This is a genomic window from Rhizobium sp. P32RR-XVIII (assembly GCF_012641395.1).
Classification (GTDB): Bacteria; Pseudomonadota; Alphaproteobacteria; order Rhizobiales; family Rhizobiaceae; genus Rhizobium.
The window spans coordinates 669,197-725,509 of sequence record NZ_JABAIH010000002.1 but is presented as its reverse complement, the minus strand read 5'-3'; the positions used below and the strand labels follow the sequence as shown (position 1 = coordinate 725,509).

Annotated in this window: 52 protein-coding genes, 1 tRNA gene and 2 pseudogenes (2 of these 55 only partly in view); 30 read left to right on the top strand and 25 right to left on the bottom strand. The window is 60.6% G+C overall.

Translation table 11 applies throughout. The features are described 5' to 3' along the window. From HGP14_RS08720 to HGP14_RS08710, 3 genes are all read right to left on the bottom strand, one after another. Positions 1-246: the 5' portion of a GNAT family N-acetyltransferase gene (locus HGP14_RS08720; RefSeq protein ID WP_168829423.1), read on the bottom strand. 213 nt of this gene lie to the left of the window's left edge; only the first 246 of its 459 coding nucleotides appear in the window; the start codon lies at positions 244-246; its stop codon lies off the left edge, out of view. A 65-nt stretch (positions 247-311) separates the two neighbouring features. Then, positions 312-1,220 carry a S1C family serine protease gene (locus HGP14_RS08715; protein ID WP_168829422.1) on the bottom strand — a complete coding sequence of 303 codons (909 nt, stop codon included), beginning with the start codon at positions 1,218-1,220 and terminating at the stop codon, positions 312-314. 178 nt (positions 1,221-1,398) lie between these two features. Further along, the gene (locus tag HGP14_RS08710) at positions 1,399-2,235 is read right to left on the bottom strand and encodes an SDR family NAD(P)-dependent oxidoreductase (protein ID WP_168829421.1); all 837 of its coding nucleotides are present in this window, start codon (positions 2,233-2,235) and stop codon (positions 1,399-1,401) included. Between the two features lie 321 nt (positions 2,236-2,556). Here HGP14_RS08710 and HGP14_RS08705 point away from each other — a divergent pair, with 321 nt between their 5' ends. From HGP14_RS08705 to HGP14_RS08685, 5 genes are all read left to right on the top strand, one after another. Continuing rightward, the gene (locus HGP14_RS08705; RefSeq protein WP_168829420.1) at positions 2,557-3,597 is read left to right on the top strand and encodes a cysteine synthase A; all 1,041 of its coding nucleotides are present in this window, start codon (positions 2,557-2,559) and stop codon (positions 3,595-3,597) included. A 6-nt stretch (positions 3,598-3,603) separates the two neighbouring features. After that, entirely contained in the window at positions 3,604-4,341 is a 738-nt protein-coding gene (locus HGP14_RS08700; RefSeq protein WP_168829419.1) for an alanyl-tRNA editing protein, read from the top strand. A 21-nt stretch (positions 4,342-4,362) separates the two neighbouring features. Further along, positions 4,363-5,232, top strand: coding sequence for a 3-mercaptopyruvate sulfurtransferase (sseA, locus tag HGP14_RS08695; protein WP_168829418.1), 870 nt, complete (start codon positions 4,363-4,365; stop codon positions 5,230-5,232). Positions 5,233-5,240: 8 nt separating this feature from the next. Continuing rightward, entirely contained in the window at positions 5,241-5,801 is a 561-nt protein-coding gene (locus HGP14_RS08690) for a GNAT family N-acetyltransferase (RefSeq protein WP_168829417.1), read from the top strand. Positions 5,802-5,871: 70 nt separating this feature from the next. Further along, a complete protein-coding gene (locus HGP14_RS08685; protein WP_168829416.1) occupies positions 5,872-6,378 on the top strand; it encodes a DUF1203 domain-containing protein in 507 nt (168 codons plus the stop codon). 15 nt (positions 6,379-6,393) lie between these two features. On the opposite strand, the gene ald is transcribed toward HGP14_RS08685, so the two are convergent. After that, on the bottom strand, positions 6,394-7,512 hold the full coding sequence (gene ald, locus HGP14_RS08680; RefSeq protein ID WP_168829415.1) for an alanine dehydrogenase: 1,119 nt from the start codon (positions 7,510-7,512) through the stop codon (positions 6,394-6,396). 157 nt (positions 7,513-7,669) lie between these two features. Here ald and HGP14_RS08675 point away from each other — a divergent pair, with 157 nt between their 5' ends. From HGP14_RS08675 to HGP14_RS08660, 4 genes and pseudogenes are all read left to right on the top strand, one after another. Further along, on the top strand, positions 7,670-8,131 hold the full coding sequence (locus HGP14_RS08675) for an Lrp/AsnC family transcriptional regulator (RefSeq protein ID WP_168829414.1): 462 nt from the start codon (positions 7,670-7,672) through the stop codon (positions 8,129-8,131). A 72-nt stretch (positions 8,132-8,203) separates the two neighbouring features. Continuing rightward, positions 8,204-9,100, top strand: coding sequence for a DMT family transporter (locus tag HGP14_RS08670; protein WP_168829413.1), 897 nt, complete (start codon positions 8,204-8,206; stop codon positions 9,098-9,100). Between the two features lie 77 nt (positions 9,101-9,177). Further along, positions 9,178-9,504: pseudogene (locus tag HGP14_RS08665) on the top strand (PilZ domain-containing protein); the annotation flags it as partial. Positions 9,505-9,601: 97 nt separating this feature from the next. Then, a pseudogene (locus HGP14_RS08660) lies at positions 9,602-11,591 on the top strand (bifunctional 2',3'-cyclic-nucleotide 2'-phosphodiesterase/3'-nucleotidase). Between the two features lie 35 nt (positions 11,592-11,626). Here HGP14_RS08660 and HGP14_RS08655 read toward each other — a convergent pair. Continuing rightward, on the bottom strand, positions 11,627-12,595 hold the full coding sequence (locus HGP14_RS08655; RefSeq protein ID WP_168829412.1) for a LysR family transcriptional regulator: 969 nt from the start codon (positions 12,593-12,595) through the stop codon (positions 11,627-11,629). A 137-nt stretch (positions 12,596-12,732) separates the two neighbouring features. On the opposite strand from HGP14_RS08655, the gene HGP14_RS08650 reads away from it, so the two are divergent. Continuing rightward, positions 12,733-13,347, top strand: coding sequence for an FMN-dependent NADH-azoreductase (locus HGP14_RS08650; protein WP_168829411.1), 615 nt, complete (start codon positions 12,733-12,735; stop codon positions 13,345-13,347). Positions 13,348-13,400: 53 nt separating this feature from the next. Here the strand turns inward: HGP14_RS08650 and HGP14_RS08645 are convergent, their stop codons facing one another. Next, entirely contained in the window at positions 13,401-13,985 is a 585-nt protein-coding gene (locus HGP14_RS08645; protein ID WP_168829410.1) for a TetR/AcrR family transcriptional regulator, read from the bottom strand. Between the two features lie 109 nt (positions 13,986-14,094). On the opposite strand from HGP14_RS08645, the gene HGP14_RS08640 reads away from it, so the two are divergent. After that, positions 14,095-14,871: an SDR family oxidoreductase gene (locus tag HGP14_RS08640; RefSeq protein ID WP_168829409.1), complete on the top strand. Its 777-nt coding sequence runs from the start codon at positions 14,095-14,097 to the stop codon at positions 14,869-14,871. Between the two features lie 3 nt (positions 14,872-14,874). Here HGP14_RS08640 and HGP14_RS08635 read toward each other — a convergent pair whose 3' ends face one another. From HGP14_RS08635 to ilvA, 3 genes are all read right to left on the bottom strand, one after another. Next, on the bottom strand, positions 14,875-16,146 hold the full coding sequence (locus tag HGP14_RS08635; RefSeq protein WP_312862107.1) for a GGDEF domain-containing protein: 1,272 nt from the start codon (positions 16,144-16,146) through the stop codon (positions 14,875-14,877). A gap of 158 nt (positions 16,147-16,304) precedes the next feature. Further along, positions 16,305-16,628, bottom strand: a complete 324-nt coding sequence (locus HGP14_RS08630) for an HlyU family transcriptional regulator (RefSeq protein WP_168829407.1) — start codon at positions 16,626-16,628, stop codon at positions 16,305-16,307. Positions 16,629-16,665: 37 nt separating this feature from the next. Then, positions 16,666-17,916 (bottom strand): threonine ammonia-lyase, encoded by a 1,251-nt coding sequence (ilvA, locus tag HGP14_RS08625; protein ID WP_168829627.1) that lies wholly within the window; start codon positions 17,914-17,916, stop codon positions 16,666-16,668. Positions 17,917-18,089: 173 nt separating this feature from the next. On the opposite strand from ilvA, the gene HGP14_RS08620 reads away from it, so the two are divergent. From HGP14_RS08620 to HGP14_RS08610, 3 genes are all read left to right on the top strand, one after another. Continuing rightward, positions 18,090-18,464, top strand: coding sequence for a VanZ family protein (locus HGP14_RS08620; RefSeq protein WP_168829406.1), 375 nt, complete (start codon positions 18,090-18,092; stop codon positions 18,462-18,464). 66 nt (positions 18,465-18,530) lie between these two features. Continuing rightward, positions 18,531-18,616 (top strand) — tRNA-Leu (locus HGP14_RS08615). A gap of 182 nt (positions 18,617-18,798) precedes the next feature. Continuing rightward, a complete protein-coding gene (locus HGP14_RS08610; protein WP_168829405.1) occupies positions 18,799-20,088 on the top strand; it encodes a mechanosensitive ion channel family protein in 1,290 nt (429 codons plus the stop codon). A 213-nt stretch (positions 20,089-20,301) separates the two neighbouring features. Here HGP14_RS08610 and HGP14_RS08605 read toward each other — a convergent pair whose 3' ends face one another. Next, positions 20,302-20,538, bottom strand: a complete 237-nt coding sequence (locus HGP14_RS08605; protein WP_168829404.1) for a hypothetical protein — start codon at positions 20,536-20,538, stop codon at positions 20,302-20,304. 291 nt (positions 20,539-20,829) lie between these two features. Here HGP14_RS08605 and HGP14_RS36440 point away from each other — a divergent pair, with 291 nt between their 5' ends. Beyond that, the gene (locus tag HGP14_RS36440; protein ID WP_312862106.1) at positions 20,830-20,988 is read left to right on the top strand and encodes a hypothetical protein; all 159 of its coding nucleotides are present in this window, start codon (positions 20,830-20,832) and stop codon (positions 20,986-20,988) included. 71 nt (positions 20,989-21,059) lie between these two features. Here HGP14_RS36440 and wrbA read toward each other — a convergent pair whose 3' ends face one another. Further along, positions 21,060-21,659: an NAD(P)H:quinone oxidoreductase type IV gene (gene wrbA, locus HGP14_RS08595; protein ID WP_168829402.1), complete on the bottom strand. Its 600-nt coding sequence runs from the start codon at positions 21,657-21,659 to the stop codon at positions 21,060-21,062. Between the two features lie 219 nt (positions 21,660-21,878). Between wrbA and HGP14_RS08590 the strand changes: the two genes are divergently transcribed. The 4 genes from HGP14_RS08590 (at position 21,879) to HGP14_RS08575 (ending at position 28,790) form a co-directional block, all read left to right on the top strand. Next, positions 21,879-22,655, top strand: coding sequence for a competence/damage-inducible protein A (locus HGP14_RS08590; RefSeq protein ID WP_168829401.1), 777 nt, complete (start codon positions 21,879-21,881; stop codon positions 22,653-22,655). A 97-nt stretch (positions 22,656-22,752) separates the two neighbouring features. Continuing rightward, positions 22,753-23,595, top strand: a complete 843-nt coding sequence (locus HGP14_RS08585) for a universal stress protein (RefSeq protein WP_168829400.1) — start codon at positions 22,753-22,755, stop codon at positions 23,593-23,595. A 164-nt stretch (positions 23,596-23,759) separates the two neighbouring features. Beyond that, positions 23,760-24,254: a xanthine phosphoribosyltransferase gene (gene gpt / locus HGP14_RS08580; RefSeq protein WP_168829399.1), complete on the top strand. Its 495-nt coding sequence runs from the start codon at positions 23,760-23,762 to the stop codon at positions 24,252-24,254. 717 nt (positions 24,255-24,971) lie between these two features. Further along, the gene (locus tag HGP14_RS08575) at positions 24,972-28,790 is read left to right on the top strand and encodes a vitamin B12-dependent ribonucleotide reductase (RefSeq protein ID WP_168829398.1); all 3,819 of its coding nucleotides are present in this window, start codon (positions 24,972-24,974) and stop codon (positions 28,788-28,790) included. Positions 28,791-29,086: 296 nt separating this feature from the next. Here HGP14_RS08575 and HGP14_RS08570 read toward each other — a convergent pair whose 3' ends face one another. Both HGP14_RS08570 and HGP14_RS08565 read right to left on the bottom strand, forming a co-directional pair. Further along, positions 29,087-29,461: a GIY-YIG nuclease family protein gene (locus tag HGP14_RS08570; RefSeq protein ID WP_246704381.1), complete on the bottom strand. Its 375-nt coding sequence runs from the start codon at positions 29,459-29,461 to the stop codon at positions 29,087-29,089. 225 nt (positions 29,462-29,686) lie between these two features. Next, a complete protein-coding gene (locus tag HGP14_RS08565) occupies positions 29,687-30,847 on the bottom strand; it encodes an alkene reductase (protein ID WP_168829397.1) in 1,161 nt (386 codons plus the stop codon). A gap of 84 nt (positions 30,848-30,931) precedes the next feature. Here HGP14_RS08565 and HGP14_RS08560 point away from each other — a divergent pair, with 84 nt between their 5' ends. The 4 genes from HGP14_RS08560 to HGP14_RS08545 all read left to right on the top strand — a co-directional run bounded on the left by HGP14_RS08560 (position 30,932) and on the right by HGP14_RS08545 (position 35,825). Next, positions 30,932-31,342, top strand: a complete 411-nt coding sequence (locus HGP14_RS08560) for a winged helix-turn-helix transcriptional regulator (protein ID WP_168829396.1) — start codon at positions 30,932-30,934, stop codon at positions 31,340-31,342. Between the two features lie 360 nt (positions 31,343-31,702). Then, positions 31,703-33,082, top strand: coding sequence for a cytochrome c (locus HGP14_RS08555; protein WP_312862105.1), 1,380 nt, complete (start codon positions 31,703-31,705; stop codon positions 33,080-33,082). Then, a complete protein-coding gene (locus HGP14_RS08550) occupies positions 33,079-33,567 on the top strand; it encodes a (2Fe-2S)-binding protein (RefSeq protein ID WP_168829395.1) in 489 nt (162 codons plus the stop codon). The genes HGP14_RS08555 and HGP14_RS08550 overlap by 4 nt, the downstream gene beginning before the upstream one ends. A gap of 11 nt (positions 33,568-33,578) precedes the next feature. Next, the gene (locus tag HGP14_RS08545) at positions 33,579-35,825 is read left to right on the top strand and encodes a xanthine dehydrogenase family protein molybdopterin-binding subunit (protein ID WP_168829394.1); all 2,247 of its coding nucleotides are present in this window, start codon (positions 33,579-33,581) and stop codon (positions 35,823-35,825) included. A 131-nt stretch (positions 35,826-35,956) separates the two neighbouring features. Here the strand turns inward: HGP14_RS08545 and HGP14_RS08540 are convergent, their stop codons facing one another. The 5 genes from HGP14_RS08540 to HGP14_RS08520 all read right to left on the bottom strand — a co-directional run bounded on the left by HGP14_RS08540 (position 35,957) and on the right by HGP14_RS08520 (position 41,585). Beyond that, complete coding sequence (locus HGP14_RS08540; RefSeq protein ID WP_168829393.1) at positions 35,957-37,591, bottom strand: FGGY-family carbohydrate kinase; 1,635 nt, start codon at positions 37,589-37,591, stop codon at positions 35,957-35,959. Positions 37,592-37,657: 66 nt separating this feature from the next. Further along, positions 37,658-38,386, bottom strand: coding sequence for an SDR family oxidoreductase (locus tag HGP14_RS08535; protein ID WP_168829392.1), 729 nt, complete (start codon positions 38,384-38,386; stop codon positions 37,658-37,660). 24 nt (positions 38,387-38,410) lie between these two features. Beyond that, on the bottom strand, positions 38,411-39,673 hold the full coding sequence (locus HGP14_RS08530) for a sugar ABC transporter permease (protein WP_168829391.1): 1,263 nt from the start codon (positions 39,671-39,673) through the stop codon (positions 38,411-38,413). After that, positions 39,670-40,491, bottom strand: a complete 822-nt coding sequence (locus HGP14_RS08525) for an ATP-binding cassette domain-containing protein (protein ID WP_205927065.1) — start codon at positions 40,489-40,491, stop codon at positions 39,670-39,672. Before HGP14_RS08525 ends, HGP14_RS08530 begins: the two co-directional genes overlap by 4 nt. Positions 40,492-40,559: 68 nt before the next feature. Next, positions 40,560-41,585: a sugar ABC transporter substrate-binding protein gene (locus HGP14_RS08520; RefSeq protein ID WP_246704402.1), complete on the bottom strand. Its 1,026-nt coding sequence runs from the start codon at positions 41,583-41,585 to the stop codon at positions 40,560-40,562. A gap of 294 nt (positions 41,586-41,879) precedes the next feature. On the opposite strand from HGP14_RS08520, the gene HGP14_RS08515 reads away from it, so the two are divergent. Together HGP14_RS08515 and HGP14_RS08510 are read left to right on the top strand one after the other, a co-directional pair. Beyond that, a complete protein-coding gene (locus tag HGP14_RS08515) occupies positions 41,880-42,905 on the top strand; it encodes a substrate-binding domain-containing protein (protein WP_168829390.1) in 1,026 nt (341 codons plus the stop codon). A 284-nt stretch (positions 42,906-43,189) separates the two neighbouring features. Then, positions 43,190-44,359 carry an aldose epimerase family protein gene (locus tag HGP14_RS08510; protein ID WP_168829389.1) on the top strand — a complete coding sequence of 390 codons (1,170 nt, stop codon included), beginning with the start codon at positions 43,190-43,192 and terminating at the stop codon, positions 44,357-44,359. A gap of 75 nt (positions 44,360-44,434) precedes the next feature. Here HGP14_RS08510 and HGP14_RS08505 read toward each other — a convergent pair whose 3' ends face one another. Beyond that, positions 44,435-44,626, bottom strand: a complete 192-nt coding sequence (locus HGP14_RS08505; protein ID WP_168828765.1) for a hypothetical protein — start codon at positions 44,624-44,626, stop codon at positions 44,435-44,437. A gap of 228 nt (positions 44,627-44,854) precedes the next feature. Between HGP14_RS08505 and HGP14_RS08500 the strand changes: the two genes are divergently transcribed. Together HGP14_RS08500 and HGP14_RS08495 are read left to right on the top strand one after the other, a co-directional pair. Further along, positions 44,855-45,850 (top strand): alpha/beta hydrolase, encoded by a 996-nt coding sequence (locus HGP14_RS08500; protein ID WP_246704380.1) that lies wholly within the window; start codon positions 44,855-44,857, stop codon positions 45,848-45,850. Positions 45,851-46,081: 231 nt separating this feature from the next. Then, entirely contained in the window at positions 46,082-46,984 is a 903-nt protein-coding gene (locus HGP14_RS08495) for a helix-turn-helix domain-containing protein (RefSeq protein ID WP_168829387.1), read from the top strand. Positions 46,985-47,034: 50 nt separating this feature from the next. Here HGP14_RS08495 and HGP14_RS08490 read toward each other — a convergent pair whose 3' ends face one another. From HGP14_RS08490 to HGP14_RS08480, 3 genes are all read right to left on the bottom strand, one after another. After that, positions 47,035-48,357 carry a HAMP domain-containing sensor histidine kinase gene (locus HGP14_RS08490; RefSeq protein ID WP_168829386.1) on the bottom strand — a complete coding sequence of 441 codons (1,323 nt, stop codon included), beginning with the start codon at positions 48,355-48,357 and terminating at the stop codon, positions 47,035-47,037. Next, a complete protein-coding gene (locus HGP14_RS08485; RefSeq protein WP_168829385.1) occupies positions 48,354-49,094 on the bottom strand; it encodes a response regulator in 741 nt (246 codons plus the stop codon). Before HGP14_RS08485 ends, HGP14_RS08490 begins: the two co-directional genes overlap by 4 nt. A 130-nt stretch (positions 49,095-49,224) precedes the next feature. Continuing rightward, the gene (locus HGP14_RS08480) at positions 49,225-50,277 is read right to left on the bottom strand and encodes an alpha/beta fold hydrolase (RefSeq protein ID WP_168829384.1); all 1,053 of its coding nucleotides are present in this window, start codon (positions 50,275-50,277) and stop codon (positions 49,225-49,227) included. Between the two features lie 337 nt (positions 50,278-50,614). Between HGP14_RS08480 and HGP14_RS08475 the strand changes: the two genes are divergently transcribed. Next, positions 50,615-52,390 carry a cytochrome c biogenesis protein DipZ gene (locus HGP14_RS08475; RefSeq protein ID WP_168829383.1) on the top strand — a complete coding sequence of 592 codons (1,776 nt, stop codon included), beginning with the start codon at positions 50,615-50,617 and terminating at the stop codon, positions 52,388-52,390. Positions 52,391-52,769: 379 nt separating this feature from the next. Then, on the top strand, positions 52,770-53,270 hold the full coding sequence (locus HGP14_RS08470; RefSeq protein WP_205927064.1) for a MarR family winged helix-turn-helix transcriptional regulator: 501 nt from the start codon (positions 52,770-52,772) through the stop codon (positions 53,268-53,270). A gap of 238 nt (positions 53,271-53,508) precedes the next feature. Here the strand turns inward: HGP14_RS08470 and HGP14_RS08465 are convergent, their stop codons facing one another. From HGP14_RS08465 to HGP14_RS08455, 3 genes are all read right to left on the bottom strand, one after another. Continuing rightward, positions 53,509-54,546, bottom strand: coding sequence for a DUF3095 family protein (locus HGP14_RS08465; RefSeq protein ID WP_168829382.1), 1,038 nt, complete (start codon positions 54,544-54,546; stop codon positions 53,509-53,511). Between the two features lie 133 nt (positions 54,547-54,679). Next, on the bottom strand, positions 54,680-55,075 hold the full coding sequence (locus tag HGP14_RS08460; protein WP_168829381.1) for an Ohr family peroxiredoxin: 396 nt from the start codon (positions 55,073-55,075) through the stop codon (positions 54,680-54,682). A 364-nt stretch (positions 55,076-55,439) separates the two neighbouring features. Further along, positions 55,440-55,805: a hypothetical protein gene (locus HGP14_RS08455; RefSeq protein ID WP_168829380.1), complete on the bottom strand. Its 366-nt coding sequence runs from the start codon at positions 55,803-55,805 to the stop codon at positions 55,440-55,442. Positions 55,806-56,158: 353 nt separating this feature from the next. Between HGP14_RS08455 and HGP14_RS08450 the strand changes: the two genes are divergently transcribed. Next, positions 56,159-56,313 carry the 5' portion of a hypothetical protein gene (locus HGP14_RS08450; protein ID WP_168829379.1) on the top strand. It continues 340 nt past the right edge of the window, so the window shows 155 of its 495 coding nt (coding positions 1-155); it begins with the start codon at positions 56,159-56,161; the stop codon falls past the right edge of the window.

Below are 56,313 nucleotides of genomic sequence, written 5' to 3'. Positions count from 1 at the left end.
GGCTATCACCTCGGGAAACGGCGACTGATGGAGCTGGCAGGAAGAGGAGCCGGCAATCGCACCATCGGCGACGGCCAGAAAGGATCTCAGCCGGCGCTGCGCACGCCCCTCCTCCATGAAGGTTTCGATCCGAGACATGGCATCGCGCCGATAGTGATCTTCGGGCGTACCATAGCTGTCCCATATCCTCAGATAGTGGCCCGCAACGATAGCGTCTTCATCGGGTGTGGCGATGCGAATTTCCATAGCCTACCTCGCAAGCGCTCGCTCTTCTTCGCCTTGCCGCGATCTCCGCTGGGTTGGTGCTGATGTCATTGCAGGTGCGGCTTCCGGAGAAAGCTGTTGCGATCGGCCGACTTGACGCGCAGCCATGCTTCGCGGCCGTTGCGCAAGACCCGCATCGGGATCTCGGCGCCGGCAGGGCCGCTCTTCCACACCTTGCGGTAAAAATCGGCGAGCCCCTCAACTTCCCCATCCCGCACCTCCGAGATGATGTCGCCCTGGCGCAAACCGGCTTCAGCGGCCGGACCTCCCTCGGCAACACTCATGACGACGACATCGCCGTTGCTTTCAGCCGAGAAAGCCCCAAGCCAGGGCCGGGGCGGTTTGTTGACGCGGCCCCGGTTCAGCAGATCGTCGAGGATAGGCGGCAACAGATCAATCGGCACCGCCATGTTGATATCCGCGACCTCTCCGCCATGGCTCATTTGCAGGCGAAGCGAGCCAATGCCCAGGAGTTTGCCGTCTGCATCGACGAGGGCAGCACCTCCCCATGAGGGATGAGCCGGCGTCGTGAAAATGGCCTCGTCGAGCAAGTACTCCCAATAGCCGGCGAATTCCTGCTTGGCGACGATGTTCGCCTGCACGAACTGGCCAATACCATCGGCAAGGACCACCGGATCGCCGATGTTAGCTTTGGAAGCGTTACCGAAATCCAGCGCCGGGAGGTCGAGCGGCGCAAGGGCCTGCACCAGGCCGAAGCCGCTTTCCTGATCATAGGCGAGCGCATGAGCAGGAACGATATGCCCGTCGTTGCGGGTCAGCCAAACCTCTTCAGACTCGGTAATCAGATACCCAATCGTCAGCACCAGCCCGTTTTCCCGGATGACCACACCGCTACCCTCCCTTCGGGTGCCGAGTGTCGTTGCCGTGAAGGCATCTTCCGGAATTACGGAGCGCACGGCCACGATCGACCGTATGACGGTGTTGATATTACTCATGTTTAGACCTCTATGAGGCGGGCATTGGACGCATATATAGGTATGACGCTGCGCGCCAGACGCAAGGCTCCCGCGCCTCGAATTTCTGGATTGATCCGCAGCAAAATATCGGCAGGGATGCGCGAGAGAAGATGCAAGGTATAGGCAGGACCGGTTCGCCTGCTGCTCGAACCATTAACTACTCCGCAGGATGCGGTGTCGCCGGATGGTGACCGGACGAAGATAGCGGACGGTTGCGCCAGCCCGTCCAGCGGTTCACCAGCCGGAAATAGATGCCGTAAGGCATTAGCTGAAGAAGCTTCAGCATCAAGGTGAAACGCTTCGGAAAATTGACCTCGAAGCTACTGGATTTGAGGCCCGCCGCAATTTGCTCCGCGGCTTTCTCGGGCGAAACCAGCGACGGCATCGGAAATCGGTTCTTGGCAGCCAACGAACTCTCGGTGAAGCCGTGGCAAATGATCTGGATGCGGATGCCCATCTTGTCGAGATCAAATTTCAGGCTTTCGGCCATGTTGATCAGCGCCGCCTCGGCCGCCCCATAGGCCGCGCCGGTCGGCAGGCCCCCATAACCGGCAGCGGAGGAGACGATGGCGATCTGCCCCTGCCCCTTGGCCTTCATATGCCGGACAGCTGGCAGAAGGCAGTTGACGACACCGGAGAGATTGACGGCAAAACTCTTCTCGAAATCCGCGCGGTCCATCTCCTCCGCATGAACAGGCACGTAAACGCCGGTGTTGAAGATCGCCAACGCAAGCGCGCCGTGTTCGTATTCGATCGAGGCGAGCACATGCTCCATATCTTCGGGATCGGTCACGTCACCATCGAGAACGATGATGCTGCCCGAAAGACCGCTCGCCTCGGCCTGCAGTTCGGCGAGGCTTTCATGGTTGCGGGCGGTCACTGCGACTTTGTACCCCTCGCCGGCCAGTTTCAGCGCCAGAGCGTGGCCGATTCCTGTACTCGCGCCGGAAATCCAAGCTACTCCATGTTCGGGCTGGGCGATGAAAGTGCGCATGGTAGACTTCCTCAAGAACGGCATAGTACCCCGCTGACCTTCGGTTAGCTTGTTTACCATACCATTGTGGCTGCTTTCGGCCGGTTAGATCGCCGATGATCAGGCGATGGCCTCCGGTAAGCCGAATAGGCGCTCCGGGAGCGGCAGCGGCGCGGGCGGCAATCCGTGGCCACCCTGGAAAAACCGCGAGAGGCGGGATGTAAGGCGGGAAGTCTAATTTTGCCCCGGCAGACAGAGGCATGGAATAGCATTTCTTGCCAACCCAGCCTTGTGAAGGGAAAAGACCGTTCCTAAACTACAGGTTCCACAGAGGCAGATTCCATGACCGTCCATCCATCCGTTATCGAGGCGATCGGCAACACTCCGCTCATCAAGCTGAAGGGAGCTTCCGAGGCGACCGGCTGCACCATCCTCGGCAAGGCGGAGTTTCTCAATCCCGGCCAGTCGGTGAAGGATCGCGCCGCGCTCTACATTATCCGCGATGCCGAGAAAAAGGGCCTGCTGAAACCGGGCGGCGTCATCGTCGAAGGCACTGCCGGCAATACCGGCATCGGGCTGACCGTCGTCGCCAAGGCGCTCGGCTATCGTACCGTCATCGTCATTCCGGAGACGCAGAGCCAGGAGAAGAAGGACGCGCTGAAGCTGCTCGGTGCCGAACTCGTCGAAGTGCCTGCCGTGCCGTACAAGAATCCCAACAACTACGTGAAGGTCTCCGGCCGCCTTGCCGAGCAGCTGGCCAAGACCGACCCGAACGGCGCCATATGGGCAAACCAGTTCGACAATATCGCGAACCGCCAGGCGCATATCGAAACGACGGCCAAGGAGATCTGGGACGACACGAATGGCAAGGTCGACGGTTTCGTCTCCGCCGTCGGCTCAGGCGGCACATTGGCTGGCGTTGCCGCCGGTCTCAAGGCGTTCAACAAGGACGTCAAGATCGCCATTGCCGATCCTGAAGGCGCCGCCCTCTACGAATTCTACAAGAACGGCGAACTGAAGTCCTCGGGCTCCTCGATCACCGAAGGCATCGGCCAAGGCCGTATCACCGCCAACCTCGAAGGTTTCACGCCGGACTTTGCCTATCAGGTTTCGGACGCAGAAGCGCTGCCCTACATCTTCGATCTCGTGGAACACGAGGGGCTTTGCCTCGGCGGTTCGACCGGGATCAATATTGCCGGCGCGGTACGGCTTGCAAAGGATCTTGGACCGGGTCACACCGTGGTGACGATTCTCTGCGACTACGGCAATCGCTACCAGTCGAAGCTTTTCAATCCCGATTTCCTGACGTCGAAGGGCCTGCCCATTCCGGCATGGCTGACGTCGTCCCAGGACATAAAGATACCTTACGAACCAACAGCGTGAGACCCCATGCCAGTCAATGCCCTCTATCGTGACGACTTCTATCTTTCGACATGCGAGGCGGTCGTAACCGCCATTCACGAAGACGGGGGCATCGAGCTGGACCAGACCTGCTTCTATGCTGCGTCCGGCGGCCAGCCGGGCGATACCGGCTTCCTCGAGCGCGCCGACGGTTCGAAGATCGTACTTGGGCCCACAAAGCATGGGGCAACCAAGGACATCGTTATCCACGTTCCCGCGGAAGCCCAAGCGCAGCCGGCAGTCGGCGAAAAGCTTGTGCTCCATGTCGACTGGCCGCGCCGCTACAGGCTGATGCGCATGCATACGGCCTGCCACCTGCTTTCCGTGGTCTGTTCCTATCCGATCGCCGGTGCAGCCGTCGGCGAAGAGGAGAGCCGCATCGATTTCGACATGAGCGAGACGATCGACAAGGACGAGGTGACGGCGAAGATGATGGAACTCGTCGGCCAGAACCACCCGGTCTATGTCCAGTGGATCACGGACGAGGAGCTGGCTGCGAATCCCGGAATCGTGAAATCGAAGAATGTGCGCCCGCCGATTGGACTCGGACGGGTCAGCCTCGTCTGCATCGGCGAAAACTCGGCGATTGACAGCCAGCCCTGCGGCGGCACACATGTGTCGGAAACGCAGGAAGTCGGCCAGATTCACATCGCAAAGATAGAGAAGAAGGGCAAGGAAAACCGGCGCTTCCGCATTCGCTTCGGCGTGCCCGGCAACGAAGCCTAGACGACCAGGGGAGAGACTAGAATGAGCGAAGAGAAGAGCCGTTTCGTCGTTTCGGCCGAGTGGCTGCAGGGCGAGCTCGGAAAGGCGGACCTGCGCGTGCTGGACGCCTCCTTTTATCTCCCGGCGCAGAATCGCGACGCCGACGCCGAATTTGCAAGCGGCCATATTCCGGGCGCGATCCGCTTTGACCAGGACAAGATCGCCGATCACTCGACCGGCCTTCCGCATACCATCCCCTCGCCGGAATATTTCGCCGAGGAAGTCGGCAAGATGGGTATCAGTGAGACGGATCGGATCGTCGTCTACGATGGCATCGGTATGTTCGCCTCGCCTCGCGTCTGGTGGCTTTTCCGGGTGATGGGCGGGAAGAACGTCTTCGTTCTCGACGGCGGCCTCGACGGCTGGAAGGCGGAGGGCCGTCCGCTGGAGACGGATGTTCCGACGTACGAGCCCGCGACCTTCAAGACGAACTATGCCGCAAGCCGCGTCGTGACGCTCGAGACCATGCGCGACATCGTTTCCAGCGCAGCACTGCAGATTGCCGACGCCCGCAGCGCCGGCCGTTTTGCAGGCACCGAGCCCGAGCCGCGCGCCGGCATGCGTTCCGGGCATATGCCGGGCGCCCGCAGCCTGCCTTCCGGCGTCTTCGCCAACAAGGGCCGGTTCAAGTCGCTGCCGGAACTGAAGCAGACGATCGAGGATGCGGGAATCGACCTGTCGAAGCCGGTCGTCACCTCCTGCGGCTCGGGCGTTACGGCCGCAATCATCACGCTGGCGTTGGAATCGCTCGGTCATACCGACAACAAGCTCTACGACGGCTCTTGGAGCGAATGGGGCAGCCGCGGCGATACGCCGGTGGTGACCGGCCCGCCCGGTCCGGCCAAGGCCTGAGACCCTCCATGGCCAGACCTGCTTCCTCGCTCACGGCTCATATTACTCGGCTGGAAATGACGTCGCCGCCGAAGGCGAGCCTGCCGGTACCGGTCAATATTCAGACCGCGATCATGCGCACGCCGGATATTCCCCTGCCCTTTTACCGGCATCTTTACCGCCAGGTCGGCGCCCGCTGGCAATGGGTCGACCGGCTGAGGATGAGCGATGAAAAGCTGGCGGCAACCCTGCACGACAAGCGCAACAATATCAGCGTGCTTTACGTCAACGGGGCGCCCGCCGGCTTCTACGAATATTTCTGCGAGGACGAGGATACGATCGAGCTCTGCCATTTCGGCCTGATCGAGCACGCGCTTGGCCTCGGCATCGGCAAGTGGTTCCTGCTCCAGGCGCTCTATGCGATCTGGACGCTGAACCCGACGCGCGTCACGACAACGACGAACAACCTGGACCATCCCCGCGCGCTGCAGCTCTACCAGATGTTCGGCTTCTCTCCCGTCTCGACCGGCACCGGCATCGTGCGGCCGCTCAGCGACAAGGAATTGCTGGAGCTCGCAAAGAAGAGCTGACCCGGCAGGAATCGGGTGGTTTCAGCGCCTTTGGAAGCGCATTCATGGCAGTCAAAGAAGGAGATCTGCCATGACCGACATCCGCTTTTCCGCCATGCCGACTGCCGACGCCGAAAACCTCTGGAGCGGCGGTACCGACGCCTATGGTTTCCCGCCCGAGACGATGGTGTCTGATGGCCCCGGCCATCCCTGCCGCCATTGCCTGAGGAATATCGATGCCGGCGAGGAATTGCTGGTCTTCGCCTACCGGCCATTTCCCGAGCTTCAGCCCTATGCTGAAACCGGTCCTGTCTTCCTCCACAAGGAACGCTGCGAGCGCTATGCCGCCGAAGAGGTCCTGCCGCCAGTTCTGACGAGCCCGGATTTCATCGTGCGCGGCTATAATGCTGAAAACCGCATCGTCTACGGCACGGGCGCGGTGACACTGACACCCGATATCCGCGCCTACGCCGCCAAACTCCTTGACCGTCCGGAGATCGCCTACGTGCACGTCCGCTCGGCGCGCAACAATTGCTTCCAGTGCCGGATCGACAAGGAAAAGGCGCCGGCTTTCAGCGAGACCGGCGCCCTCATCTAACGTAAGGTGATGGCGTTACGCCACGTTCAACAGGCTTTCCGGTGCGTAGGCCTCATAACCCAGCGCATCGGCAACCGGCTTGTTGGTGATGCGGCCCTTGTGAACGTTGAGGCCATTGCGCAAATGCTTGTCCTCGGCGATGGCTCGCATGCCGCGGTCGGCGAGCGCCAGGCCATAGCCGATCGTAGCATTGTTGAGCGCCTGCGCTGACGTGACCGGCACGGCGCCCGGCATGTTGGCAACGCAATAGTGAACAACGCCGTCTACCTCATAGGTCGGCTCTGAATGCGTTGTCGCATGCGAGGTCTCGAAGCAGCCGCCCTGATCGATCGCGACATCGACGATCACGGACCCCTTCTTCATACCGGATAGCATTTCGCGGGTGACGAGTTTCGGTGCGGCGGCGCCGGGGATCAGCACGGCGCCAATGACGAGATCGGCGGAGAAGACCTCCTCCTCAAGCGCCTGAATGCCGGAATAGCGCGTATGGACGCGGCCATTGAAGATGTCGTCGAGTTGGCGCAGACGCGGCAACGACTTGTCGAGAATGCTGACATCGGCGCCAAGCCCCGCGGCCATTCTTGCCGCATGCAAACCGACGACGCCACCGCCGATGACCGCCACCTTGGCCGGGAGCACGCCCGGCACGCCGCCGAGCAAAATGCCGAGGCCGCCGTTGGCCTTTTGAAGCGCCGTGGCGCCGGCCTGGATCGACAGGCGGCCCGCTACCTCCGACATCGGCGCAAGCAGCGGCAGGCCGCCACGCTCGTCGGTGACGGTTTCGTAAGCGACGGCTGTCACGCCGGAGGCGAGAAGGCCCTTCGTCTGTTCCGGATCGGGCGCGAGGTGGAGATAGGTATAGAGAATCTGGCCTTCGCGAAGCTGCACCCATTCGGAGGGCTGCGGCTCCTTGACCTTCACGATCATGTCGCACTTTTCGAAGATGTCCTTGGCCGAGGCGGCGATCTTCGCGCCAGCGGCACTATAGGCGGCATCGTCCGCGCCGATTCCGGCGCCTGCCTTTGTCTCGACCCAGACCTCATGGCCATGGGCAACATATTCACGAACCGAAGCGGGTGTCAGGCCGACACGATATTCATGATTCTTAATTTCCTTCGGGCAACCGACACGCATTGAGCGTTCCTCTCCTTGTATGTCCGCTTGGGCGGAGCGTTATCAACGGACAAATCAAAACACCGAACGAACAAAATGTCCTTGCAAAGAGTATTTGCAGCGCGGGCCGTTTTCGAAGATTATTGCGTCAGTCGCTTATTTTCCGAAGGTTTTTCGAATGCAGGAACTCGATGCTATCGATCGTGCGATTCTCAAGGCGCTCCAAGCAAGCGCCCGGATCAGCAATGCCGACCTTGCGGCGAAAGTGGGCCTCTCGGCTTCCGCCTGCTCCAGACGCCTCGACATTCTCGAGAAAAGCGGCGTCATCGCCGGCTACCATGCGCGCCTTTCGCACAAGGCGCTCGAATACAAGATGATCGCCATCGTGCATATCTCGCTGTCCGGCCAGTTCGCAAAGACGCTTGCGGAGTTCGAGGCGGCGGTGAAGCGCTGCCCGAACGTGCTCGTCTGCTATCTGATGTCCGGCGAGTATGACTATATTCTGCGCGTTGCGGCCCGCGATCTCGAAGACTATGAGCGCATCCACCGCGACTGGCTCTCGGCCCTGCCCCACGTCGTGAAGATCAATTCCAGCTTCGCGCTTCGGGAAATCATCGATAGGCCGAATGTCGGCCTTTAGGGCCTTGCAATGCAGTCGGAAACCTGACCTAGGTTCGATCGAACGCGGGCCGTTCCCGCCTCACGGCAAGACATGAAATCCAAGACCCAAGGCTATATTTTCGTCCTCCTGGCGATCACCATCTTTTCCCTGCAAGATGGCATCTCAAAGCATCTGGCGAGCGTCTACCCTCCCGTTTTTGTGACGATGATCCGCTATTGGGCCTTTGCGCTTTTCACGATTCTGCTCGCTTCCAGAATGCGTGGCGGGTTCAAAGCGACAGCACGCACAAAACGGCCCATTCTCCAGGTCTTCCGTGGCGTGGTGCTTGCCGCGCAGGTCGTCGTGGCAATCAGCAGTTTCGCGACCGTCGGCCTCGCCCATTCACAGGCAATCTTTGCCGGCACACCCATTCTGATCGCCCTGCTCTCCATGCCACTGCTCGGCGAACGCGTCGGTTGGCGCCGCTGGACGGCAATCTGTGCGGGGCTCGCAGGCGTGCTTCTGATCCTGAAGCCGGAAAGCGGCTTCCTCGATCCGAAGCTGTTGCTTCCTATCTTCGGCTGCTTCCTTTTCGCCTTCTACGTTCTCGCCACCCGCCTCGTCAGCCGCGATGATTCCGCCATGACCAGCTTTTTCTACACCGGCGTCGCCGGCGGCATTACGATGACGCTCATCGGGCCTTTCTATTGGACATGGATGTCGGCCGGCGACTGGGGGTGGATGGCGCTTCTCTGCATGACCGGCATCTCCAGCCATTACTTCCTGATCCGCGCCTATGACATGCTCGACGCCTCAGCCGTTCAGCCGCTCACCTATCTGCAGCTTGTCTATGCCTGCATCATCGGCGTTACGATCTATAGCGAAACACTGACATTCAACATGATCGTGGGCTCGGTGATCGTCGTCGCAGCCGGCATCTTCACGATCTGGCGCGAGCACGTAGTCGCCCGCCGGGCGCGGAATCAGAAGATCGAAGCCAGCTCATAGTTTAGCAATTGCTGTAAAAACATTTTCAATCTTTTCGCGATAACCTAGGCTTATAAATTTCAATTGGGAGCAGCAGCATCATGCGAAATTTGAATATCATTACGCGTAAGGCTGAACGCAAATATTGCCGCGTATTCGGGAAGGTCCGCTACCTCAACAAGGAAGTGGACGCCCGTATTCTTGACATGTCTGTCACCGGCATGGCGGTCGAAATCAGATCGCCGATCCACGCGGCATCCGGCAGCCGCGTACAGATCCTTGCGGAGGACCTGGGGACGCTCCATGGCATCATCCGCTGGAGCCACAACGGCCGCCTCGGCATCCAGTTCGATCCGAACTCCAATGCCCGCGCGCAGGTCTCCTCCTATTTCCGGTTCTTCCACAAGGAAGTGAGGCCGGTCCTGACGCGCTAAAGCCCTGTTATTTTCAGGGTTTACTCCTTTGGAAATCACCCTAGTCTCGCCTCAGCGCAGCTGATGCCTGGTTTTCAAAGGAGTTCCCATGGCTTCCGTACTCGAACTGCCGCCGATTAGCCGACGTTCGCTGCTTGGCGGCATTGCCGCAACTTCGGCGCTCGTTCTCCTCCACCCTTTCACGGCGCGAGCAGCCGCCAATCAGGCGCATCTGCGGCTCATGGAAACGACAGATATTCACGTCAACGTCTTTCCCTACGACTATTATGCCGACAAGCCGAACGACACGATGGGTCTGGCGCGCACGGCGACGATCATCGATTCGATCCGTGGCGAAGCGGCAAACTCGCTGCTGATCGACAATGGCGACGTGCTGCAGGGCAATCCGATGGGTGACTACATGGCCTATCAGCACGGCATGAAGGACGGCGACGTCCACCCCGTCGTCAAGGCGATGAACACGCTCGGCTATACGGTCGGCACGCTCGGAAACCACGAGTTCAACTACGGCCTCGATTTCATGTTCAAGGTGCTTGGCGGCGCGAATTTCCCGTTCGTCTGCGCCAACCTGACCAAGGGGCAGCTTGCCGCCGACCCGAAGAAGGACGATCTGTTCTTCAAGCCGTACGTGATCGTCGAAAAGCAGATCAAGGATGGCGCCGGCAACGAGAGCCCGGTCAAGATCGGCTTCATCGGCTTCGTGCCGCCGCAGATCATGCTCTGGGATATCAAGAACCTTGAAGGCAAGGCTCAGACCCGCGACATCGTCGAGGCCGCCAAAGCCTGGGTTCCTGTCATGAAGGAGGAAGGTGCGGATATCGTCATCGCGCTTTCCCACTCCGGCATCGACGGCGCGGCACCATCCGAGAAAATGGAAAACGCCTCGCTCTACCTGGCTGCCGTCGATGGCATCGATGCGATCTTCACCGGCCACCAGCACCTCGTCTTCCCCGGCCCGAAGACCTGGGACGGCATCGCCAACGCCGATCCGGTCAAGGGCACGTTGCACGGCAAGCCGACGGTCATGGCAGGCTTCTGGGGCTCGCATCTCGGCCTCATCGACCTGCTTCTGGAAAAGGACGGCAAGAGCTGGAAGATCGTCGACTTCACCGCCGAGGCGCGCCCCATCTATCATCGCGACGAGAACAAGAAGATCGTTGCGGATGTCAGCGACAAGAACGAAGTGATCGAGGCCGCCAAGGCCGAGCACGAGGCGACGCTCGCCTATGTCCGCACGCCGGTCGGCAAGACGTCGGCACCGCTCTATTCCTATTTCGCGCTGGTTGCTGACGATCCGTCGGTCCAGATCGTCAGCCAGGCGCAGACCTGGTACATCAAGCAGATGCTTGTTGACACGGAGTTCAAGGCTCTGCCGGTGCTTTCGGCAGCCGCTCCTTTCAAGGCCGGCGGCCAGGGGCGGTGCCGATTACTACACCGATGTTCCTGCCGGCGACGTGGCGATCAAGAATGTCGCCGACCTCTATCTCTATCCGAACACCGTCCAGGCGGTTGTCGTGACCGGCGAACAGGTGAAAAACTGGCTGGAAATGTCTGCCGGCATGTTCAACGAGATCAAGCCCGGCGCCAAGGACGCGGCGCTGCTCAACAACGATTTCCCGTCCTACAACTTCGACGTCATCGATGGCGTGACTTACCAGATCGACCTGTCGCAGCCGCGCAAGTACGACAATGACGGCAAGCCGATCAACGAAAACTCGAACCGCATCCAAAATCTGCAGTTCGACGGAAAACCGATCGATTCCGCGCAGAAATTCGTTGTGGTGACCAACAACTATCGCGCCGGCGGTGGCGGCAAGTTCCCCGAGATCGCCTCCGACAAGGTCGTCTTCCAGGCGCCGGATACCAATCGCGACGTCATCGTCCGCTTCATCCACGACCAGGGCACCATCAATCCCTCGGCCGACGGCAACTGGACCTTCAAGCCGCTAGCGGGAACAACCGCCGTTTTCGAAAGCGGACCGAGGGCCAAGCAGTTCCTGGCAGACGTCAAGGGTGCGAAGATCGAGGAAGCCGGCGAAGGAAGCGACGGCTTTTCGAAATTCCGGCTGGTACTCTAGAGCTGGCGTGAACCGGCGAGGCTGCGGAGCCTCGCCTACTCCGCCGCAAGCGGGATTTCGGGTGACCGGATTTCGTTCAGAAATGCCTTGAAATCCGCATGCGTGGGGCACCGCGAGAGCCGCGCTTCGAACGCGCCGATTATCCATGCGGTTGCCGGTCCGGGCGGATTGGCAAGGCGCCGCATGGCGTAAATTGGATACTCGCCCTGTTCATAGGCTTGAAGGTCGAGGTGAACGAGCGTGCCGTTCGCGAGGTCGTCGCGGATTATCGACGCAGGCAGACCGCCCCATCCCAAGCCGCCCCGGATCAACGCGTGCTTGGTCGAAATGTCGCTGAGGCGCCACGTCTTATAGGAAAGAACGTTGAAGTCCCGGCCCGTCGTCAGCCCGGACGCGTCGGTGACGACGAGCTGCACCTCTTCGCGCACATCGCCTAGCGTGAGCGGCCGGTCGATCCGCGCCAAAGGATGGTCGCGTGAAGCCACGGGCAGCATGAAGGAATGACCAATCTTTTCCATATGGATCGAATCATCCTGCTTCAGAACAGCTCCACCGATGCCAATCGTCGCCTTGCCGCTCAGAACGGAGTCCATGACCATGCCGAGTTCGCCAACCGCAAGGTTGAGCGCAACGGAGGGAAACTTCTCTTGGAACTCGCGCAGAACCTCCACCGTCGCCGACGACGGGACCATGACGCTGATTGCGACGGAAACCTCCGCCTCCAGCCCATCCTTCAGGCTTTTCACGCGGGCGCGCATCACCTGCAGGTCAGTCATCAGTCGGCGTGCATCCTCGAGCATCGCCTTGCCCGCAGCCGTCAGTTTCGGCTGGCGCGCACCCGACCGCTCGAAGAGCGGCATCTCGAGCTGCGCCTCGAGATTGGCGATTGTATAGCTGATGACCGACTGCGCCCGGTTCAAGACGCGGGACGCTGCGGAGAAGCTGCCGGTTTCGGCGACGGTCAAAAACACCTGTAGTTGGTCCAGGGTTGGGTTCGGGAGCATATATCCAATCCATCGATGATTTCGATCGACATTATCCCAGTTTTTTCGATAGCAGGCCAGACTTATTTTCCTTCTCGAAGCAGCCGCCGACCTCCCTGAAAAGGCGGCCAAACGTAATTCGAAAAGGAAATTTGACCATGTCTTCCATCCTTCTTCTGACCTCCAGCCCGCGCGCTGAATCGCTTTCGACCACGATTGCCACCGACCTGGTCGCCAAGCTTCAGAGCCAGAAGTCCGGCAGCGCCATCGTTCGCCGCGACCTCGCTGCCAATCCGCTGCCGCATATCGACGATCTCTTCACCGCCGCCATCCGCAAGCCAGCCGATCAGCGCACCGCACAGGAAGCCGAAGCCGTCAAAACCTCCGATGCGCTGGTCGACGAACTGCTCGCCGCTGACACGGTCGTGATCGGCACGGGCCTCATCAACTTCAACATCTATTCGTCGCTGAAGACCTGGATCGACAATGTCGCCCGCGCCGGCCGCACCTTCAAGTACACCGAAAGCGGTCCGGTTGGCCTCGCAACCGGCAAGAAGGTCTATGTCGTTCTCGCCTCCGGCGGCGTCTATTCGCAGGGTCCTGCCGCCGGCATGAACCATGCCGTGCCTTACCTGAAGTCGGTGCTCGGCTTCCTCGGCATCACCGATATCGAGACGATCTATGTCGAAGGCCTCGCCTTTGGTCCTGAAGCTGCCGAAAAGGCGATCGGTGCCGCCAAGGCCCGCGCCGAAGAGCTCGCTCTCGCAGCTTAACAGCAAGAAGCTTCAACCCGCTTCAAAAACGGCCGGCCCCTCGCCGGCCGTTTTCATTTGCCTGCGAACTCGTTGACGAAGGCTTCGACGGTTTCGAGGATTTCGGAAGCGAAAGCCTCGTCACTGGCGATTCGGGCGAGCCCGACCGCGCCTGCCATGACCGAAGTGACAATGATCGCCTTGCGGCGCGCTTCGGCGTCCGGTCCGGCCTCCCCGGCGATCCTTTCGGTCATCTTGCCCAGATTGATCCTCATCTGCTCCGTCGCGAGCGTGCGGCACTCTTCACCGGAGCGGGCAAGATCGGCAGTCAACGCAGCAAAGGGGCAGCCTTCCCCTACACCGCCGAGGTGGCCCTTGCTCATATAGGTCGCCGCATACGCGCTAAGCGGAATGTCTTTCGGCTCCTTGCCCTGCGCCCTGACATTTGCCTCCCATGAACCGAAGGCCAGTTGCATCGCCTCGGCGACAAGCTGATCGCGGGACTCGAAGTGTTTATAGAAGCCGCCGACCGTCAGCCCGGCTTCCTTCATGATGTCGGCCACTCCGATGCCCTCCAGACCCTTCTCGCGCAAGCGGCGGGACGCGATCTCGACGATCCGCTCGTGCGTCTTCTGCTTTTCGAGTTGTGAATGGCCCATAGGATACTCCCGGCAATGCCTCTTGACTTATCTGGATTATAAGCATAATCCTCCAGCATGGATTTCAACCATAATCCAGATTGCGTTCACTTCCAAGAGGAGCCATCCCATGCGTCTCAAGAACAAAGTCGCCCTGATCACCGGCGGCAATAGCGGCATCGGCCTTGCAACAGCCAAGGTGTTTCTGGCCGAAGGTGCGAAAGTCATCATCACCGGGCGCAATCCGGAAACGCTCGCCGCCGCGCAGAAAACGCTGGGTGAAGGCGTGCTGGCGCTGAAGGTCGATGTCACCGACGTCGCGGCCACCGAAAGGGCCTTCGCGGAAGCGGCAGCAGAGTTCGGCAGGTTCGACATCCTTTTCGCCAATGCCGGCATCGGCGGCGCAACGCCGCTCGGTCAGACATCACTTGAGCAGTTCGAGCGCATTATCAGCACCAATCTGACGGCCGTGTTCTTCACGGTTCAATCGGCGCTGCCGCATCTGAACGACGGCGCCTCGGTGATCCTCAACGGCTCAGTGCATGCGGTTCTCGGCATGCCGGGCTGGTCGGCCTATGCTGCGACCAAGGGTGCGGTCCGTTCCATGACGCGCAACATGGCATCCGAGCTCGCGCCCCGCGGCATTCGCGTCAACCAGGTGACCCCGGGCGGCACGAAGACGCCCATCTGGGCTCCTTATTCGCAGACGCCGGATGCAGCCGCAGCACTGGAAGAACGCATCGGTGGCATGAGCGCGCTCGGCCGCATGAGCGAAGCCGAGGAGATCGCCAAGGCAGCGCTCTACTTTGCCTCGGACGATTCATCGAACGTTACCGGGATCGAGATCACAGTCGACGGCGGGGCGACGAGCGCGCCATCCGGCGCAAAGATATTCCGCGCAGCGTAAACCTCAGCCGACCTTGACGAGACCCGAGCGGCCGACAACGCAGTTGCGGCCGCTCTTCTTTGCCTGATAGAGCCGTTCATCCGCCGCGGAGAGAACGGTGGTAAAGCTCACGCCATCCTCGTCCGCCGTTGCAACGCCGATGCTGACAGTGACGGACTGCGCGTCCGGCGTCCTGACGCTCGTCGCGATTGCCCATCTGAGGCGTTCGGCGACCAGCAGCCCCTCTTGGTGGCTCGTAGCCGGGCAGATCGCGACGAATTCTTCACCGCCGAAGCGGAACACCCTGTCTGCAGAACGCAGGATCGTTCCAAGCCGGGACGTGATTGCCTTGAGCACCTCGTCACCCTGCAGGTGACCGAAGTTATCGTTGACGTCCTTGAAATGGTCGGCGTCGATGATGATGACGGTTACGAAGTGCCCCTGACGCAACGCTTCACGCACCATCACCGGTGCTTCCAGCTCCATGCGCGAGCGGTCGTAAACGCCCGTCAAAATGTCCCTGCCCGTCCGTTCGAGAAGATCATTGTACCGCTCGCGGAACGTCAGATCGCCGAACAGGTCGCTGAGGGAGCGCGGCGCACCGGAAATAGCCTTTCGGCGAATATAAACCTCGTAGACGGCAAACAGTGCGGTGTAGACGAAGATCGCGAACATCTTCGCGATCCAGCCGCCCCAGAACGCTGCGAGCGGCACGTCGAGGAAAAGGTGCAAGGCGCCGAAGAAGCCGATCTGGTCGAACGTCAGCAAGACAAGGCCGCAGATCAGGAAACGAAAAATCACATTCCGTTTGATCCAGCGGCCGAGGCGCTCATAAAGCAGGATGATGCCGAGCGCATCGAGATAGAGCAGCGTCGTGCCCCAGACCATCAGCCAGCCCATTTCGTTCAGGAAAGCGAAATCGGCGCCGTTGCCGGGCGAAACTTCGACGGTCTGATGCAGCTGCAGAATCCAGGCGATCGCCACCGTCAGCAGATTGCCGATGAACAGCCCGTAGATCGGCTGCCGGACCGTCGATGCGTCCTCCTGAAGATAAAGCATCAGGATCATCATCAACTTGCCAGCGAAGAACACCGACGATCCCGGCGATGCGACGCCGAAGGGCAGCGACACATAGAAAACGGCGGCGAGGTACGTTTCGAGAAAGTGCATGACGCCCAGCGCCGTCATGAAGACGCCAAGGCCCAGCCGATGGCGGAAATGCAGCAAGGTCACCATCAGCGTGAAATAGCCGAGGGCTTGCAGGACAATGAGACCGAGGTTGAGAATTGCCATCACGCCTTCCACTCTCCAACCAGATCTGCATAGCGCGATAGGGTTAAAAAACGGTCAGGTCCGACAGTCGTCGTGAAATTAGGGGTGCATCAGGACGATGCGCATCCCGTGTTGCAGCCGCTCGCCGATGGCATTCCGAGGAAGAGCATTTCAGCGTCAGGCTAAACCTGACGCTCCTTTTCGCCGTCGCCAAAAAGCGACGGGCCGTGCTGATCGATGATCTGCTGTGCCTTGCGCACGGTGCACTCGATCGCATCGTCTGAAGAGGAAAACACGTCGGCGCGGATGAAATTGCGCACCAGAACCTCGTCGCCGACCGTCTTTTCGATGCGGCCTGCCAGGCGGAACTGGCTGCCTTCCTTCCGCGGCTCGGCATAGATGGCGCAATCGCCGTAAAGCTGCGGTTCGCCCTTAGGCGCCGCGCTGTCTTCGGCGGATTTGCCGCCGGAAAAGATCGAGACAATACTGGAAAAGATCGAAGCCATGTATCGCATTTAGCACGGGCCGCAGCTGCCCGCAAAGTCAAATGATGAGGTTGGCGAGGATCTCGTTCTCGGTGATGTCCTCGAAGCCCAGGCCGGCCTTTTCAAAATTCGCAATCAGCGTCGCGAAGTTCTCCGGTGCCGTGGTTTCGATACCGATCAGGACCGAACCGAAGTTGCGCGCCGTCTTCTTGAGATATTCGAACCGGGCGATATCGTCGTCCGGACCCAACAGATTGAGGAAATCGCGAAGTGCGCCCGGACGCTGAGGCATCCGCAGGATGAAATATTTCTTCAGGCCGGCGTAGCGCATGGCGCGCTCCTTGACATCAGGCAGCCGCTCGAAGTCGAAATTGCCGCCGGAGACGATGGCAACGATGGTCTTGCCGCGGACGGTCTGCGGGTCCATCGCGGCAAGCGCGGTCAGCGACAGCGCCCCTGCAGGCTCCAGCACGACGCCTTCGACATTCAGCATTTCCGAAATCGTCACGCAGATGGCATTTTCCGGCATCAGCATGACCTGTTCCGGGGAAAAGTCCCTGAGCGCTGCGAAATTAAGGTCTCCGATTCGGCCGACGGCTGCGCCATCGACAAAATTGTCGACTTTCTGAAGGGTGACCACCTCGCCCGCCTCGATGCTCCGCCTGAAACTTGGCGCGCCCGCCGGCTCGGTAAACACGAATGCGGATTTCGGCAGCGAGCCAGCAAGATAGCCCGTGATTCCTGCGGCAAGTCCGCCGCCGCCAACCGGCATGATCAGCATGTCGGGCACCCTGCCCTCCGGCAGCAGCTGCATGATCTCGGCGGCGACCGTCGCCTGTCCCTCGATGATGTCCTCATGGTCGAACGGCGGCACCATGACGCCTCCGGCAGCTTCCGCATGGTCGCGCGCCGCCTGGTAGCACTGATCGAAGAAGTCGCCATAGAGTTTGATGGTGATGAACTCCGCGCCGAAGATGCGGGTCTTGTCGATCTTCTGCTGCGGTGTGGTCACCGGCATGTAGACAACGCCCTGCACCCCGAAGTGGCGGCAGACATAGGCAAAGCCCTGCGCATGATTGCCCGCCGAAGCGCAGACGAAGACGCGCTCGCCGCCGCCTTGTGCAATCGCCTTGCGAAAGAAGTTGAAGGCGCCGCGAATCTTGTAGGAACGGACCGGCGAAAGGTCTTCCCGCTTCAGCCAGATTTCAGCGCCATAGCGCGCCGAAAGATGGTCATTGAGCTGCAGCGGTGTCGCGGGAAAGAGGCCGCGCAACGCTTCTTCAGCGCGCTCTACGTCCTGTCGTGTAATAGTCATCGGTGCATTCCTTATCCGGACACCGCTATGGCATAGGTCGGCTGGCAAAAGAAGCCGATTCAGCGCCCTTTCGGTTCCTGGTCCTACGGAAGGCTTTTTTAAGCGTGACGGCGGTTTATCGCCGTTGCCCGGTGCGTTTGCCTGGCAATGTTGCTAAACGTGACAGTATGATGATTTCACGTCTCCTTCGACCGCTCGCCTGGCTGCTGCTTGCGGCCATCATTTTCGTCACCGTTTCGCCGATCGACCTCAGGCCGCATACGATCACGACCGTCGATGGCGACCGCGCGCTTGCCTATGTCGTCGCGGGTTTCGTCTTTGCGATCGCCTATCCGCGGCAGTGGAAGCTCGTCGCACTCTTCTTGATCTTCGGTGCGCTTGCGATCGAATCGTTGCAATACCTATCGCCGACACGGCATGCGCGTCTGCACGACGTGGTCGTCAAGGCCGCCGGAGCCGCGCTCGGGATTCTCGCCGGCCGCGCCGTCTACCGGCGTCTGCAGATCAGGCAGAGGATCAAAACGGTACCTGCTCAGGGATAAACCTTCCTGAGAGTTGCAAAACATCTGCTTGACTGAATCGCCCAAGTGCTTGAAGGGAAAAAGTATGCGGGCGTGGCGAAACTGGTAGACGCAAGGGACTTAAAATCCCTCGGCCTTTGGCTGTACGGGTTCGATTCCCGTCGCCCGCACCAAATAAACAGAGCGTAGCGCCGCGTACTACGCCAGGCAGAAATTAAAAGCATCTGCATCCGCCGGACCTCGCGCCAACCGATCCGAGGGGGAAATCTCGTTCTGTCAGGGCGATTCGATTTCGCGATTTTGAACAAAATCCCGCTCCCGCCGGTTATCCCGGAGAACGACGACGAGAAAGACGATGGATTTCGTAGAGGCGGTCAACGCTGCCAAATCCTGGCTGCAGACTTTCCTTCTGAACGAGTGGACGCTCTATCAGTCCGCCCTGATCCTCGTCGGTTACCTGCTTTCCGGTTTCTTGGCCAAACGGATAGAGCCGGCAGTGGAATCCCGCGCCCGTACGATCAAGGGCAATCCGGACCTGCTGCGCGTCATCATCGCGTTCATGCGGCGACTTCGCTGGCTCTTCCTCATTGTGTGGCTTGCAATTGCGGATGTGGCGTTGCTGCAATTTGCATGGCCCTCGCACCGGTGGCTCGTGTCGACAGCACTTACGTTGGCGGTGGCGTGGTTCGTCATATCGGTGCTCACGCGCATCATCAGAAATCAAACTCTGGCGCGCGTAGTTGCCGCCGTCGGCTGGCTCTACTTTGCACTTTACGCGCTTGGGCTCGACGGCGCGCTTCTGGCAGCCCTCGATGGCGTGGCCGTCAATCTCGGCGCGGTTCGGCTGTCGATGTTGCTTGTCGTGAAGGCCATCGTCCTTTCTGTCGCGATGATCTGGCTCGCGGTCCTGATCGGCAACATGTCCTCCAACTGGATACAAAAATCCGCCGATCTCACACCATCCTTGAAGGTCCTCATCAGCAAATTGATCAAGATAGGGCTGATCGTTGTTGCGGGCGCAATTGCCTTGTCTGCAACAGGCATCGACCTGACGGCACTCACGATCTTTTCGGGTGCAGTCGGCGTCGGCATCGGTTTTGGCCTGCAGAAGGTCGTCTCCAACTTCATCTCCGGAATCATTATCCTGCTCGATAAATCCATCAAACCAGGCGACACGATTACGCTGGGGGAAACCTTCGGCTCGATTCGCGACCTGCGCTCCCGCTTCGTCTCGGTCATCACCAGAGATGGCAAGGAGTATCTCATCCCAAACGAAGACTTCATTTCTCAGCAGGTCGTGAACTGGTCGTTCTCCAGTGAATATGTCCGCATCGAAGTGAGCTTCGGAACCTCGTACGACAGCGATCCGCACGAGGTTGTCCGCATCGCTATCGAGGCCGCGCAAACCATACCCCGCGTTGCCAGCACCTACGCCAAGCCGGTCTGCTGGATGATAGGGTTTGGCGCATCATCGCTCGACTTCAAGCTGAGATTCTGGATCTCCGATCCGAGCAACGGACTGACAAACGTTCGCGGCGAAGTGCTCATTGCTTTGTGGGACGCGTTCAAGGCAGCGGGTATTTCCATCCCGTACCCGCATCGTGAAATCATCATGAAGACGCCTATTGAGGTCACCGGCGCATAAGGGAGCGAAGGTTGGCATGGCGCCTAAGGCACGACGAGGGCTCGCCGAAGGGTTGGAAAGCGAGCCCTGTCGCACCTCGTGCCGCGGGGACCTTCAAAACCCTGCGGCAGGTGGACCCACGATCTCTGTGTGCCCCAGTAGCAGAATGCCAGATAACGCAACCATCGCAAACCCGCCCAAAGGTACTAGTACGGTACCGGACCGGCGCGCGCGCTACATGTAAGCCGCCAGGATCAACAGCGCCCCTCCGGCTGCTGCCAAGCCCAGGCCCAGCCAGTTTCTCGTCACTCCCAGAAAACGAAGCCCCTGTCCACTCGGCTCCAACGTCCGCTTGGTGTCGGTAGAGGAAGTTCGGTGCGGATCGCTGAGCGGGCGCCGGCCGAGTGCCTCCCGGAACAGGAGGAAAGTTCCGCAGATCACGAGGGCTGCGCCGATCAGAACTACGAACACGGTGTCTCCTCTTGGCTTCCGCGCTTGATGAGGGAAAACTTTTCTACGCCACAAGTGTTCCTGCACGTCCGTGAATGGCAGGCATGATGTTGCGAGGTGAGCGTCCAAGGTACGAAAACGGACGTAGCGCGATTACATCATTGACCGCTTATATAACCCGAATACTATGCCCCCTGCCTGTACAGGTTAGAGGGGTTTCGGATGTTCACTTCCTGCAGACCAATACGCGAAGCCGATTTCAAGATTCTGTCTCGAGCCGTTCAGGCGTGGTACCGACACTATGGGGCGTCGGTGAACGATACGAGAACCCAAGTGCTATGCAGCGCCGCCATTGATCTCTACAACGACGGACACAGGACGATCGAGGAGATCGCTTCACGGTTGATCGATACCTACAACGGCCCGGATACAACCAGGATCAATGCCGCGACGTCCATGGCGATCCACTAGCCGTCCATGCGGGCTTTGAACGAGAAACGGCGCGGCAATAAACCGCGCCGTTTCTCTGTCGTGCGTAAGTTTTAGCCAGCGAGCTTTGCCGCGAGCCTTGCAACGTGCGCGCCCTGATACTTTGCGCCCTCGAGTTCGATTGCCGAAGGCGGACGCGAGCCGTCTCCGTTCGTGATCGTCGAGGCGCCGTAGGGCGAACCGCCCTTGATCTCATCCACGCCCATCTGGCCCTGGAAGGCATAAGGAAGACCGGCGACGACCATGCCCTGGTGCAGGAAGGTCGGGATGAAGCCGAGGATGGTCGATTCCTGGCCGCCATGCTGCGTAGCGGACGAGGTGAATACCGAGCCTACCTTGCCGACGAGCTTGCCGGCGAACCAGAGGCCACCCGTCTGGTCCCAGAAGTTGCGCATCTGCGATGCAACGGTGCCGAAACGCGTGCCGGCGCCCACGATGATCGCATCGTAGTCGCTAAGCTCTTCGGGGGTAGCGATCGGAGCAGCTTGATCAAGCTTGAAGTGGGACGCCTTGGCGACTTCTTCCGGCACCAGTTCCGGAACGCGCTTGACACTAACCTCGGCACCGGCCGATTTGGCACCTTCCGCAACGGCATATGCCATTGTTTCGATGTGGCCATACGCGGAATAATAGAGAACGAGAACCTTCGCCATAATGAACTCCCTTGAGACATGGGCTTGAACTGGTGACGGGCGGGGTTTTAGCAGTGCGCTCCTGCCAGCATAACCCGTTCGGGAGTAACTCAGTGTTCACTCGATGTAGACGAAAATTCACTTGTCGTTTCCATTGTGCCTTGCGCGACGGAGTGCCGCCGTTTGCAACCCCGAAAAAGGACGCTACCTTTAGCGAAGCCCCACTATTGGAAATCTTTCATGAGCAATGAAACCCTCGTCACCGCCGCCATGCTCGCCATCGGCGACGAACTCCTTTCCGGCCGGACCACGGACAAGAATATTGGCCATCTGGCGGATATGCTTCTGCTGTCCGGCATCGATCTCAAAGAGGTGCGTATCGTCGCCGACGACGAGGAGGCGATCGCCGATGCCTTGAATGCTCTGCGAAGCAAATATGATTACGTGTTCACGTCGGGCGGTATCGGCCCGACGCATGACGACATCACCGCGGATGCGGTCTCCAAGGCTTTCGGAGTGCCCTGCGAGCATGATGCGGCGGCAATGACGCTGCTCGGTGACATGTACAAGCGCCGCGAGATGGAATTCACCGAAGCCCGCCAGCGCATGGCGCGCATGCCGCGCGGTGCTGCACACATCGCCAATCCCGTCTCGACGGCGCCGGGCTTCGTCATCGGCAACGTCTACGTGATGGCCGGCGTGCCGCAAGTGTTCCAAGCAATGGTCGACAATGTTCTGCCGACGCTTCGCACCGGAACGCGCATGCTCTCGCTCGCCATCGCCTCTCCCTATGCGGAGGGCGAGATCGGCATGCCGCTCGCCGCCATTCAAAAGGCCCATCCGGAAACCAGCATCGGCTCTTACCCGCGCTACATCGGCCAGAAATTTTCAACGGAAATCGTCGTGCGCGGCCGTGCGCAGGCGGCTGTGGATGCGGCGGGCGCCGAAGTTCACGCCATGATCGAGGGCATTCGCAAAGCCAGGGAGATTTCGGAAAACCATTCCGCAGAAGCTTGAGCCGTTCACGCAGGGATTACCCTCGCCCGGAACCGTTCCGGCAGCGAACGCATTCCTTGCCTGCGGAGCTTATTTTCAGCTGCCAAGGAGAATTGATATGTCGTACAAAACCATACTCGCCATTCTCGATACGGCCGACTGCAGCCGGGCTGCCGCCGATTTTGCGTTTGCCATTGCCGCCGAACACGACGCTCACGTCATCGGACTCCATGCCGAAAGTATTTCAGCAGTCCCGCTGGTTGCGCCGATGGAAATTCCCGATCCGGTCGCCCTTCAGGCCCTGCAGGATATGGCCCACACCGAGACCGTCGAGGTGGAGCGCATCTTTCGTCAGAAAGCCGGGGCTTCGGGCGTGTCGTTCGAATGGCGCAGCTTTGCCACCGCGGCGGGATACGGCTCGGCACCGCTGATCGAGAGCGCCCGTAGCGCGGACCTCTTGATTGCCTCGCAGGCTGATCCTTCGAAGCCGTCGGACAACCAAGCCGACATCGACAGTTTCCTCTTCGAAAGCGGCCGCCCGGTTCTGATCATCCCCTACATCATGCGCCAGCCAAAGCCGATCAAACGGGTGATGATCGCCTGGAACGGCTCGAAAGAGGCCGCACGCGCGACATTCGATGCCATGCCGTTCCTGAAGGCGGCCGATGAGGTCGAAGTGTTCTCCGTCGACCCTGTGGATACGGCGATGCAGACCGCCGGCCTGGCGGGAGCCGAGATCGCTGCAACCCTTGCCCGCCACGGCGTGAAGGCCACGCTTGCGGTCGCCGAAAGCGCTCACAAGAGCGCCTCGAGCGTGATTGAAAACCGCCTCTCCGACAGCAGCATCGATCTTCTTGTCATGGGCGCCTATACGCATTCGCGCCTTTGGCAGATGATCTTCGGCGGCACGACGAAAGCTGTGCTGCAATCGATGACCGCACTCACCCTGCTCTCCCGCTGACGAAGCGGCGGGACTTGCGTTTTGGATGCAAATCCCGCTAATTGCGGCGACCGGCGACTGCCTCCGGCATTTCCTTTCGCGCAGTTCAGGCTGCGCGATTTGCGTTTTGACGGACAGCGTTCGATCGCCGGCGGTTTGCCTCTTTACGCCTGCGGAGCAGTTCGATGTCCCTCCCCGATAAAGCCTTTCCCGTTTCCTGGGATCAGTTCCATCGCGATGCCCGCGCGCTTGCCTGGCGCATCGCTGGCCTTAACAAAGAATTCAAGGGCATCGTCTGCATCACCCGCGGCGGACTGGTGCCGGCGGCAATCATCTGCCGGGAACTCAACATCCGCCTGATCGAAACGGTCTGCGTCGCCTCCTATCACGATTATGTGAACCAGGGGGATATGATGGTGCTGAAGGGCATTGCGCCGGAGCTCAAGGAGAATGGCGGCGAAGGAATCCTCGTCGTCGACGACCTGACCGATACCGGCAAGACGGCGGTGCAGGTCCGCGCCATGCTCCCCAAGGCGCATTTCGCCTGCGTCTATGCCAAGCCCCTCGGCGTGCCGACGATTGACACCTTCGTGACGGAAGTCAGCCAGGATACCTGGATCTACTTCCCCTGGGACATGGGCTTCAGCTACCAAGAGCCGATTGCCAAAGCACCGCGCTGACGCTGCCCTGCCATCCCGGTGTGGCGTGATTACCAGAGCACAGGTCGATGCTTGTTCGTGGCCCGAATCACACAGAGCAACCGTCGGCATTCCGGGGTGGATTAAAGTCCTCACGTTGCTCTCGACGCGTTCTGGGGGCTCTCCGAATCGCAATGCCGATTGAAGCGAGAAATACAACTGATAGGTTTGGATTTCGGTCGACTTTTTCTTCTCGCCTGCGCTTTTGGGCACTTGGGGCCTTCAAAACCCCTGAGGATCAGGCGCTTCCGGCTTTTCCCCAGTCTCCACAGCCCCGTCCACAATATGTTGTGGTGAATGCTTCCTTAACGACCACCCCTTGACGGAATCACCTGTTTCTCACTTAATGATTTCCGATGTTTCGGCGGTAGCTGAACCGGAATTAACGAGGCCGGTTCTTTTCAAAACTCAAGCGTGAATCAAGGCATTGCATCCATGACGGAGGCCTGCCCCTGAGGGATTTTGCGCGCGATTTTGTTCTTCAAAAAGTGACATCCGGGACTGGCGATAAGAAGCTGTTAATACTATATTTAGCGTTTGCAGCCACCATCACCACAAGATACAGGGAAGTCATTCTGCAATGACACTCCTGTCACGATACGGAAACGAGAACTGGCTGCGCATCTTCCGGCGCTGCCGGATGAGGAAACTTGCGCCTTGGTCAAGGGGATGGGGGCGCGCAAATAGAGGTTCAAGGAAATGCGCATAGAACGCCGTTTCACAAAGGCAGGTCAAAGCGCTTACGCGGAGATCGAATTCCGCAAGGCGACCAGCGAGATCAAGAACCCCGACGGTTCGATCGTTTTCCGCCTGGAGAACATTGACGTTCCCGCGCAGTTCTCCCAGGTCGCGGCCGACATCCTGGCGCAGAAGTATTTCCGCAAGGCCGGCGTTCCGGCAAAGCTGAAGAAGGTTGAAGAAAACGACGTTCCTTCCTTCCTGTGGCGCTCCGTTGCCGACGAAGCCGCGTTGAAGAGCCTTCCGAAGGAAGAGCAATATGGCTCGGAAACCGATGCGCGCCAGGTCTTCGACCGTCTTGCCGGCACCTGGACCTATTGGGGCTGGAAGGGCGGCTATTTCTCGTCCGAAGAAGATGCCTCTGCCTTCAAGGACGAGCTTGCCTACATGCTCGCCACCCAACGTGTTGCCCCGAACTCCCCGCAGTGGTTCAACACCGGCCTGCACTGGGCCTACGGCATCGACGGCCCCGGCCAGGGTCACTTCTATGTCGACCCCTTTACCGGCAAGCTGGTGAAGTCGAAGTCTGCCTATGAGCACCCGCAGCCGCATGCCTGCTTCATCCAGTCCGTCGAAGACGACCTCGTCAACGAGGGCGGCATCATGGATCTCTGGGTGCGCGAAGCGCGCCTCTTCAAGTACGGCTCCGGCACCGGCTCCAACTTCTCCATGCTGCGCGGCGAAGGCGAAAAGCTTTCCGGCGGCGGCCGTTCCTCCGGCCTGATGAGCTTCCTGAAGATCGGCGACCGCGCTGCCGGCGCGATCAAGTCGGGCGGTACGACCCGCCGCGCCGCCAAGATGGTTGTCGTCGACATCGACCATCCGGATATCGAGGAATACATCAACTGGAAGGTCAAGGAAGAGCAGAAGGTTGCCGCCCTCGTCACCGGTTCCAAGGTCGTCGCCAAGCATCTGAAGGCGATCATGAAGGCCTGCGTGAACTGCGAAGGCGACAATGGCGATTGCTTCGACCCGAACAAGAACCCGGCGCTGAGGCGCGAAATCCGCGCTGCCAAGAAAGACCAGGTTCCCGAGAACTACGTCCAGCGCGTCATCCAGTTCGCCCGCCAGGGCTACACGGATATGGAATTCAAGACCTACGACACGGACTGGGACAGCGAAGCCTACCTCACCGTATCGGGCCAGAACTCCAACAACTCGGTCTCGATCAAGGACGACTTCCTGCGCGCAGTCGAAAACGATGGCGACTGGCACCTGACCGCCCGCAAGGACGGCAAGGTCATGAAGACGCTGAAGGCCCGTGACCTCTGGGAGTCGATCTCCTACGCCGCCTGGGCATCGGCGGATCCCGGCCTGCACTTCAACACGACGATGAACGACTGGCACACGTCGCCTGCCGGCGGCCAGATCCGCGGCTCGAACCCGTGCTCGGAATACATGTTCCTCGACGACACGGCCTGCAACCTCGCTTCGCTGAACCTCTTGCAGTTCAAGGACAAGGCAACGAAACGCATCGACATCGCCGACTACGAACATGCCGTCCGCCTTTGGACCGTCGTGCTCGAAGTCTCGGTCATGATGGCGCAGTTCCCGTCGAAGCGGATCGCCGAACTCTCCTATGAATACCGCACGCTCGGCCTCGGCTACGCCAATATCGGCGGCCTCCTGATGTCGTCCGGCATTCCCTATGACAGCGCAGAAGGCCGCGCCATCGCGGGCTCGCTGACGGCGATCATGACCGGCATCTGCTACGCAACGTCAGCCGAAATGGCTGCCGAGCTCGGACCGTTCCCGAACTTCGCACCGAACCGCGAGAGCATGCTGCGCGTCATGCGCAACCATCGCCGCGCCGCCTACGGCGAGACCTCCGGCTACGAAGCGCTGTCGGTGAACCCGGTCGCGCTTGTTCATTCCGAAAACCCGGACCAGGATCTCGCCGCCCATGCCAAGAGCGCCTGGGACAAGGCCATCGAACTCGGCGAGAAGCACGGCTACCGCAATGCGCAGGTCTCGGTCATCGCGCCGACCGGCACGATCGGCCTTGTCATGGACTGCGACACGACCGGCATCGAGCCCGACTTCGCCCTGGTCAAGTTCAAGAAGCTCGCCGGGGGCGGCTACTTCAAGATCATCAACCGCGCCGTTCCGGAAGCGCTGCGGACGCTCGGCTACTCCGAAAGCCAGATCGCCGAGATCGAAGCTTATGCTGTCGGCCACGGCAACCTGAACCAGGCGCCGGCAATCAACCCCTCGACGCTGAAGGCCAAGGGCTTCACGGACGAGAAGGTCGAGGCTGTCAACGGCGCGCTGAAGAGTGCCTTCGACATCAAGTTCGTCTTCAACCAGTGGACGCTCGGCACCGACTTCCTGAAGACCACGCTTGGCGTCAGCGACGAGCAGCTTGCCGACATGAGCTTCAACCTGCTCGACCACATGGGCTTCACCAAGAAGGATATCGAGGCCGCGAACATTCACGTTTGCGGTGCGATGACGCTGGAAGCCGCGCCGTTCCTGAAGAACGAGCATCTGCCGGTCTTCGATTGCGCCAATCCCTGCGGCAAGATCGGCAAGCGCTACCTCTCGGTCGAGAGCCACATCCGCATGATGGCGGCTGCCCAGCCCTTCATCTCGGGTGCGATCTCCAAGACGATCAACATGCCGAACGATGCGACCGTTGAGGATTGCAAGAGCGCCTACATGCTCTCCTGGAAGCTCGGCCTCAAGGCAAACGCGCTTTACCGCGACGGTTCCAAGCTGTCGCAGCCGCTGAACGCCTCGCTGATCGAGGAGGAAGGCGACGAGGATGCGCTGGAAGAGCTGCTGCAGCAGCCGGTCGCGGCTCAGGCCGTCACCGTCACGGAGAAGATCATCGAGCGTGTGATCGAACGCGTCACCCGCGAGCGTGAAAAGCTGCCGAACCGCCGCCAGGGTTATACCCAGAAGGCCGCCGTCGGCGGACACAAGGTATACCTGCGCACCGGCGAATTCGGCGATGGCCGTCTCGGCGAAATCTTCATCGACATGCACAAGGAAGGTGCGGCCTTCCGCGCGATGATGAACAACTTCGCGATCGCCATCTCGCTCGGCCTGCAGTACGGCGTGCCGCTCGAAGAATATGTGGAGGCCTTCACCTTCACCAAGTTCGAGCCGGCCGGCATCGTCATCGGCAACGATGCGATCAAGAACGCCACGTCGATCCTCGACTACGTGTTCCGCGAACTCGCCGTCTCCTATCTCGGCCGCCACGATCTGGCGCATGTCGACACGTCCGACTTCTCCAACACGGCGCTCGGCAAGGGCATCCAGGAAGGCAAGACGAACCTCGTCTCGACCGGCTGGACCCGCGGCTATAAGCCGACGCTGGTTCCCGGCACCGGCGGCGACCGCCAGGTCGGCGAGCCGAAGGGTGCGGCCACCGCCGCCCCCGCCCGCGCCTCTTCCGGCGGCACGGTGACGTCCTTTGCGGGCGCTGCCGCCCGCAAGCTGGAACCGACCGTTGCCATCTCCACCTCCGAAATCGTCGCCTTCAAGCGCGATTACGAGGAGCGCGCCAAGGAATTGGCCGAAGAGATCGCCGAAGAGGTGAGCGAGGAACTCGTCAGCGAAGACCAGGCAACCGCCCTCTTCTCCGACAAGGCCGCAGCCGACGCTGCATCGGCGAAGACGGAAGCCAAGAAGGTCGAAGCCGAACGCCGCGCCCGCTCCATCATGCAGGGTTACACCGGCAACATGTGCTCCGAGTGCCAGAACTTCACGATGGTGCGCAACGGCACCTGCGAGAAGTGCGACACCTGCGGAAGTACGAGCGGCTGCAGCTGATTGGCTAATTCACAATGGATGGGATAAGGGCGCTTCGGCGCCCTTATTGTTTGCGGACGACGCTTTCTCCAGCCTCATCCTGAGGCGCGGAGCCCGAAGGGCGCAGCTTCGAAGGATCAGAGGCTGGCCACCGCCGGTGCCCACATCACCGCCCTCGTCCTTCGAGGCTTCGGCTTCGCCTGCGCGCCTCAGGATGAGGGCTGGTCGTCTACGCCCTTGCCGGCAAGTCAAATGCGGCATGACGCCATGACGTCTGGCTAAATTCGACGCTTGCAGCGTCTCTGCTCTCCGCGCGCCTAATCCAGCCTCATCCTGATGTGCGAAGCCCAACGGGCGCAGCCTCGAAGGATCAGAGGCTGGCCACCGTCACTCCTTACTTCGCCGAAACCGGTCCCCCGCTTCGACAAGCCCGGCAGCGCCTCGTAATCCAGCGCAATCAGCGCTTCCTTCTTCCGCCGGGACCAGCCTTTGATCTGCCGTTCGCGGGCGATGGCATCGATGATGCGGTCGTAGGTCTCGGTAAAAACCAGCTCAACAGGTAGGCGTTTGGCAGTGTAGCCGTCGTAGATTCCGGCATTGTGTTCCCAGACGTGCGCTTCGATGTTCTGCTTCGTCAGCCCCGTATAATAGGAGCCATCGCGGCATCGAAGAATATAGACGGTTACTTCCATGGCCAGCCCCCAACGATTTAGGATCACTACCATGACGGGTATTCGGGCAGCAACCCGCCCTCGTCCTTCGAGGCTCCGGCTTCGCCAGCGCGCCTCAGGATGAGGGCTCGTCGTTTGCGCTAGATTGGCCGCCGCCTTTCCTAAAGTTATCGAGAAGGGTCACTTTGCGACCCTTTTCTATTTTCAACGCAGGCTTGCTATGAACGCCTGCTCGACCCGTCGCGGTCAGACTGCGCGGCGTGCAGCACCACCGGTCGAATAGGCAGGGAAATCCGTGAAACCTACCTCATCGCGTCGGGTGTAATAGGTCGAACGGTCCGCTTCGGTCAGGGGCCAGCCGTGCTTGAGACGCTCAGCAAGGTCCGGGTTTCCGATGAATGGCCTGCCGAAGGCGATCAGGTCCGCTAACCCGGTGTCGAGGGCAGCCTGAGCGCTCTCGCGGCTGGTGAAGCCGCCGGCCCAGATGATTGCGCCAGGAAACGCCGCCCGAACCTTGGTAAGCACAGCATGGTCGACGTGGTGTTTCTTGAACTCGGCGCTCTCCATGTTCCCCGCAGGCATCAGCTCGTAGACCAGATGCACATATCCGACACCGCGGCGACCCAATTGCTCGGAAACGTATAGCAATGTTTCCTCCGTGAGCGGGTCCACCGGGATATCGTTGAACGTGCCATAAGGAGCTAGGCGGACGCCAACGCGCCCCGGACCCAATTCACGCACCGCCGCGTCGACGACTTCCATCAGGAAGCGCGTGCGATCTTCGACGCTACCGCCTCCGTAGCGATCGGTGCGCGTATTGAGGACCGAATTCATGAACTGCTCGAACAAATAGCCGTTGGCTGCATGGATTTCGACGCCATCAAAACCGGCCTTCCGCGCGTTGGCGAAGGCTTGGGCAAACGTTCCGACCAGAGCCGATACTTCATCGGTCGTGAGGGCTCTTGGCGTACCTGCGCGCATATAGCCCAGCTTGCCATCCGGGCCGTGCGCAAAGACATCCGAATTTTCGGCCCGCTGCTCGGTCACGCCCCAGGGGGCCTCACCATCCGGCATGCCCAACGGATGGGCCATTCGCCCGACATGCCATATCTGAGAGAATATCGTGCCGCCTTTGCGGTGAACTTCATCTGTCACCAGACGCCAGCCCTGCAGTTGGGCGTCCGTGTAGATACCCGGTGTCATGGCGTAACCGTTACTAGACGGGTGAACGTCGACTGCCTCGGAGACGATCAGTCCGGCAGTGGCCCGCTGCCCATAGTAAATAGCCATCAATTCATTAGGAACGTCGCCCTCGGATGTCCGCGTGCGTGTCATGGGGGCCATGACAATACGGTTCTTCAGCTGAACGGTGCTGGCGAGCCATTGAGATTCGAACAGGTCCACCATAGATACTCCTTCGGTTGTTGCTGATCGAAGGCTTACCTATTGGCAGCTATCCCAATCTACACACCCTTTGGTCAGTGGTGGCAAATGAACATCATCAAGAGACTGCCGGGCTTGCCGGTCGAGCGCGCGCTGGGTGTCATCTCAGGGCGCTGGAAGGCGGTTATCCTTTATGCGCTGCTGGATGGCCCGCAACGCACCTGCGAGCTGGAGACGCGCATTGCGGGCATCACGCAGAAGGTGCTGATCGAGCAACTGCGAGCACTTGAGGAACATGGAATGGTGAGCCGACAGCCCCGCGCGGGGGATTCTCAGGGGATCGAGTACCTGCTCACCCCGCTCGGCGAAAGCCTGCAGCCCATCCTGGATTCCCTCATCGAATGGGGAGCCCATCATGCCAGGGAGCTCGATGAGGCCCATAGGCTTCTGCCATGCGATGCTGTCGTTCGAGATCATGCGACTACTGGCTATCGCTGTCCGAGACGTTCAGGCGGTTAGGCGCTCGAAAGGGACCCGTGATCGAGACCGCTGGAGCAATAGAGCTAGCATTTACGCCAGGTTTATGACGGCCTTTACTGTCGCGTACATCCGTCAACGCGAAGAAAGAAGACCTCTCCCCCGGCGAGCAAGCGTCATCCATCGCCGGTGCCAGAGCCACGCCAGATGATTTTACGCTGGCTCCCAGATTCATTTTGCTGCGCGATCACAAACGATGTGAATTGACCGACACAAAGCGCGATGTATATCTTTTTTCAAGATAAATATTATGAATGTTTTCATCATCTTATCGTCGAGCATACGGGCTTTTGCCCTGTCGCCTGCGCTTTCTGCCGCCAGGGGAAAGCCGAGGAGAACTAAGTGAAATTGAAGCATATCCTAGTTGGCCTGTTGGGCGTTGTGATCGTCGCCTGCGCGGGTTTCTTTGCCATTGCCTGGAAATCCGCGATTGCGCCGATCACGCCGCCGGACCGCGCATCCTTCGATCAGGCGCTGGTCCACAAGGGCGCGATGCTGGCCGCGGTCGGCAACTGTACAGCCTGTCATACACAGCCGGGAGGCCACTCCTTTGCCGGCGGCTTCGCGCTGCCGACGCCCTTCGGCACCATCTATTCCAGCAATATTACGCCCGATCCGGAAACCGGCATCGGCGCCTGGTCGGAGGCAGCCTTCAACCGCGCCATGCGCGAGGGCGTCAGCCGCGATGGCAAGCATCTCTATCCTGCCTTCCCCTTCGACCACTTCACGCTGGTTTCCGATGAGGACAACAAGGCGCTTTACGCCTTCCTGATGACCCGACCGCCGGTCAAGCAGACGCCGCCGGCAAACGAGCTGCCGTTCCCGCTGAACGTCCGTCTCGTGCTCGCCGGCTGGAAGACGCTGTTCTTCAACGAGGGCGCCTATCAGGACGTCGCCTCCGAAAGCGCGGAGTGGAACCGCGGCGCCTATCTCGTCAACGGCCTCGGCCATTGCGGCGCCTGCCATACGCCGCGCAACGCGCTCGGCGCCGAAAAGGCCGGTGCGCATCTGGCCGGCGGCCAGGCCGAGGGCTGGACGGCCTTCGCGCTCGACGCCAGTTCGCCGGCCCCGGTCGCGTGGACGCAGGACAGCCTCTATGCCTATCTGCGCCAGGGCTGGCACCCGGACCACGGCGTGACCAATGGCCCGATGGGCGAGGTAACGGGCAATCTCGGCCTGCTGCCCGATTCCGATGTCCATGCGATCGCGACCTACCTCGCTTCGCTGATGGGCACGCCCTCTCCCGAGCGGGTGCAGAAGGGTGAGGAGATCCGCAAACAGGTCAGCGACAGCCTCGCGCTTGTCAGCGCGCCCTCGCCGGCAGCCGATACGCCGACCGGCCGCGGCCAGGCGATCTATGAGGCGGCCTGTGCCACCTGTCATGACGGGAGCCGCCCCCTTCCCTTCGGCGGAATCAACTTTCATCTGAGCACCACGATCAATGCGCCGGATGCGCAGAATGCGATCAATACCGTGCTCTTCGGCCTGCCGGCAGCAAGCGGTCGACAGAGCGCGATCATGCCCGGCTTTGCCGCAACGATGAACGACCAGCAACTGGCCGATCTGCTTGCCTATCTGCGCGACAATTTCGCCGGCAAGCCGGCCTGGGCGGATGTGGCAAGCCGCGCAGCCGATACCAGAAATGGAAAGTTCCAGGTCAGCGTCCGGCCGTCCGACGGCATCGAGCGCGGCCCCGATAATATAGGAGCGCAAGACCAATGATGAAGCTCAACGTTAATGGCGCGGCCCACGAGGTCGAGGCCGATCCCTCCACACCGCTCCTTTACGTGCTGCGCAACGATCTCAAGCTGAATGCAGCCAAGTTCGGCTGCGGCATGGGCCAGTGCGGCGCCTGCACGGTGATGGTCGACGGCGAGGCGATCTTCTCCTGCCTCACCCCGATCATGTTGCTCGAGGGCCGGCAGATCAAGACGGTCGAGGGCCTCGGCACAATCGACAATCCCGGCCCGATGCAGCAGGCCTTCATCGAGGAACAGTCGGCGCAATGCGGCTATTGCATCGCCGGCATGATGATGCGGGCGCAGGCGCTGCTGGAGTCCACCCCTGACGCCACCGATGCCGATATCCGCACGGCGCTCGAGCCCAATCTCTGTCGCTGCGGCACGCATATGCGCATCCTGAAATCCGTCCAGCATGCGCGCGAGCTGATGAAGTCGGCCTCGGCCGCCCCTGCCTCCGCCGGTTGAGGAGAAAGAAGATGAACGCCCCCACTTTCCTTGACGTCACCCGCCGCGGTTTCCTTGCCGGTTCCGGCGCCCTCGTCGTCTCCTTTGCAATTCCGACAGAAACCTTCGCCCAGGAAGGCGAAGTCGCCAATGTCCCGAAGCCGGTTGCCCCGAAGCTGCAGGGCAGCCTCGCCGACACGCCGTCACTGGATGCCTGGATCCGCATCGATGCCGACAACTCGATTACGGTCTATACCGGCAAGGCCGAGCTCGGCCAGGGCACCAAGACCTCGCTGCGCCAGATCGCGGCCGAAGAGCTTGAAGTGGCTCCGGCCCAGATCAACCTGATAACCGCCGATACGGCGATCACCCCCAATGAAGGCTACACGGCCGGCAGCCAGACGATCCAGAACAGCGGCACGGCCATCCGCTATGCGGCCGCGCAGGTCCGCCAGATCCTGATCGCCCAGGCGAGCGGCAAGCTCGGCGTCCCGGCCGAAGAGCTCAAGGCCGACGGCGGCAAGGTGATCGCTCCCAACGGCGCCTCCGTCGCCTACGGCGATCTCGTCTCCGAGCAGATGCTGCATATCGATGCCGACCCGACCACCAAGATCAAGTCTCCGGACAGCTATCGTGCCATCGGCAAGCCCTTCGCCCGCGTCGACATTCCCGGCAAGGTGACCGGCGGCGAAGCCTATGTGCAGGACATGCGGCCCGAAGGCATGGTCCATGCCCGCGTGGTGCGCCCGCCGAGCTATTCGGCCAAGCTCGTCGATCTGGACGAATCCAAGATCAAGACGATGCCCGGCGTGATCGCCATCGTGCGCGACGGCGATTTCCTCGCCGTCGTGGCCGAGCAGGAATTCCAGGCGGTCAAGGCAATGCGCGCCATGACTGCCATCGCAAAATGGCAGGAACAAGCCGCACTTCCGGACCAGGACCAGCTTCCGGCATTCCTCGAAGCCAACGTCACCGAAGTCGGCGTCGTCACGTCGGTCGGCGCGGAAACGGCCGAAGGCGTCAAGACGCTGTCTGCGCAGTTCACGCGCGCCTACCAGATGCACGCCTCAATCGGTCCGTCCGCCGCCGTCGCCGTGTTCAAGGACGAGGCACTGACGGTCTGGACACATACGCAGGGCGTCTACCCGGACCGCAAGGCGATTGCCGAAATGCTCGGCATGCCGCCGGAAAAGGTGCGCTGCATCCACACCGAAGGATCAGGCTGCTACGGCCATAACGGTGCCGACGACGCGGCAGCCGATGCGGCGCTCATCGCCACCGCGCTTCCCGGCCGTCCGGTGCGCGTGCAGTGGATGCGCGATCAGGAGCATCTGTGGGAGCCCTATGGTCCCGGCATGCTGACCCGCGCCAATGCGACGCTTGATGACAAGGGAAACATCGTCAACTGGCATTACGATCTGTGGAGCAACAACCACGGAACGCGTCCGGGTTCCGCCGGCTCGATGCTCGCCGGCCGCCTGATGGCCAAGCACTTTCCGCCGGATCCGGCCAAGCTGCAGATTTCGCCGCTCGGCAACGGAGACCGCAACGCCATCCCGCTTTACGACGTCCCGAACCAGCGCGTGAACTGGCATTTCGTTCCAGACATGCCGGTCCGCGTTTCCGCGCTTCGCGGCCTCGGCGCCTACTGCAACGTCTTCTCGATCGAGAGCTTCATGGACGAGTTGGCGGAAGCCGCCGGCGCCGACCGCGTCGAATTCCGCCTCCGGCACATGAAGGATCCGCGGGCCCGGAAGGTCATGGAAGTAACGGCTGAGAAGTTCGGCTGGAACAATGATCCGTTGCCGGCGGGCAAGGGCCGCGGCTTTGCCTTTGCCAAGTACAAGAACCATGCCGCCTATCTCGCCATTGCGCTGGAAGCGGACGTGGATGCCGAGACCGGCAATATCCGCATCTCGCATGTGGTCTCGGCGGTCGATTGCGGCGAGGCGGTTGCCCCGAACGCCATCATCAACCAGACGGAAGGCGGCATCCTGCAATCGATGAGCTGGACGCTGTACGAGGCGGTGCATTTCAACAACACCCGCATCACCAGCCCCGACTGGTCGGCCTATCCGATCCTGCGCTTCAGCGCGGTTCCGGACAGCATCGAGGTACATATCGTCGACAATCCCGGCCAGCCCTATCTTGGCGTTGCGGAAGCAGCCCAGGGACCGACGGGGGGAGCCATTGCCAACGCCCTCAAGCACGCGACCGGCAAGCGCATCTACGACCTGCCCTATACGCGGGAAAGGGTAAAGGCAACGCTCGGCGCCTAAGCCGGCTATGCCTGTGAGTGCCTAGAGCCCGGCCAGAGTGCCGGGCTTTTTATGTGCGTCGCTCGAGCTTTACGGCGGCGTTTACTGTGGCGTACGTCCGCCACGTGAAAAAAGAAGACATCTCTCCCGCCTCAGCACTCCCGAAGGTTTCGCGTCAAGGTTTGAAGCTCCTTGAAACCCTCGTAGCGCTTGGCATGAAGATCCGCGATCAGGCCCCGCGACGGCTGGTATGCCTGCTCAGCGGCCGACAATTTCGTCATGGCGTCGCGTACATCCGAAGACACTCCGCCGGCGACCGCTGCCAGGATGGCGGCACCCAGCAACACGGGTTCCTCAGCCTTCGTTGCGACGACCGGCTTGCCGCTCGCGTCGGCAAGCAGCTGGCGAACGAAATCGTGCTGGCCAGCGCCGCCGCTGATGACGATATTCTCGATGGTCACGCCGGCATCAGCTTGCGTATCGATGATCTGCCTGAGGCCGTAGCCGATGCCGCAGAGCCCTGCGATATAGAGGAGAACCAGGCTGTCGATATCCCTCTCCATCCCGAGACCGGCGATGATCGCGCGGGCGTGCGGATCGGCAAATGGTGCACGATTGCCGAGGAACTCGGGAACAACATGCAGGCCGGTCACGAGCTTGACTGCTTCCGAAGGACGGCCTGCCTTTTGCGCAGCCATGTCTGCCAGCATAACCGGCAGCGGAACGCCGGCACGCTTCGAAAGCTCCCTCGCCTCTCCGGCCGCCGGATGGAAGGACAGAAGATGGTCTATCGCAGCGCCGGCAGCGCTCTGGCCGCCCTCGTTCAGCCACATTCCCGGCACCATTGCCGAATAGTAAGGCCCCCAGACACCGGGTACGAAGGCCGGTTCCGCCGTCGACGTCATCGTGCAGGACGAGGTGCCGAAGACATAGGCCAGATTGGCTTGCGGGCCGGTGCCGATGCCCACGGTTCCGATCCCGCCCGCATGAGCATCGATAAGTCCGGCTGCAACCGCCGTTCCTGGGTGGAGACCAAGCTCGCTGGCAGCGGCTTCGGTCAGCCCCTGGCCGAGTGCCGAGCCGGGCTCGACGATGGCTTGCCCGATGCGGACGAACCCTTCGTCTGCCAGCTTGCCGAGGCCGATCTGGTGAAAGTAATCGGCATCCCATCGCTTCTCATGAGCGAGATAGGTCCACTTGCAGGTGACCGTGCAGGTCGAGCGCGACAGGTCGCCGGTCGCCCGCCAGGTCAGGAAGTCCGCAAGGTCGAGGAATTGCCATGCCGCATCGAACACCTGCGGACGATTCTCCTTGAGCCAGAGAAGCTTGGGCGTTTCCATCTCGGGCGAAATGCGACCGCCGACATAGCGCAGCACGTCGTGGCCAAGCGCATTGATGCGCTCCGCCTGAGGGACGGCGCGGTGGTCCATCCAGACGATGATGTTTCGTTCCGGATTTTCCGAAGGACCGACCGGAAGCGGTTTGCCGCCCTCCCCGAGCACGACGAGCGAACATGTGGCGTCGAAGCCGAGACCCGCGACGGAAGCGGGATCGACCCCGGCCGCGGCGACGGCTTCACGCACGGCCCCGCACACGGCTTCCCAGATCTCGGTGCTCGATTGCTCGACCATGGCGCCTGGTTCATGGAACAGTGTGATATCCCGCTTGGCGGACGCAAGCATCCGCCCGGTCAGGTCGAACACGCCCGCGCGGGCGCTGCCGGTGCCGACATCGACGCCGATGACATGCTTGGCACCCGCTGGTGGCGTGTGGGATGTGTCGCTCATGGTCTCTCGCTTTAAATCGGCAAGGTTCGGGTTCTACTGCGTTCCGGCAACCGGAACTATCAACACTCAGAGGTCGACGCTGTTCGGCAGGATCACCAGGTCGCGGATCGTCACGTTGCGCGGTCTCGACAGCATGAAAAGAACAGCCTCGGCCACTTCCTTCGGCTGCATCAAGCTGCCGTTGGCAAGCGCCTCGTCCAGCTTCGCCTTCGGCCAGTCGTCAAGCAAGGCGGTCACGACCGGTCCCGGCAGCACGGCGCCGACGCGCACGCCATGTGGCGCGACCTGACGGCGTGTGGAATGGACGAAGGCCTGCACGGCGAATTTCGAAGCCGTATAGATCGGCTCCCATACGACTGGCACGACGCCCGCAACCGAGCTGGTGAAAAGGATATCCCCCGACTTCTGCGCGATCATGTGCGGCAGCACCGCATGGACCGAGCGAAACGCCGCATTGATGTTGAGGTTGAGCATGCGGTCCCAGGCGTCCGGGTCACCTTCCGCGACTGGCCCGCCGATATAGGCGCCGGCATTGGCGTGGAAGATGTCGAGCCGGCCGGCCGCCTCGAGAATGCGAGGCAGGATGCCGGAAACCTGCTTTCCATCGAGAAGGTCGACCACCAGTGGCAGAGCGCCCGCGCCCATCTCGTTGCAAAGAGCCTCGAGCTTCTCCTTGGCGCGATCAACGAGCACGACGGTCGCACCTTCGGCATGAAGTGTGCGCGCGCACTCCAGTCCGATGCCCGATGCAGCACCCGTGATGGCGGCAACCTTGCCTTTCATGAGGTCGGTCATGACGAATACTCCTTGGAAATGCGGTCAGGCGCGTCCATGGCTGACACGTGAGCGACGGGCGAGCGAATCGACAATGACGGCGATCGCCAGAACCGCGCCGGTGATCATGTAGCGCAGGGAGGAGCTGAGATTGAGAAGAGTGAGCCCATTGGAAATCGCCTGGATGACGATGATACCCAACAGGGCGGAATAGGCGCTGCCACGGCCCCCGAAGAGGCTGGTGCCCCCGATGACCGCCGCAGCGATGGCGTTGAGGTTCACGTCGCCCGTGCCCGCCTGCTGGCTGGAGGAGGCAAGTCGCGAAGCAGAGAGGATGCCGCCGATGGTGGCAAGCGTCGAGCAGAGCACGAAGGCGCTGAGATAGATGCGGCGCACGTTGATGCCTGCTCGGCGCGCCGCCTCGCGATTGCCGCCGACCGCGAACATCGAGCGTCCCCATTTCGTGCGGGTCAGCATATAGTTCAGGATCACGGCGAGCGCGACGAAGAGGCCGAACATCCACGGCACGCCGCGGCCGAGATTGAGATAATAGGCTGCGAACTCCAGTGCCACAGTCAGGACGATGGCCTTGATCGCGAGTGCGCCGAGCGGCTGCGAAGAAAGATTGACGGATTGACGCTGCCGCCGGTTTCTCATTCCGTTCACGACGATCGCGATGCCCGGCAGGAGCGCCAGCAGATAGGAAAGCCAATCCGGCATGACGAGGATCTGGCCGAAGCGGACGAGCGATGATGCGTAGGGCAGATTGATGCTGCCCGTGGGTCCAAGGATGTAGAGCTGCATGCCGAGGAGCGCGAGCAGGCCCGCCAGCGTCGAAACGAAGCTCGGCATGCCGAGCCGGTTATAGAGAACCGCGTAAAGGCAGCCGACGACGAGGCCCGCGACGATCGCGACCAATATCGCTGCGACCGCCGGCCAACCGGCATTCACCCAAAGCACGCCGAGGATTGCCGAGGAGAGGCCGCTCATCGACCCGACCGAAAGATCGATTTCGCCGAGCATCAACACGCAGACGATGCCAAGCGAAATCACCCCGACGGTGGCGCAGTCGAACAAGAGGTTGACGAGGTTGTTGGGCGCGAGAAACACGGGGTTGAGAATCGAGAAGACCGTCGAGATGACGATGAGGCCGACGGCAACCGGCAGCATGCCGAGATCGCCCGACCGCACGCGGTCGAAGAAAGCCTTTGCCATTCCCAGAATATTGTCGTCGTGCCTGACGCGTTCGTCGCTGCGGTCGAGAGCCGCGGCCGGCCTAGTGAGGGTATCTGGCGCCTTCTGGGTCATGCTGGTCTCCCGCTGGTCTCATGTACCGTGCCGGCCTTGCGCTCGGCCCGCCGGGAAACGGCGTTTTCGGTTGCACCGGTGATTGCGGCGACAAGGTCGTGATTGGATGCGTCTGGGGTAAAGACGCCGTTGTTGCGGCCCAGCCTGAGCACGACGATGCGGTCTGCCACCGCGCGCACGTCTTCCATGTTATGGCTGATGATGATGACCCCCAGGCCCCGCTCGCGGACGCGCTCGATGAGGTTGAGGACTTCGGCAGTCTGGGCGACGCCGAGGGCTGCGGTCGGCTCGTCAAGCATGATGATCTTCGGGTCGAGCAGCAGCGAGCGGGCGATGGCAACCGTCTGGCGCTGTCCTCCCGAAAGAGACGCGATGGGCTGACGAACGGACGGAATGCGCGCAGCAAGCTCTCTGAGGAGCGTCCAGGCGCGAACTTCCATGGCCACCTCATCGAGACCCCACGGAGAAAGCTCGTGGCCAAGGAAGAGATTGGCGACGACATCGAGGTTTTCGCAGAGCGCAAGGTCCTGGAACACGGTCGCGATGCCGAGTTCCAAAGCCTTGCTCGGACTATCCAGCGTGACGCTGCTGCCGCAGAACTCGATCGTTCCGGAGGACGCCTGATGAACGCCTGCAAGTATTTTGATCAACGTCGATTTGCCGGCGCCGTTATCGCCGACCAGCGCCACGACCTCTCCGGCCTTCACCTCCAGTTCGATGTCGGCCAGCGCCGAAACCGCTCCGAAATGTTTGGAAACATTGCTGAGCCGGAGGATCGTCTGTCCTCTCTCCGGCATACCCTTGACGTCCGTAATCATGGCTGTAGCCCTTCTTGCCGCTCGCGCATCCGGCCGCGACAAACACGGCCGGAGCACACTAGGCGAGTTTAGTTGGTGATGCCGAGCTTCTTGCAGCCTTCGGCGTATTCGCCAGTGCAAATCTGCTCGGGCGTCTGGATCTTCTTGTCGAAGATTTCGGCCTTGATGTTCTCAGCCGTAACGACGGCGGGGATGAACAGTTCCGACGGCGTGTTATAGAGCGTGGTCTTGGCCTTAGGCTGTTCGCCCTTGATCATCTGCACCGCCACGTTCGCAGCGGCAGCGGCGACGATCTCGGAGGGCTTCGAAATCGTGTTGTACTGGTCGCCGGAGATGACGAGCTGAAGCGCTGCGATCGTTGCATCGTTGCCCGTTACCGGCGGAACCGGATTCACACCGGCTGCCTTGAATGCGGCAATCGCGCCGCCGGCCGTACCGTCGTTGGCGGCGACCACACCCTTGATATCCTTGCCAAAGCGGGTGATCTGCCCAGCGGCCCACTCCTGCGCCTTCGGCGGCGCCCATTCCGGCGTGTCGTATTCCGCGAGCGTCTTGTAGGCGGATTCCTTGAGGCCACGATGGATGCCGTCGCGGATCAGGCCCGCGGCCGCGTCGGTCGGCGAACCGTTGATTTCAAGGATGCCCGCGCCGTCCGGAGCGCCGGCAGCCTTGAGGTGCTCGACCAGAGATTTCGCGATCGCATAGCCGATACCTTCGTTATCGAAGGAAACGTAATAGTCTGCCGGCTTGTCCGGGATCGGACGGTCATAGGCAATGACCTTGACGTCCTGCGACTGCGCGATTTCGACCAGACCGGCCGCAGCGGCGGAATCCACCGGATCGAGAACGATCACCTTGGCACCCTGGGCGATCACCGAATTGAATTGCTGCTGCTGCAGCGAGGCGTCGGCATTGGCATTCTGGTAGACCACCGTGCACTTCGGGCAAAGCTTTTCCATCTCAGCCTTGAAGCCGGGGAAGTCGTGCTGCTCATAGCGTGTGGATGCCTGGTCCGGCATCAGGAAAGCGACCGTAGCGGCCTCTTGAGCCGAGGCTACGCCGGCAAACCCCATGACGATGGTCGCCGAAGCCATAAGTAAATTACGATAATTCATTTTCTCCTCCTTGGTGTGATCGAAATAGGCATTGCCATTGCCGGAAGTCACCACTGTCAGCTCCGTTCGTCGCCCTTTCGCCGCCGAAAAAGCGACGATCAAGGCGCCTCCTGCAAAAAGACATCCTCTCCACGTCCTTTTTGGAACTGCCTCCCTGCGTCGGCGCAAAGCCAACTTGCTTCATCGATAAAGCACGCTTGCTCAATCGATGAAGCAAGAATTGCCACTTCTCTCGATTGGTGTCAAGTTACCGCCGAAACGGAGAAGGACAATTTGACTCAAGTAAGGCAGACGAAGAGAACGACAATCTACGATCTGGCAGAGCTTGCCGGCACGTCCGCCAGCGCCGTCAGCGCCGTGCTCAACGGCAATTGGAAGAAGCGCAGGATCAGCAGTCAGCTTGCCGAAAAGATCATGCGGATCGCGGAGGAACAGGGTTACGCTCTGAACATGCAGGCGAGCCTGCTCAGGCGCGAGAAGTCCCACATCATCGGGATGATCGTTCCGAAATACGACAACCGCTACTTCGGTTCTATCGTCGAACTCTTCGAAGACATGGCACGTGCGCGCGGCCTTTTTCCGATCATCACCTGCACGCGCCGCGATCCCGAACTCGAGGTCGAGGCGGCGCGCACTCTGCTTTCCTATCAGGTCGAATGTCTTATCGCGACGGGCGCGACGGATCCGGATCGAATAACCGAGATGTGCGCGGCGGCAGGCGTCCGCAGCCTGAATCTCGACCTCCCCGGCGCGCTTGCCCCGTCGGTCATATCGGATAATTTCGCGGGATCCCGGGAACTGACTCGGCGCATTCTGCTCAATTGCGAACGCAGGCTGGGAAGGAAGGAGTCACTCCTGTTCATTGGCGGGCGAGGCAGCGACCATAACACGTCCGAGCGCATACGAGGGTTCCGCGAAGCCCATACGGAACTGGGTGTCGCCGTTCAGGAGGAGAATATTCTTACCTGCGGCTATGCACCGGAAAAAGCCGAAAAGGCGCTCGACGATCTCGCTCTTCGCGGCAATGCGCCGGCTAAAGGCATGTTCGTCAATTCGACGATCTCGCTGGAAGGAGTCATGCGGTGGATTCGCCGCTCCGGCCACCTCGACGACCGCAACCTCGTCCTCGGCTGCTTCGACTGGGACCCCTTCGTGACTTTGCTCGGAAACGGGATCGAGATGGTGCGGCAGGACGTACCGGGAATGTTGAAAAAGGTCTTTGAGATCATCGAATCCGGATCGAACAAACCCGTGGTTATCCAGGTCCCTCCTCTCATTCCAGACGCGCAGAACATATAGATAGAGCAGCCGATTTTACGCCAGTAGCCGCCCGCCCCCGCAAGCGCGACAATGTTCCTCGTAGCTGCTGCCGCATCGTGCGCGTCGTAAAACGATCAGCAGGCGCTGCGCGAGCCACACCAACCTCCTTGAAGCCGGGTTCGACTAACGCGTGCGCTGTGCGGCGCTGCGGTCGCCCGTATAACATATATTCGCTTACGCTAATATTCAGATGGGTTTAAAGTTGATCTTCCAGGCGGCTCGCCCGAGGCCGGCCGCGAGGATGTCTATGAGGGGAGGAAACCATGACGTGGGTCGATCACAACATATGGCATATTTGGGGTAGGTCAGTGCTCGGCGCGGCTGTGCTTGGCATGGGCGTGCTACTGACGGCAGCGGTCGCCGCCGCCGGCTCCGTGGACAAAACCCCATTCGGAAAGACGCAGGACGGCAAAGCCGTCGATCTCTACACGCTCACCAACGATAAGGGCGCGTCTGTCAAATTCATCGCCTATGGCGGCATCATCACGGCGATCAACGTACCCGACCGCTGGGGCAACCTCGGCAACATCGTGCTCGGCTTCAAGGAACTCGCCGACTACGAGTCCAAGAATCCTTATTTCGGCGCCTTGATCGGACGCTACGGCAATCGCATCGGCAGCGCGAAGTTCTCGCTGGACGGCACGCAGTACCAGCTCGCCGCAAATAACGGACCGAACAGCCTGCATGGCGGCAAGAAAGGCTTCGACAAGGTTGTCTGGGCCGTCGAGCCACTGACCGGCGGGAGCGGCGCTGCGGCGCGGCTCAGCTACACGAGCAAGGATGGCGAGGAAGGCTATCCCGGTGCGCTTACGGTCGGGGTCACCTATACTCTCACCGACGACAACGAGCTGCGCATCGATTACGAGGCGACGACTGACAAACCAACCGTGGTTAATCTCACGAGTCACTCCTACTTCAACCTCGCCGGCGACGGCGTGGGCGGGATCGGCGATCATATCCTCACGATCAACGCCGATCGCTACACGCCGGTCGATGCGACCCTGATCCCGACCGGACAGCTCGCCTCGGTAAGCGGTACGCCGTTCGACTTCCGTCAGGGGATGCCGATCGGCGCACGCATCCGCGCGAACGACGAACAAATGATCTTTGGCCGCGGATACGATCACAACTTCGTCCTGAACCGGTCGGGAAGTGGCCTCTCATTCGCGGCGCGCGCCTACGATCCGCGCTCCGGCCGGATCATGGAGATATCGACCACGGAGCCCGGCATCCAGTTCTACAGCGGCAACTTCCTCGACTCGACGCTCGTGGGCGCGGCCGGTCAGCAATACCGCCAGACTGACGGCTTCTGCCTCGAGACGCAGCACTTCCCGGATTCACCCAACAAGCCGTCCTTTCCGACGACGGTGCTGAAGCCGGGCGAAACACTAAAGTCGACGACGATACACAAGTTCTCGACGGATGCGTCCTAGAGCTAGAGGCGCGTGCATCCCTGGCTGCGGAGTCCAGCCATGCCATATGTTGGTATGCGCCGAGCAACGTGACGCCTAGCGGATGACAATTTCTGCTGCGAGGCCTCCGCCGGCACGGTTGTAAAGCCTCATCTGGCCGCCGATCGTGGCGGTCAGCTGCTGTGCGATGGCAAGGCCGAGACCGGAGGCTTCGAAAAGATCATCGAGACGCCGTGACCTGGCCGCAAGCATTTGCAGCCGGCCACGCATCGCGGGCAGCTTGAGCATCAGCCGCCACAGCCTGCACTCCGCGTGGTCGCGGCAATACCGGCATGTCGCGGGTGAAGATCGGCCCCTGCAAAGCGCAAGATCAGTCAAAACAACAGCAGGAACGGCAGAGAGGGCTTCTCGCCGAGCCCCTAAAAATGGTCACGCAAACTGACGCCCCCCAATATACGGAGCATTCCCATGGGCCGCATCCGCACATTCGCAAGCGCATTGATAGGAGCAACTCTCATGACCCAAACGATCGCAATAGCTGCCGACGCCAACACCGATCCACGAATCGATCCCGAGATCCGGTCGTTCCTGGCTGAGATCAACAAGGACAGCAGCGCATTCTGGGAGCTGCCCCAACCGAAGCCGCAAGATATCCTCACGGGCCTGCAGTCCAAGACGCCCGTCGACATGAGCGGAGTTACGACGACTGAAAAGGTCATCTCCCAGGACGGGCGGCAAGTGAAACTCTACATCATGAAGCCCGAACACTTGAGCGGAAAGCCAGGTGTCCTCTTCTTCATACACGGCGGGGTTTGGATCGTTGGGAATTTCGAGAACCATCAGCGTTTGCTCCGCGATCTCGTCGTCGGCTCGGGACAAGTTGGTGTTTTCGTCGAATACACGCCCTTGCCGGCGGCGAAATTCCCGACTCAGCTTGAGGAATCCTATGCGGCGCTGAAATGGGTCGCCGAGCACGCCGATGAACTGGGTGCTGACGGCAGTCGCATCGCCGTTGCCGGCAACTCCGTCGGCGGGAATATGACCGCCGCGCTGTCTCTCATGAGCAAGGATCGTAAAGGGCCCAAGATCGCGTATCAGGTCCTTCTCATTCCGGCTACCGACGCCAGCGTGGACACTCAGTCGTATCACGAGTACGGAACAGGCAGGTTCCTGGCCCAGGCATTTATGAAGTACGGATGGGATCTCTACGCGCCGGATGAGAAGACTCGAAACAATCCCTACGTTTCGCCTCTACGCGCAAGCAACGAAGAGCTAAAGGGCCTGCCTCCCGCGCTCGTCATCACGGCGGAGAACGATCCGTTGCGTGATGAAGGCGAAGCCTACGCCCGAAGACTAAAGGATGCGGGAGTCAAGGTCGATGCGGTTCGCTATAACGGCACGATCCATGATTTCGTGCTTCTGAACGCGCTTCGCAACGTTCCTTCCACGGACGCGGCGATCAAGCAGATCAATGATGGTCTGCGTCAGCACCTCGAGCCGATCAACAACTAGGTGGTCCGATCTGACCCGGCGGCGCATCGCACCGTCGGGTCAGATCGGTAAACAATAGCGCTGGCGCACGGATACAACGAATAACAGCACCGAGATTTGGCTCTTTATCAAAGAATTAGACCAAATTCTCCTATCCTGAGGTGCAGGTTGTGGCTGGTCATGGCCGACTGTAGACCGTCTAGGTCATTACCGTCGGACAGGCTGTTGCCTCATACTTGTTGGTGCGCTGACATGTTGGATGAACTGCATTCACAGGGTTACAGAAAATACCCTGCCTCCCGTCTGCTCAGGTCTTCGGGCGATTTGGGATGGTCGACGCTCTTTGCAGAACTTCGATCTCATTCCAGCTGTGAAGGACCGGGTGCTGAAGGAGAGGATCTGGAAATAGCAGTCATAGTCAGTGGCTCGGATGAAGGAGCGGTGACCTGCAAAATCGGAGGAGAGCGGCGATGCGTTCGGCCCACGGACGGTACGATTTGGCTTAATCCCATGGCCGCCAAAGCCGACGCAATCCACATCGCATCGGAAGAACTACAAGTTGCTCACCTTTATCTTCCATCCTCCGCTTTCGCCCGCTTGGCGACAGACTTCAGCGTGCCTCGGGTCCCCGGACAGGCGATCCGCTATAGTTCCGGCGTGCAGGACGGCATTATCAGCCAGATCGCTTTGTCTATACTGCGTGAAATGGCCGATCCGACGATGTCCGGACGTATGCTGGTCGAGACTGCATCGCTCTTTCTGGCGGCCCGACTCCTTCATGACCATTCAGAGAGTCCGGTACGTCGTTTAGAACGCCAGCCGACACTTGGACTGGATAACGTCAGATTGCGGCGTGTTCTTGCCTACATTGAAGAGCATCTCACCGAGGAAATCACAGTGAGCGATCTGGCGAGCATAGCGTGTCTGAGCGTCTTCCATTTTACGCGGGCATTTGCGGCCAGCGTCGGGACGCCACCGCATAGCTATGTAAGTGGACGCCGGCTGGAGCGCGCAAAGAAACTCCTCACGATCGGCCAGATGTCACTCAGCGAGATTGCCTTTGATTGTCAATATTCGTCGCAATCGAGTTTTACGCGCGCATTTCGACGCGCGACCGGCTTGACGCCGGCGAAGTTCAAGCAGGCGGTCCGCTAGTACAAAGTCCGGCCAGAGGGAAGCAACCTCCGAAGGCGCTTGAGCGCCAGCTAACGGATGACAATTTCTGCTGCGAGGCCGCCGCCGGCACGGTTGTAAAGCCTCATCTGGCCGCCGATCGCGGCGGTCAGCTGTTGCGCGATGGCGAGACCGAGACCGGTTCCGCCCGTCTCCCGATTGCGGGATTGCTCAAGCCGGAAGAAAGGCTGCATGGCAGCTTCGAGCTGATCTTCCGGAATGCCCGGGCCGCGATCCATGATCGTAATGGCGATGTCGCCGCCTTCTCTTCGCTCGACGCTGATCTCCGCTGAACTGCCAAACTTCAGCGCATTGTCGATGAAGTTCGAGAGAATGCGGCGAAGCGCATGCGGCTTGGTGGCTACCGTTCCACTCACCATACTACTCACCGAGACCGGCTTTCCCGTATCCTGGTAGTCATAGCAAAGGCTCTCGATGAAGGATGCGAGATCAATGCGCGAGAGCTTCTCTCCATTTCCATGCGCGCTTCGCGCATAGGCGATCCCGTCCTGAACGAGGCGCTCGATCTCGGAGAGGTCGTGCAGGAGCTTCACCCTCTCCGGAGAATCGTCAGCCATGTCGGCACGCAAGCGCATGCGGGTAATCGGCGTCTGGAGATCGTGGGAAATGGCCGCCAAAATCTGCACGCGCTCTTCCAGGTAGTGCGCGATTCGATCCCGCATGGCGTTGAAGGCCCTTGCCGCGTGGGCAACCTCGCTCGGCCCCTTGTCACTCAAGGCCGGGCTCTTCTTGTTCGGATCCAGCGCATCGGCGGCGGCAGCCAGATCGGCGAGAGGGCGGATCGCCAGCCGTACCGCGAACCATGTGCAGAAAATGATAAGCGCCATCTGGATGGCAAACACATAGGGCAGCCATCTGGCGATGGGCATGATACCTCTCGGGGTAATGTCAATCGTCAGGGGGCTTCCATCAGTCAGGGTCAGATGCGCCTGCAGCCTGCTCACATCGCCGGGGATAGCCTCGATGCGCAATGGGAAACGAGGGCCAACTGCCTCCTCGATCTTCGCCGCAATCTCCCTGCCTCGGGCGGACATGTCCGGGACACCAGGGAGGCCTGGCCCGAGAACAAGGCGGTAGTTGCCGCGACTGAGCCGGTCGAGCCAATCGGCCCGCTCATTGGCGGGCAGCCGGTCGAGGATGGCGATCGACGTTGCGAGATCGCTTTCCAGCGTGCCAAGCATCACCGCCTTCGCAGACATATAGCGTTCAGTATAAAGCACGCTGAAGGACAGCCCATAGGCAATTGCCAGCCCGGCCAGCAGGATGAGGAAGAGCCGAGACCGCAAGGTGCTCGGCCACAGCCGTCTAGGATCGAAGGGTTTCGCCGTGTTCATTGGCGAAGCTCCACGATTTCGACGGGAACTGAAAAGACATAGCCTTCGCTGCGAACCGTCTTGATATAGGTGGGTTCGCGCGCATCGTCCCCCAACCGCTGACGCACGCGGCTTACAAGCAGATCGATCGACCGGTCGAAGAGATCGGCGTCGCGGCCCTGCGTCAGATTCAGGAGCTGGTCGCGGTTGAGCACGCGCTGCGGGTGATCGATGAAGACGCGCAGCAGGCGGTATTCGGCGCCGCTCAGGGCAACCGCGGTCCCGTCCTTGTCGAGCAAGTGACGGGCGACGGTGTCGAGCCGCCAGTCCCCGAAGCTCAGCAATTGTCCGGCCTCGCTGATCTGAAGGTTGGGCGGCAGCATCCGCGTACGCCGCAGCACCGCTTTGATTCGGGCGAGAAGCTCGCGCGCTGCAAAGGGTTTCGGAAGGTAGTCGTCCGCACCCATTTCCAGTCCGAGGATACGGTCCATCTCATCGCTGCGGGCCGTCAGCATCAGGATTGGCGTCGCCTTGTGCCTGCCGGCGCGAAGTTCGCGGCAAAGGACCAGTCCGTCATCACCGGGCATCATCACGTCCAGCACGATCAGATCGACGGCATTCGCCTCCAGGAAGCTGCGCATCTGCCGCCCATCGGCGGCGACCGTCGTCCGCAGGCCGTTCTTCGTTAGATAGCTCGACACCAGTTCGCGGATTTCGCGATCATCGTCGACGATCAGGACGTGATCGATATGGTCCATATTGAAACCCCCTTCCCCACCGGCATGGGCGGGCCACGCCGCCCACTCGCTTTAGACTTCACACATTCGACTCAAGGCGCATACTGCTGCAATGGGGAGCAACAAGCCTCGCAGGACGACTATCGTCTAGCTAAAAATGATCGACATCTATAACCGCCTGCGCGAACGCCTGGGGGGCCTCCTGAGGAAGGTTATGGCCGATCCCGCCGGTAATGGTGCGATGCTCGTATTTGCCGGAGAATTTACCGGCATAGGACGCGGGCTCGGGATGCGGCGCTCCGTTGGCATCGGCCTCCATCGTGATCGTCGGCACCGAGATCTTCGGCCCGGTGGTGAGCGTCTTTTCGTAAGCATCGAATTTAGCCTCGCCTTCGGCAAGCCCCAGCCGCCAGCGATAATTATGGATGACGATGTCGACATGATCGGGATTGTCGAAGGATTCCGCGGATCTGTCGAATGTCGCGTCGTCGAAGTTCCACTTCGGCGAGGCCGTCTGCCAGATGAGCCTTGCAAAATCCCGCCGATTGCTTTCGTAGCCGAGACGTCCGCGTTCAGTGGCAAAATAGAACTGATACCACCAGGCAAGCTCCGCCTTCGGGGGAAGCGGCTTCTTGTTGGCTTCCTGGCTGCCGATCAGATAGCCGCTGACCGAGACCATTGCCTTGCAGCGCTCGGGCCACAGCGCCGCCATGATGTTGGCGGTCCGCGCTCCCCAGTCGTAGCCGGCAACGATGGCCTTCTCGATTTTGAGTGCATCCATGAGCGCGATCATGTCGGCAGCCAAGGCCGACTGCTGGCCATTCCGAGGAGTTTCGGTCGAAAGGAACCGGGTCGTGCCGTAGCCGCGTAGATGAGGCACGATCACGCGATAGCCGGCCGAGGCGAGGAGCGGCGCCACATCGAGGAAAGCGTGTATGTCATAGGGCCAGCCATGCAGCAGCAGGACGACAGGGCCGTTTGCCGGGCCTGCCTCGGCATATCCGACATCAAGAACGCCGGCGTGCACCTGCTTCAATGCTTCGAAGGATGTGTTGCTCCCGGCTTTGATAGCCGGCAACTGTGCCGTGGAAGGCTGTTCAGATTGAGCGCTGGCAGTTCTGGTCATGCCGAGTTCGATTGCCGCAACGGCCACGGCAGCCACACCGAAGAAACGGCGGCGGTGCTGGTTGATTTCCTCTGACATTGGTCTCTCCTGTCGCATTGTTCACAAGCGGCAGATAACCGGCCGCGTGTATCCGCGATGTGTCACTAGCCGACCGCATTTAAGTAAGGATGTAGCTTCCGGCGGCCCGGACACATTCTGATACAATTGCGCCGCCAGAGCGTAGATCGCCTCGAGCCGAATGGCATTTCTGCCGTGGCGCTTTGTATCACTCTGTAGCAACAGCGGCCGATTTGAACGTTTCGGTACATTCCCCCACAGAACCGGACACATCCGGGATACGTCACACCGGCCAGATGCACGGGCTTGCCGATCCAGGCACATTGCCGCCGATCACCCGGGTTCAAAGGAAACGATGATGACGCTTCTTATCTTAGCCTATCTCGGAGGTGCGCTGACCATTCTCAGCCCGTGCATTCTCCCCGTCCTCCCCTTCGTCTTCGCGCGCGCCGGACAGCCGTTCGCCAGGAGCACGCTGCCCATGCTTGCGGGCATGGCCGTCACCTTTGCGCTCGTCGCCACACTTGCCGCAGTCGGCGGTGGATGGGCCATTCGCGCCAATGAATATGGCCGCTTGGCCGCGCTCCTCCTCCTTGCCCTCTTGGGAGTAAGCCTCCTTTCACCGAGGATCGCAAGTAAGCTTGCACAGCCGATCGTCGGTCTCGGAAACCATCTTTTGAATGCGCCGGGCGAACGAGGCGCCGCACCCACCGTCAAGAGTTCGCTTGCTCTCGGGATTGCGACAGGCCTGCTCTGGGCGCCCTGTGCCGGCCCGATTCTCGGCCTCGTGCTGACAGGTGCCGCATTGCAAGGGGCCAACCTGCAAACGACATTCCTCCTTCTCGCCTATTCGGCGGGCGCAGCAACGTCGCTTGCCGTCGCATTGCTTGTCGGAGGAAAGATCTTTGACCGCATGAATCGGTCGCTCGGCGTCAGCGAGCGAATTCGCCAATTGCTTGGCGCCGCTGTTCTGGCCGGCGTTGCCGCCATCGCACTGGGGGTCGATACCGGCCTGCTCGCGAGGCTTTCCTATGCAAGCACCGCATCCTTCGAACAGGCCTTGCTGGAGAGGTTCCATGCAGAGCCCGCCGGCGGCGTGCCGTCCGAGGTCGCCAGCAACGGCACGATCATCCCGGCGGCCGATGCGAAGCGGCCGTTCCGCAGCGATCTTCCCGTGGAAGGCCGTGCGCCTTCGCTGGATGGCGCGGTGGAATGGCTGAACTCGCCGCCGCTTACTACCGAACAGCTCCGCGGGAAAGTGGTGCTCATCGACTTCTGGACCTATTCCTGCATCAACTGCATCCGCACCACGCCTTACGTCCGCGCCTGGGCGGAAAAATACAAGGACCAGGGGCTCGTCGTGATCGGCGTGCACGCCCCCGAATTCGCCTTCGAGAAGAAGATCTCCAACGTCAAAAAGGCTGTCGGTGACTTCAAGATCGGCTATCCGGTCGCGATCGACAACGATTACAAAATCTGGCGCGCCTTCGATAACAGCTACTGGCCGGCCCACTACCTGATCGATGCCAAGGGCCAGATCCGCTACCACCATTTCGGTGAGGGCAGCTATGGGCAGACCGAGCAAGCGATTCAGGACCTGCTGCGGGAAGCCGGCAGCGAGACGGCAGCGGGGGCGCCGGTGACGCCCGATGCGAAGGGCGCCGAGGCAAGTCCGGACCTGAAGAACATCCGCTCCGGCGAAACCTATCTCGGTTACCAACAGGCGACGAATTTCGTCTCCCCTGAAAGGCTGCAGGCCGACGCCGCGAGCAACTATTCGATCGCCGAACCGAGCCTCAACGAATGGGGTTTGTCCGGCACCTGGATCGTCGGCCCGGAACAAGCGACGCTCGCTCGGGCGGGCGGTGGTATCACCTACCGGTTCAGCGCCCGCGACCTTCATCTCGTTCTCGGCCCCGGCGCAGACGGCAAGCCGATCCGCTTCCAGGTGACGGTCGACGGCAAGGCTCCGGGAGATGACCACGGGGCCGATGTCGACAAGGATGGCAAGGGGACAGTGAAGGAGACACGCCTCTATCAGCTTGTGCGGCAGGCCGGCAAAGTCGCGGAGCGCACCTTCGAGATACGGTTCCAGGATCCAGGTGTCGAAGCCTTTGCCTTCACCTTCGGATAAGGTCCGAAAATCATGGGGGATGGCAGCATTCCCCATGAGCTCACTGGCGTGAAGTTGAAACCTCCTGTTTCGGCTGATCCGAAGGGTCACTCCGACCGTGAACGTCGTCTCGAAGCGGTATCCACAATGGGCTCTTCCGGAACGGCGATGTTGTCGGGCCGTGTCGTCCTTGGCGTCGCCGCCTCCCGCTGGGCTTGCCGGCCGAGATCGAGCTGCTTGTCGAATTCGCTGATTGAGAGCAACTGTCGTAATCGACACGGACCGGGTACCAGTATGCGGTGCCCGGTCCTTAGAGGTTTTGACCTATCAATACTATTGCGATTTTATCGGATGCGACTTATGTAATATGGAATAGCAATGCCCCTTGAGAGGATATGCCATGCCCAAGTCCCAAACAGCGAAAGATATAGCCGCGCCCTCTTCCGCGGCGGCCGACCGCGAAGGGCGGAAGCTTTCGAATTTCCTGTGCTTTGCGGTCTACTCGGCGAATCTTGCCTTTGGCCGCGTCTACAAGCCAGTCCTCGATGCGCTCGGCCTGACGTATACCCAATACATCGCGCTGCAGGCGCTCTCCGAGGAGGATGACCAGACGGTCGGGGCGCTTGGCGAAAAGATGTTCCTGGAATCCAACACGCTGACGCCGATCCTCAAGAAGCTCGAGTCGATCGGCTACGTCCGACGTCAGCGCGATCCCGCCGACGAACGGCAGGTGCGGCTGAACCTGACGCCCGCCGGCCGCAACCTGCTTGAATCCATCTCGACCGCGGCGGTGAGTGAGGCCACGGGGCTCGGAGAGGAGTTTCCAGTGATGCAGAAGTCCGTGGCGCGGCTGCGCGACAACCTTATGCGAGCTACGCACGCTGAACCGGGGAGGTCGTAAGCGAGACGACCCCGCGCCCCAGACAAGGCCACTGAGCGAGCTCTCAGGTCGAAAAGGCTGGCCTCAGCCGCCGCGTTGCGCTGGCGGCTGTGCTTCGGTTTGACCGTCAAAGACGCGTGGATAAGCACATAGCTGCGTGCGTTGTGGTCGACTATCAAGTGGCGAGTCGACAGGTCGAATCCTTGAGTCGCAGAGCGTCTGCGGGCGTTTCATCACCCTTCAAAGGATCTGCTTTGCGTCAGCGTGATGCCGCCAAAGGAAGCTCGCTTGCCTCCATCATCTCGGCGGCTTTGGTATAACCGCCGCCCATGCCGTCCAGGAAATGTAGATGCGAATCCGGTCTGCCGGAAGGCACCAGGCAGGTCATGAGCGCATGCGATTGGCGATGCAGTCCGAAGTTGATCTCGCCACGTGCCCTTGCCGCAACAAGGATGGCTTCGACCGCGTCAATCTGTTCGCGCGTGCAGTCGAGCGTGAGACGCAAACCGTCATCGTATTTGCGGAAGTCCGAATTGGAGGCTATCTCCGACCAAGTTTTCGGATCGACATCTCTCCCCTTGTCCTTAGGGGTGGCGACATCCGTTGGAAGCGGATGAGACCGGCCCGCTCCGGCATCAAGCACGGTGAGCACGCGCCTGGCCAGAGCGGCGAAGACTTCGGGGCTTGTATGCTCGTATGGCTCGACCAGCAGAGACAGAATCTCGCCCTGCTGGCTGGGAAAGGGGGTCCAGTCACATGTAAGTCCGGTCAGGTCCGGCTTGGTCGTGTACTTGCTGGGATTTACCAGATACCGCCCGCTCTTGATCTGCTGCTCCGCCCATTTGAGCCCTCCGCCGGCAAACATCGCGTAGGTCGCGTTTTCCGAGGCGGCGTATCGGGCGATTTTCACGTCGCGTCCGCTGGCACGTATTTCGCCGACCGACAACAGCCCAATTCGAAGATCGAGACCAAGATCGGTCCGCGCAAAGGCCGCGACCTGTCGCAAGGCAGAAGTCGCAATCAGCCGACCGTGCCGCGAAATGGCAAATGCGGCGCCATCCCCTCGAAACACGAATGGGAAATCGAATGTACCCAAGGCGTTGCCAAGAGCAGCGATGACGGACGCTCCCGCGTAGTTCACGTCCTCATAGCGTCCCAACTTGATCGCTGAAGTCGAGTTGACGACATCCGTGACGCCGATGAGCCAATCATCGGGCAATGGCTCGTAGACCGTTGGGTCAAGCACAAGCGAAAACTCGCTGTAGGCTTGCGACGAGTGCGTGGGGCCGTTGAGCATTGAGTGTTCTCCAGATCGGTATTGGATCAGCGAGTCCGCGTTGACGCTTTGCCGATGGCAGCGGGTCTTCGATGTGTCTTTTCCGAAGGCGCCGGGCCTGCCCGTTTCGCAGGCAGGCCCGGCCGATCCGACTTCAGATGAGGTTGGTGGCAACGTCGATGTTGCCATGCACCGCCTTCGAATAAGGGCAAATGCCGTGCGCCGCATCGAGCAGCTCACGCGCAACCGCCGGATCAATGCCCGGCGCGCTGACGTCGAGGCGTGCCCGCAGGAAAAAGGAGCCGTCGTCGACGTTCAGATCGATCTCGGCGTCGACCGCGAGACCCGCGGGAAGCTTGATGTTTCTCTGAGAGGCGGCGAGCTCGATCGCTCCCATGTAGCAGGCCGACCATGCGGCGCCGAAGAGCTGTTCGGCCGCGGGGTGCGGCTGCGGCAGCTTGATGTCCAGCTTGCCGTCGCTACTGCGCGCTGCGCCCTCGCGACCATTGGTATTGTGAGTCTTGCCCGTGAACAGAAGCTTCTCAGTCATAGCGAAATCCTTTTGCTCGCTGTTATCGTTATCGATTAAATCGGATGCGAGCTAAATACGCTGCACGCATATCGATGTCAATAGCTTTGCGATTAAATCGGATGCGATTTTTATATGCTGACAAGCGGGGAGCTGAATGGGTCGCTGGCCGATTCACAATTCGGTTGCTGCAACGATCGGGGTCGAATCCCCTCATTGCTGTTCAGGGATGCTGACGAGTTCGATTGTGAAACGAAGCAGACCGGTTTGCGATGATGCGCAAAGGGCACTTCGCAAAGCGGGTCTTTTTAAACCGCTGTTCTAAACGAGCGGGTTTGCCGGCGTCCGGTGGCGGCGACCTTGCCCGTCGCCGGCAAACAGCCAATCACCGCCTAAGGGAAGAGGTGGAGCTGGAATGCCGATCAGCCAGCGTCAGCCCGATCAGGGCGTCATTGGCCTTCCACGAGGGATCACAGCTCCGCATCTCATTCGAGAGCGATCTGAGGGCACCAGCCAAGTCTCTTTCTGCATCGGTCACGAGCTTCGAACTGGCCTCTCGTAGGTTCCCGTATGCCTGCGCTCGCTCGTAAACCTCTTCGGCCCGAGCGATGCACTCTTTCGTAGGATTAACCAGCTTCAGGGCGAGCCGCAGATTGACCGCTGCGTCAAGCGCAAAGGCAGCCGCGGAGAAGTCTGCAACAGCGCCTGGAGCATGACTACGGTTTAGAAACACCTGCCACTTGGCAATCATCGGTACCTCCAACGCTATCAGAACTACAAGGGACAGCGGAATCGCGCGTCCTGGCATGAGATTGGATGTCGCCGCTTGGTTTGTCCTCAGACCTTAGTCCTAATCCGCACCTGACAAACGTCCGGCGCCGGCGCGAGAAAAGTCTGACTCGTTCACTTTGGCTCAATCGTGCATTGACCCTGGAACCCTCTCATGAGCAATGTCGTTGGGCGAGTAATGGACGAGGCTTTGGGCTGTGCCCCGTTGTGAGTTTTGCCTCGCGGCTGGCGACGATTTTGAAACGAAGACGCGCCGTTGCCTGAACATGCACATGTCAACAATCATAAGCGACATACCCTTCGTCAGGGAAAGAGATGACCACGCGCCGGAAATTCTTAATGGGCTTGTTTTGCGGTTCGATGACTCTGGCGCTGGCCAGCGTCCCCTATCGCATTGAGATGTCTGGCGGCGCGTTCAAACTGGCTCCCCAATCTGCTCTGGCTGCCAAGGGCGGCAACGGCGGCGGGAA

Bases quoted from the DNA above. Each gene is read 5' to 3' on its own strand.
- HGP14_RS08545 (WP_168829394.1), top strand. From the start codon at position 33,579: ATGAACGCCCCCACTTTCCTTGACGTCACCCGCCGCGGTTTCCTTGCC.
- HGP14_RS08470 (WP_205927064.1), top strand. From the start codon at position 52,770: ATGCCCAAGTCCCAAACAGCGAAAGATATAGCCGCGCCCTCTTCCGCG.
- HGP14_RS08700 (WP_168829419.1), top strand. From the start codon at position 3,604: ATGCCAGTCAATGCCCTCTATCGTGACGACTTCTATCTTTCGACATGC.
- HGP14_RS08570 (WP_246704381.1), bottom strand. From the start codon at position 29,461: ATGGAAGTAACCGTCTATATTCTTCGATGCCGCGATGGCTCCTATTAT.
- HGP14_RS08650 (WP_168829411.1), top strand. From the start codon at position 12,733: ATGTCTTCCATCCTTCTTCTGACCTCCAGCCCGCGCGCTGAATCGCTT.
- HGP14_RS08705 (WP_168829420.1), top strand. From the start codon at position 2,557: ATGACCGTCCATCCATCCGTTATCGAGGCGATCGGCAACACTCCGCTC.
- HGP14_RS08645 (WP_168829410.1), bottom strand. From the start codon at position 13,985: ATGGGCCATTCACAACTCGAAAAGCAGAAGACGCACGAGCGGATCGTC.
- HGP14_RS08585 (WP_168829400.1), top strand. From the start codon at position 22,753: ATGTCGTACAAAACCATACTCGCCATTCTCGATACGGCCGACTGCAGC.
- HGP14_RS08475 (WP_168829383.1), top strand. From the start codon at position 50,615: ATGACGCTTCTTATCTTAGCCTATCTCGGAGGTGCGCTGACCATTCTC.
- HGP14_RS08575 (WP_168829398.1), top strand. From the start codon at position 24,972: ATGCGCATAGAACGCCGTTTCACAAAGGCAGGTCAAAGCGCTTACGCG.
- HGP14_RS08535 (WP_168829392.1), bottom strand. From the start codon at position 38,386: ATGACCGACCTCATGAAAGGCAAGGTTGCCGCCATCACGGGTGCTGCA.
- HGP14_RS08685 (WP_168829416.1), top strand. From the start codon at position 5,872: ATGACCGACATCCGCTTTTCCGCCATGCCGACTGCCGACGCCGAAAAC.
- HGP14_RS08480 (WP_168829384.1), bottom strand. From the start codon at position 50,277: ATGTCAGAGGAAATCAACCAGCACCGCCGCCGTTTCTTCGGTGTGGCT.
- HGP14_RS08460 (WP_168829381.1), bottom strand. From the start codon at position 55,075: ATGACTGAGAAGCTTCTGTTCACGGGCAAGACTCACAATACCAATGGT.
- HGP14_RS08525 (WP_205927065.1), bottom strand. From the start codon at position 40,491: ATGATTACGGACGTCAAGGGTATGCCGGAGAGAGGACAGACGATCCTC.
- HGP14_RS08640 (WP_168829409.1), top strand. From the start codon at position 14,095: ATGCGTCTCAAGAACAAAGTCGCCCTGATCACCGGCGGCAATAGCGGC.
- HGP14_RS08655 (WP_168829412.1), bottom strand. From the start codon at position 12,595: ATGCTCCCGAACCCAACCCTGGACCAACTACAGGTGTTTTTGACCGTC.
- HGP14_RS08710 (WP_168829421.1), bottom strand. From the start codon at position 2,235: ATGCGCACTTTCATCGCCCAGCCCGAACATGGAGTAGCTTGGATTTCC.
- HGP14_RS08670 (WP_168829413.1), top strand. From the start codon at position 8,204: ATGAAATCCAAGACCCAAGGCTATATTTTCGTCCTCCTGGCGATCACC.
- HGP14_RS08495 (WP_168829387.1), top strand. From the start codon at position 46,082: ATGTTGGATGAACTGCATTCACAGGGTTACAGAAAATACCCTGCCTCC.
- HGP14_RS08560 (WP_168829396.1), top strand. From the start codon at position 30,932: ATGAACATCATCAAGAGACTGCCGGGCTTGCCGGTCGAGCGCGCGCTG.
- HGP14_RS08630 (WP_168829407.1), bottom strand. From the start codon at position 16,628: ATGGCTTCGATCTTTTCCAGTATTGTCTCGATCTTTTCCGGCGGCAAA.
- HGP14_RS08485 (WP_168829385.1), bottom strand. From the start codon at position 49,094: ATGGACCATATCGATCACGTCCTGATCGTCGACGATGATCGCGAAATC.
- sseA (WP_168829418.1), top strand. From the start codon at position 4,363: ATGAGCGAAGAGAAGAGCCGTTTCGTCGTTTCGGCCGAGTGGCTGCAG.
- HGP14_RS08505 (WP_168828765.1), bottom strand. From the start codon at position 44,626: ATGCTCAAGCTGCCCGCGATGCGTGGCCGGCTGCAAATGCTTGCGGCC.
- HGP14_RS08590 (WP_168829401.1), top strand. From the start codon at position 21,879: ATGAGCAATGAAACCCTCGTCACCGCCGCCATGCTCGCCATCGGCGAC.
- wrbA (WP_168829402.1), bottom strand. From the start codon at position 21,659: ATGGCGAAGGTTCTCGTTCTCTATTATTCCGCGTATGGCCACATCGAA.
- HGP14_RS08465 (WP_168829382.1), bottom strand. From the start codon at position 54,546: ATGCTCAACGGCCCCACGCACTCGTCGCAAGCCTACAGCGAGTTTTCG.
- HGP14_RS08510 (WP_168829389.1), top strand. From the start codon at position 43,190: ATGACGTGGGTCGATCACAACATATGGCATATTTGGGGTAGGTCAGTG.
- HGP14_RS08690 (WP_168829417.1), top strand. From the start codon at position 5,241: ATGGCCAGACCTGCTTCCTCGCTCACGGCTCATATTACTCGGCTGGAA.
- ald (WP_168829415.1), bottom strand. From the start codon at position 7,512: ATGCGTGTCGGTTGCCCGAAGGAAATTAAGAATCATGAATATCGTGTC.
- HGP14_RS08675 (WP_168829414.1), top strand. From the start codon at position 7,670: ATGCAGGAACTCGATGCTATCGATCGTGCGATTCTCAAGGCGCTCCAA.
- HGP14_RS08620 (WP_168829406.1), top strand. From the start codon at position 18,090: ATGATGATTTCACGTCTCCTTCGACCGCTCGCCTGGCTGCTGCTTGCG.
- HGP14_RS08715 (WP_168829422.1), bottom strand. From the start codon at position 1,220: ATGAGTAATATCAACACCGTCATACGGTCGATCGTGGCCGTGCGCTCC.
- HGP14_RS08610 (WP_168829405.1), top strand. From the start codon at position 18,799: ATGGATTTCGTAGAGGCGGTCAACGCTGCCAAATCCTGGCTGCAGACT.
- HGP14_RS08565 (WP_168829397.1), bottom strand. From the start codon at position 30,847: ATGGTGGACCTGTTCGAATCTCAATGGCTCGCCAGCACCGTTCAGCTG.
- HGP14_RS08500 (WP_246704380.1), top strand. From the start codon at position 44,855: ATGACCCAAACGATCGCAATAGCTGCCGACGCCAACACCGATCCACGA.
- HGP14_RS08455 (WP_168829380.1), bottom strand. From the start codon at position 55,805: ATGATTGCCAAGTGGCAGGTGTTTCTAAACCGTAGTCATGCTCCAGGC.
- HGP14_RS08490 (WP_168829386.1), bottom strand. From the start codon at position 48,357: ATGAACACGGCGAAACCCTTCGATCCTAGACGGCTGTGGCCGAGCACC.
- HGP14_RS08520 (WP_246704402.1), bottom strand. From the start codon at position 41,585: ATGGCTTCGGCGACCATCGTCATGGGGTTTGCCGGCGTAGCCTCGGCT.
- HGP14_RS08550 (WP_168829395.1), top strand. From the start codon at position 33,079: ATGATGAAGCTCAACGTTAATGGCGCGGCCCACGAGGTCGAGGCCGAT.
- HGP14_RS08540 (WP_168829393.1), bottom strand. From the start codon at position 37,591: ATGAGCGACACATCCCACACGCCACCAGCGGGTGCCAAGCATGTCATC.
- HGP14_RS08530 (WP_168829391.1), bottom strand. From the start codon at position 39,673: ATGACCCAGAAGGCGCCAGATACCCTCACTAGGCCGGCCGCGGCTCTC.
- gpt (WP_168829399.1), top strand. From the start codon at position 23,760: ATGTCCCTCCCCGATAAAGCCTTTCCCGTTTCCTGGGATCAGTTCCAT.